The organism is Chitinophaga rupis (assembly GCF_900109685.1).
In the GTDB taxonomy this organism is placed as follows: Bacteria; Bacteroidota; Bacteroidia; order Chitinophagales; family Chitinophagaceae; genus Chitinophaga; species Chitinophaga rupis.
This window is the reverse complement of the sequence record NZ_FOBB01000006.1, coordinates 403,700-445,845: the sequence shown is the minus strand read 5'-3', so window position 1 is coordinate 445,845 and position 42,146 is coordinate 403,700. Positions and strand designations below refer to the sequence as shown.

The following is a 42,146-nucleotide window of genomic DNA, read 5'->3' as shown; positions in this document are numbered from 1 at the left end:
CAGAACGCGTAAATGGCATTTTAAAACATGAGTTTGGGCTGAAAAGGACGTTTAGCAACTATGGCGACGCCGTCAATGCTGTTGGTAAGGCCATCGACTATTATAACCGTGTCAGGCCTCATATGAGTTGTAACTATCTGACGCCCAATGAGGCACATACCAGAACAGGCCCTTTGGCCAAAAAATGGAAGCCAAGAAAAAAAACAATGAGTAAATTACCCTTGTAAAGCGCTCGCTGAAACAATCTACAACCTGTAAAGCCAATTCTGCATTCAATACGTCAACTGTAAGGTTTTTCTGTACTAAGACAAGCCATCTCTTATAAGGGATGGCTTATGTATAGCTCACATATAGTTCACATATAGCTTATATATGGCTTATCTCCTTTTTGCAACCGGTTGTTTCATGAATATCCGGGTAGGCGCAGATTATGAAATGGTTTGAAACTTCCCGGTTGCAGGCTATGAATCCTAAAGGGATACTCGCCTGGTGGTAAAAAGTGTGCAGAAACCAGTCGGCAATGAAGGCTGTTATCCTGAAGAGGTAGCAGCTGCGATGCTTCCTATTGATAACGTGCTGTTTATGAACGCTTTGATGCTTCCGGCAGCCGGCCATAATCGCTTATAGCCCTGGCATGCATTATCCAGCATAATAGCCGCCTCACCCAAACCCCGGATCTTTTTAAAAAAAATCAGCCAATTTCAGCAGTCCCGGCCCGGCCGATGATTTATGCCTTTTGGCAAAATTTTAACAGCGGCAAATATTGTCCAGCCCTACATTTACATTTAATTTGTACCTTTGCCCTTCTTTTTTATGAGGAAAATCTTTTTATACATCACACTGTTTGCATTGGTGGCGGCTTCGGCCTGTAATATGGAGCTGCGCCGGATAGAGAAAAGCAAGGACTTCGGTAAGAAGCTGGCCTATGCGGATAAGTTGTACAAGAAGAAAAAGTATACCCAGGCACAGATGCTGTACGAAGAGCTGTTCCCGGTATATAAAGGCACCGATAAATTTGAGCCCATCTATTACAAATATGCCTACTGCTCATATTATGTAAAGGATTATGTGCAGGCCGCCTTTCACTTCAAGAACTACCTGGACGCGTTCCCTAACAGCCCGCATGCTACGGAAGTAGATTATATGCAGGCCTATTGTTATTATAAACAATCGCCCAAGGTAAACCTGGACCAGACCAATACCATAAAGGCCATATCTGCCATGCAGACCTACATTAATAACTATCCTACATCGGATAAAGTAGCAGAGGCTAACCTGGTAATTGAGCTGTGCCGCCGCAAGCTGGAACAAAAAGAATACAACAGCGCCGAATTATATTATAACTTAGGGTATTATAAGTCTGCCGCTATTGCTTTTAAGAACCTGCAGCGTAACTACCCGGATTCTGATAAGAGCGATGGTTATAAGTATATGGCGATCAAGGCTTATTTCCAGTACGCTAAAAATAGCATCCTGGAAAAACAGAAAGAGCGCTATGAAGATGTGGTAACGGAATACATGGACTTTGCCGACCACTTCCCCAGCAGCAAAATGAAACCGGAAGCGGAAAAGTACTACGCCATGGCACAGGGCAATATCAAAACCCTGGACAGTGAAACCGAAAAGATAGAGAAGGAGCGTGCCCGCCGGGCCAAAGCAGCAAAAGCTGACATGAACAATCTTATTAACACGAATACTATTAATAACTATAACAATTCTTCTAACACCAATAAACCCTTGGAGAATGAGCAAAATAAAGAGAAATCTAACCAGTAGTTTAAATCCCTGGGTAGAAACCAAGAACACGACGGAGATAAAAGGCAAAACAGGCAATTTATACGAGTCTATTGCCGTTATTGCTAAGCGTGCCAACCAGATCAACATATCTGTAAAGGAAGAGCTGCACTCCAAGCTGGAAGAATTTGCCAGCCATACCGACAACCTGGAGGAAGTGCATGAGAACAAGGAGCAGATAGAAATATCCCGCTTTTATGAAAGAATGGCTAACCCGGCTATCCAGGCTACTTCAGAGTTCCTGGATGATAAGATCTACTTCCGCCGGAACGATGATGATCTGTACAGTTAAATAGTTAGCAGTTTGCAGTTGCCGGTTGGCAGTTCATTATGCAAACTGTTTATTATACTTTACTAAACTGGTTGGCAGTTTGTAGTGATCAGTACACAGTCAAAGACTGCTGACTGGCAACTGCAAACTGCCAACTTTTTTGTAGCTTGCCACCAAAGCCAGCCGGCAGTAGAGCCGGCTATTTGTAAAAAAGATCCACAGCAAGCTGTTGCCTGCAAACTCTGAAAACCATGTTACAAGGAAAAAAGATCCTCTTGGGTGTATCCGGTAGTATTGCTGCCTACAAAGCAGCTACCCTTATACGTTTGCTGGTAAAAGAAGGCGCCCAGGTAAAAGTTGTGATGACCGCTGCCGCCTGTGATTTTATTACTCCTCTTACACTCTCCACTTTATCCAAAAATGAAGTGCTGGTAGCCCTTACAAACGATCAAAGCTGGAATAACCACGTAACCCTGGGCCGCTGGGCCGATGTGATGCTGATAGCACCCGCATCTGCCAACACCATTGCTAAAATGGCGCAGGGCCTGTGCGATAACCTGCTGCAGGCAGTATACCTGTCGGCCACCTGCCCGGTATTATTTGCACCCGCTATGGATGAGGATATGTGGCACCACCCCGCCACCCGCCATAACATAGAAAAATTATTGTCGTACGGCCACCGGCAGCTGCCCGTTGAAAGCGGTGAGCTGGCCAGCGGTCTTTTTGGTGAAGGCCGGATGGCAGAGCCGGAAAACATTATAGCTTTCCTGCGCCAGTACTTCAACACCCCACAAACTAATATTCCTTTACAGCAGCCCTTAAAGGGCAAGCTGGCATTGGTAACGGCCGGCCCTACTGTGGAGCCTATTGACCCGGTGCGTTTTATCAGCAACCACTCCAGCGGTAAAATGGGTATTGCCATTGCAGATGCATTGGCCGCTGCCGGCGCTACCGTAAAGCTGGTGCTGGGGCCTACGCGTTATGCTCCGGCAGATCCCAGCGTGGAAACCATTCACATCACCACTGCGGCTGAAATGTTCAATAGCTGTATTGCCAACTATCCCATGTCGGATATTGTGGTAATGGCCGCTGCTGTAGCAGATTACCGCCCTAAAACCGTGGTGGATAAAAAGATCAAAAAGGGGAATGAGGATATGACGCTGGAGCTGGAAAAAACACACGATATACTGCGTACCCTGGGCAATAACAAAGGCCAGGACCAGCTGTTGGTGGGCTTTTCCCTGGAAACGAACAACGAAAAGGAATACGCGCTGAAAAAATTGAAAGACAAGAACCTGGACCTGGTAGTGCTGAACTCCCTGAAAGATGAAGGCGCCGGGTTTAACCACGATACCAATAAAGTGACCCTGTTTGACCGAGACGGTAAGGAAACTGCCCTGCCGCTGAAATCCAAACAGGAAGTAGCAAAGGATATTGTTTCGGCTATAATTGAATTGCAACATGAAAACAAATAGTCCACGGCCCACGGCCCACGCTCCAAGGCCCCGCCCTATGAGATATATTTTCTTAGCTTTTAGCTTTTGGCTTTTAGCTTTTAGCTCCGCTCATGCTCAGGAGATCCGCGCCAATGTAACCGTAGTGGCCGGCCAGGTAACGGGAGTGGATAAAAAGGTGTTCACCACCCTGCAGAACGCCATCAAGGAATTTTTAAATAACCGCCGCTGGACCAACGATTCCTATACTGTAGGCGAACGCATTGAATGCAACTTTATGCTGAATGTGCAGCAGGACCTGGGCTCCAATGCTTATAAGGCTGCGCTTACCATACAGGCTACCCGCCCGGTATTTAACTCCGGCTATGTAACCAGCCTGCTGAACACGCAGGATAATAATGTGGCTTTCCGTTATGTAGAATTTCAGCCGCTGGAGTTCAGTGATAACCGGGTAGTGGCCAATGATCCCATGGTATCTAACCTGACCGCTACCTTAGCATATTACGTGTACATTATACTGGGGCTGGATTACGATTCTTTCTCGCCCCGCGGTGGTGATGACTTTTTCAAAAAAGCGCTGAACATAGTAAGCAATGCGCCGGATGGTAAGGATATTGCCGGCTGGAAAGCATTTGAGGGTAACCGTAACCGTTACTGGCTGCAGGATAATTTGCTGAATGCAAAGTTCAGCCGCTTTCATGATGTAATGTACCAGTATCACCGCCAGGGCCTGGATGTGATGTATGATGATATGAACAAGGGCCGCGCAGCTGTTATGAACAGCCTGAACATGCTGTACGCCATTCAGCAGGATATTCCCAACTCTATGCTGCTGCAAACGTTCTTCACCGCCAAGTCGGACGAGCTGCTGAAAATATTTTCAAAAGCGCCGCCGCAGGACAAAAGCCGCGCTGCGCAAATGCTGGCACAGATGGATATAACGAATGCGAACAAGTATCAGCAAATGAAGTAAAGCAAGTGATTACGAACCAAACGATGACCATTATACGAAAGATAGTAATAGCTGTACTGCTGCTGGGCGCTGTAGCCTGCGGTAATGCAGATAAAGTGCCTTCCAACATACTGTCTAAGGAAAAAATGCGCGATATATTGCTGGATATGAACATGGCAGATGCCTACAGCTACGATATTTCACCCATGAGAGGCGTACCCCTGCCGGATTCTATGCGGCAATTAAAAGTAAAGGAATATTACCGGCAGATCCTGGACCTGCATCATATATCCGTTAAGGAATTTATGTTCAGCTACCGTTACTACGAATCGCACGCCAATCGCCTGAAAGAAGTGTATGATATGATGCAGGCCTCCATTGCAGAGGAGCGTAAGGCCCTGGAAGGCGAAGACAGAAGGCAGCAGTATGCCGACAATCCCGGCAGCTTTTTTCCATATCCCAAGAATACTGTAATTTCAAAAAAACAAGATACCATCTTTCCTTTCCTGAAAAGGAAACACTAACCCTGTAAAACACCAAAACATGAACAAAGTAGTGGCTAATGCTGATGAAGCCCTGCATGATATATCCGATGGCGCGGTATTAATGCTGGGAGGATTTGGGCTTAGCGGTATTCCGGAAAATTCCATTGCCGCCCTGGTACGTAAGGGCGTTAAACAGCTTACCTGTATTTCCAATAACGCGGGAGTGGATGATTTTGGCCTGGGCCTGCTGCTGCAAACCCGGCAGATCAAAAAGATGTTATCGTCTTATGTAGGCGAGAATGCAGAATTTGAAAGACAGCTGCTTAGCGGAGAGCTGGAAGTAGACCTTATTCCGCAGGGTACGCTGGCTACACGTATACAAATGGCCGGCATGGGCATTCCCGCCTTTTTTACACCGGCAGGTTATGGTACAGAGATAGCGGAAGGTAAAGAAGTGCGCGAGTTCAATGGCAAGCAATACCTGATGGAGCTGGCCCTGCATGCGGATTTCGCGATTGTAAAAGCCTGGAAAGGCGATACCATGGGCAACCTGGTGTTCCGTAAAACCACGCGCAATTTCAGCACTTCTATGGCCAAAGCAGGCAATATTACTATTGTGGAAGTAGAGCACCTGGTGCAGCCCGGAGAGCTGGACCCCGACCAGATACATGTACCGGGCATATATGTGCATCGCATTTTCCAGGGTAAGGATTATGAGAAGAGGATAGAGCGGAAGACCGTTAAAATGTAAAATGTGCAGATGAATGCCGCACGTGTGGCGTATTTCCAGGCAATTGGATCCGGCCCCAATAGAGCTGAGATCTAAATTCGTAAATCTAAAATTGAATCATGGCTTTAGATAAATATGGTATTGCAAAAAGAATAGCGCAGGAGCTGCAGGATGGCATGTATGTAAACCTGGGCATTGGGATCCCTACGCTGGTATCCAACTATGTGCCGGCAGGTATTTCCATTATGTTACAGTCTGAGAACGGGATGCTGGGTATGGGGCCCTATCCGGCCGAAGAAGATATTGACCCCGACCTGATCAATGCCGGTAAGGAAACCGTAACTGTATTACCTGGCGGCTGTTTTTTTGACTCCGCCGAAAGCTTTGGTATGATCCGCGCCGGTAAGGTGAACCTAACGGTGTTGGGCGCCATGGAAGTGGCTGATAACGGGGATATTGCCAACTGGAAAATACCCGGCAAAATGGTAAAAGGCATGGGCGGCGCTATGGACCTTGTTGCGGCAGCTCAAAATATTATTGTGGCCATGATGCACACTAACCCCAAAGGAGAAAGCAAGCTGCTGCCCCAGTGCAGCCTGCCGCTTACAGGCGTACGCTGCGTAAAAAAAATAGTAAGCGACCTTGCCGTATTAGCCGTTACGCCGCAGGGTTTTAAGCTGCTGGAACGCGCACCCGGCATTACTGTGGAAGAGATCAAAGCTAAAACCGCCGGCCGGCTGATCGTTGAGGGAGAGATACCTGAAATGAAAGTGTAAAATAGGAAGTAAGAGATAAGCTGTAAAACGATGAGTTTGATGTAAAATATTTTAAGGATATAGAAAATGGGTCAGGCTGCTAAGCGTGGCCCATTTCTTTTTAAGCCTTCAGGCAGCTTATAACGCACCGGCAACCCCTCATGGCTTCTTAAACCGCGTGACTGAGAGCAGACTGCAGTCCGCTGTCCGCAAAACAGTACATATGGATTTTGTATATATCATTAATCGCTCTACCTGCGACCTTAATTATTAATTCTTAATTGTTAATTATTAATTCCCCGGAGAAGTATCCCTTAAATTTTCGTAACTTAACTATCCTGTAAAAAACCTGTCACCAAAAAGCGTTCGAAGTGCAAGTTGGTCTTATTTGTTACAATGGAAGATTTCTTCCTGGATCAGAACCTATTTTTACGGCAGATAACCGTTCTTTCCGCTATGGAGACGGCTGTTTTGAAACCATGAAAGTGTACCAGGGACAGGTGCTGCTGTCGGACCTGCATTTTGAGCGGCTGGCCACCAGCATGAACCGCCTCCACTTTGATGTTCCCCTGAACTTTACCAAAGACTATTTTACCGGCCTTATTACAGAGTTATGCGCCCGCAATGGCTTATCCCGCCTGGCAAGGGTAAGGTTAACCGTATTCCGCTCCAATGGCGGTTTCTATGACCCGGTAGATAATACGCCCAATTTTATCATACAATGTTCAGAGCTGAACCGGCGCATTTTTGAGCTGAATGAGGATGGGCTTACCATAGATGTGTTCTCCGATGTCCGCAAGAGCTGTGATAAGCTCTCCAGCATTAAATCCAATAACTGCCTGGCCTATGTAATGGCCAGCATGTATGCCCGCCAGAACCAGCTGGATGAGGCTATTTTGCTGAACCATCACAACCGTATAGCAGATACTACCATTGCCAATTTATTTGTGGTGCGCGATGGGCAGATCATGACCCCTCCCTTATCAGAAGGTGGCGTATGCGGGGTAATGCGTAAACATCTCTTAAGAACAGAACTGCCGTTTAAGCTGGAAGAATATCCCCTCTCCATCACTGACCTGGAAAAGGCCGATGAGATCTTCCTCACCAATGCCATTTATGGCATCCGCTGGGTAGGGCGTTTCCGTAATACCCGTTACGGTAATGCTGCCGCCACAATTTTACACGAAGTACTGTTTGAAGGAGTGATCTAAAATCCCCCGGCTTTTTTCATTAGCAGGTCTACCGCTGCATGGCCTTCCTGGCCCAGGTCCAGGCTAAAATCATTTACATACAGATCAATATGCTGGCGCATTACGTTCTCGTCCATTTCCTGCGCATGCTGTGTTACATATTCAGATAATTTCGGATAATGCTGATAAGAATATTGAAGGCTTTTGTGGATTAGTGCATCTACCTGCTGCTGTATTTCCAGCGGTACATCTTTACGGATAAAAATGCCTCCCAGCGGAATAGGGCTGCCGGTGGTGCTTTCCCAGTACTCGCCCAGATCTATGATCTTTACGAGGCCTTTTTGCTGATAGGTAAAACGGTTTTCGTGAATAATAACGCCTACATCTGCACGGCCATCCAGCACAGCGCTTTCAATTTCAGAAAATACCATTACCTGCTTTTGTTTGGCTTCCGGGAAAGCAATGGAGAACAGCAGGTTGGCGGTAGTATTATCACCCGGAATAGCAATGCGGCAATCCTTCACATCTTCCGGGGCAATAGGTTTTTTAGCGATCAGTAAAGGGCCGCAGCCTCTGCCCAGGGCGCTGCCGCTGTTCAGCAGGTTGTACTGATCTTTTACTTTCCGGTACACTGCAAAACTGAGCTTGGTAACCGCCAGCTTGCCCTGTAACGCCCATTTGTTCAGGGTTTCCACATCCTGCAGGTCTGTGTTGAATCTTAATCCGTCCGTGTCGATCTTGTTGTTCACCATGGCATCAAAAATAAAAGTGTCATTTGGGCATGGTGAAAAACCTAATGATAAGTCCATTGTATGATTTTTTAGTTTTTAGTCCATAGTCTGTGGCCGATGGTCCATAGCCTACTCCGTATAGCTGTTTAACAAATTGCATTAGTTACACTATCTGACCTGCGATCTATGCCATGGACTATCGGCCATGGACCATGGACTCCACTGTCTCCACCAGTGCCTGGTTCAGGTTTTTAACCGCCAGCGGAATGTTCCACTTGCTCTTATCCCGTACCTCTACATAATTGGAGATACAGCGCAGCTGCAGAAAAGGTATGTTTTCCTGCAAGCAGGCAAAATGGAAAGCGGCGCCTTCCATACTTTCTATATCAGGCGTATATTTCTGCTGCAGGCGCTCAATGGAGGGCAGGCTGCCCGTTACCGTGTTAATGCTTACGCTGCTGCCTACCGGCAGGTCGGGGGTAAAGGGCAGGCCGGCAAAGGTGTTTACCAGGCTGGTATCTGCAAAAGGTGTTTGCCCGCTGTTCCAGAGTCCTATCTCAAAAAGATCTTTGAAGGTACCGGCGTCATCCACGCCCAGGTCGCCAAACTGTTCTTTACCGATCATAACTACCTGTCCTAAAGGCCAGCTATGGTTAAAGCTGCCGGCTATACCCGCCTGTATGGCTACATCCGGCCGTTTGGTGGCCAGGTATTTGCCCAGGTGCCAGGCGGTATGGGTGAGGCCTATGCCCCCGATCAGCACCTCGACCTGACAAGTTTGCGGCAGGCTGGCCTGGGATAAATATTCACTGAACGGTTTGATTTCCAGTGCTGTAGCGGCTACTACCAGTAGATTCATCCTGTAAACTTACGGCTGGCTCGCGGATTAATGGTATTTTTGCGAAAATTTTATTTCAATAATGATCTATTTAACGCGTGTGGAGAATTTCAATGCTGCGCATAAATTATCCAATCCCGCATGGAGCAAGGAAAAGAACCAGGAAGTGTTTGGGAAATGTGCCAATGATAACTGGCATGGTCATAACTATGAGTTACATGTAACAATAAAAGGCACCCCTGATCCGGAAACCGGGTTTGTATTTAATGCCAAAACTTTGGGCGATGTGATCAAAGACGTGATCGTGGAAAAGGTGGATCACCGCAACCTGAATATGGACGTGGATTTTATGGCAGGTAAATTCACCTCTGCCGAAAACCTGGCCATTGCCATCTGGGACGAGCTGGCTAAGAACTTACCTCCTGCAGCGCAGCTGCATTGCATTAAGTTATATGAAACGCCCCGCATCTATGTAGAGTATTACGGCGGTCAGTGAGCATTTGAACAAAAGACAGGACGCCGGCTTTAGAAATCAGAAATCGCACAACAAAATGGCATACAAAAAGACTGAGACATTTGATGAGCATGTGACCTCCGGTTTGATGGATAATTACAGGGAATGTTTGCAGCTGATAGGCGAAGATGCGGATCGGGAAGGCTTACAGAAAACGCCTGAACGCCTGGCCAAAGCCATGCAGTACCTTACACAGGGCTACCAGCTGGATGCCAAGGCCATCCTGCGCGGCGCTAAATTTACAGAGGCTTACAGCGAAATGGTGATCGTAAAGGATATAGAGCTGTATTCTTTATGTGAGCACCATATGCTGCCTTTTTTTGGCAAGGCCCATGTAGCGTATATACCTAATGGTTACATCACCGGGCTAAGCAAAATAGCACGTGTGGTAGATGTGTTTGCCCGCCGCCTGCAGGTGCAGGAGCGGTTAACGCACCAGGTGCTGGATGCTATCCAGGAAACGCTGGAACCGCTGGGTGTAGCCGTGGTAATTGAAGCGCAGCACCTGTGTATGATGATGCGCGGCGTGCAGAAACAGAATTCCGTTACCACCACATCGGGCTTCTCCGGCCAGTTTGAGGATGGCCGTACGCGCTCTGAATTTATGCGCCTCATTGGAAAATAACAGGGTAGTAAGTATCATATGTAACCTTCCGGGATCACATTCCTGGAAGGTTCTTTTATTATATTATTGGCTAATGTTTAAGTAACTGATTTTTTTGTTTTCTTTGCAAAGCTATTTCAATCTAAACTACAACGAGTAATGAAGCACGCTTACGTATTTCCCGGTCAGGGATCACAATTCCCCGGAATGGGAAAACAACTGTATGATACCAGCCCTAAAGCAAAGGCATTATTTGAGCAGGCTAACGACATACTGGGATTCCGCATTTCCGATACCATGTTCACCGGTACGGATGAAGACCTGAAACAAACCAATGTTACCCAGCCGGCTGTTTTCCTGCATGCCGTAGTAGCTTTCATGGGTATTGAAAATGCAAAACCGGATATGGTGGCAGGCCACTCCCTGGGCGAATTTTCTGCCCTGGTAGCCAATGGCACCTTGTCTTTTGAAGACGCGCTGCGCCTGGTATTTATACGCGCTACAGCTATGCAAAAGGCCTGTGCAACACAGCCTTCTACCATGGCTGCCGTACTGTCGCTGGATGATGCGAAGGTAGAGGAGATCTGCGCTGCAGTTACCAAAGAAACCGGTGAGGTAGTAGTGCCTGCCAACTATAACTGCCCGGGGCAGCTGGTGATCTCCGGTACGGTGAATGCGGTTAATATTGCCTGCGAAAGAATGAAGGCGGCCGGCGCCAAAAGAGCGCTGGTATTACCGGTGGGCGGCGCTTTCCACTCCCCGTTAATGGCCCCCGCCAAAGAAGAGCTGCAGGCGGCTATTGAGCGTACTGCCTTTAACACGCCCTCCTGCCCGGTGTACCAGAACGTGGTAGCCAAAGCTATCAGCGACCCGGCGCAGATCAAACAAAACCTGATCGACCAGCTGACCGGCGCTGTAAGATGGACACAATCCGTACAGGCAATGGTAGCGGACGGCGGTACAGAATTTACTGAAGTAGGCCCGGGTAAAGTATTACAGGGCCTGATCCTGAAGATCCATAAAGAAGCAGTGGTGAATGGTGTGAGTTGATGTGCCCATATGCAAATATGCAAATGTGCAGATGAGGAAAAATGATCTTCATTTACACGTTTGCATATTTGTGTTTTAGCGCATACTGTTCTTTATTTGCACCTCTACACATGCAGTTCCATTTCCCATTGCTTCACAGTCGCCTCAAACCCTGCTCGTAGCAGGAATTGCTGTAAGCCCTTGTTATCATCCGTAATATTAATAATGGAAAAAGGCCCCTGCAGCACCTGTATAACATGCTGTAGCAATGCGCTGCCAATGCCTTTGCGCCGGTGCTGCGGATGTACGCCCAGCTGGCGGATACGTTTGTTGCTGGCGTATACACTGATGAATCCCGCAATTTCGTTTTGCTCATAGGCCAGCCAGGTAAGGGTATGCTGGCCTTCCCGCTGAATACTGGCAGTGCTGTTGGCCCAGCCGGGCGCCTGGTCTGTAAAGGTGTTCAGCAGCGCCCAGTTGGGATTGGCAGCCGTGCGGATGGTAATATTTTTGCGTGCCTGTTTTATAAAAGGCTGTCCTTTATAGCAATGAAAAAAACGGGTTTTTGTAAAGCCACTGTTCTCATATGCTTTAATGGCGGGGGTATTGGTGCTGATAACCTCCAGCAATATACGCTGCACACCTTCCTGTTTATACTGTTGCCGGTAATGCGCATACATGCGCTGCACCAGGTGCTGTCCGCGGTAGGCCGGTATTACGCCGGTACCGCCGTTATACAGCAATGCGGGGTTAGGCCAGGTATCTGCCCCATGTAATATAAAACCTGCCAGCGCCGGGCCGTCAAAAGCGCCAATGCAGTGGGAGAGGCGTACGTTCTCACCCAGCAGCTTTTGTTCCAGCAAGGGCACAGTTAACTGGAACGGTACTATATAATCGCTGAAAGCAAGGTTAAAAACGCTGCAAAGCTCCGGCAGCGTAATGTTTTGAAGATGGGAGAAGCGGATCATGGTTGTTTTTAGTCCATGGTCCATAGTCAATGATCCATGGCGGTTTTCATATTGGAAAGCGGTTCACGGACCACAGTCCACTGGCCACGGTTAATTTACTGGATTTATTGATATTATGATCATGGCAGTTTGTATGCTTATAGCACCGGCTATGATCATTCCTCACAAAGAATAAACGCGCTTCAGGTCGCGGACCGTGGACCATCGTCTAGGGTCCTGCCCTGCGCTATACACCATGGACTATGGACCATCGGCCATGGACTCATCTACAGATCAATACTCCCGTTCCACCATTCCGGGTCAAACTTCGCATTATACTTTTTATAAAAATTAATGGCCGGCTCATTCCATTCCAGCACCTGCCAGGTAAGACCATTGAACTGTTTTTCCTTTGCTTCTGCGATCAGCTGATCAAACAGCAGCTTGCCAATACCCTTACCACGATAGCGTTCAGATACCACAATATCCTCCAGGTACATCCGGCAGCCTTTCCAGGTTGAGTAACGAATGTAATACAATGCAAAACCGGCAATAAACTCCTGCCCATTCTCTACCGTTACCGCTACAAAGGCCTTCCATACCGGTGCGGGGCCAAAGCCAGCATTCTCAAAATGTTCCAGGCTAACGGTTACCTCCTGGGGCGCCTTCTCATACTCCGCCAGTTCCCGGATCAGCTCCAGCAGCCGGGGACAGTCTTCTTTTCGCGCAATCCTGATTGTGATGCTCATTACTTTAAGTGATTAGTTGATAACATGGATATAACTCCCTGGTAATAATTCGTAAATCTAAAATCTAAAATCGTAAATTGGTAATAACCCGGTAGCGTTATGATGGTATCTTCTTTTTATGCCGGTGAACCCCGGCACCTGGTAGCAGTAGACGGCATTATATTCGGTTTTGAAGACAGCAGGCTTAAATTGCTGGTGATCCAGCGCAAGGTAGATCCTAAGCAGGGTGAGTGGTCGCTGGTAGGCGGTTTTGTGCAGGAAGGCGAAAGCACGGATGCTGCTGCCGCCCGCGTGCTTAAACAAACCACCGGCCTGGAAAACATTTTCATGGATCAACTGGGCTGCTATGGTGAAGTGGAAAGGGATAGCGGCGCCCGCGTGATCTCTATTGCCTATTACGCCCTCATACGCATTAAGGAGCATGATCATATACTGGCTACAGAACATGGTGCACACTGGCTGGAGCTGCATCAGATACCCCCGCTTATCTTTGACCACGGCCGCATGATAGCAGATGCCCTGAAAAAGCTGAAGGACAACGCACATTTTCACCCCATTGGTTTTGAACTGCTGCCGGAGAAATTTACCCTGTCGCAGCTGCGAAGTCTGTACGAAGAGATATACCAGCATGAGCTGGACCGGCGCAACTTCCGCAAAAAGATACTGGCAATGAGCATACTGGAAAAGCTGGATGAAAAAGATAAAACCACCTCAAAAAAAGGAGCGCACCTGTACCGGTTCGATAAACAAAAATATGAACAGCTAACCCGCCGGGGATTTGTATTTGAGATCTAGTGACGGCGCGTTGTTACGTTCTTTCCGTTATCTTCACATATAATACTTCTTTTTACATGGATATTATTTAGTATGCGTTAAGCCGTAATGTAGTGGACCATCTTCAGCGTAATAAATATATTATGAGATGGGGGGTTATTTGTGTGTGGCTGATATGTGAAGCAGCTGTATTAAGGGGCCAAAGTCAGGAGATCAGCCGGCTAAAAGCACAATTACCCCGGATAAAGGATAGCACGCAATACGTGGATATCCTGAACCGCCTTTCTGTGCTATACCTGCCCCAAAACCTGGATACCTGTTTACTTTACACCAATGCAGCACGCAGCATAGCAGACCGGCAGCACTATTTAAGAGGGCAGGCCGGAGGTTGGATGAACCAGGGCAATTATTACGCCCTCCGTTCCAACAGCTTTTTATCATACCGTTCTTACCTGCATGCCTTACGCGCCTATGAAAAGCTGGGCGATAGCGCGGCCGTATGCCAGGCGCTTGCCAATATGGCTATTTATTACAAATACATAGGGCAGCAGGCAGCTGCCGTGCAGTACATGCAGCAGGCCATGCATAAAAGCCGCAGCGTGCATAATGATTCCCTGTATGCCACCGTACTGGTGAGCTATTACTTTGTGCATGAAGATGACAGCCTGCATGCAGATTCTGTACAATGGGCGCTGGCAAAGGTGCGCAGCCTGGCAAACCAGTACCATGATGAACGCACGCAGTTAAAATGCGGGTTGTACGAAGCAAATGAACGCATAAAAAAAGGCGATGCTGCCGGCGCGGAAAAACAGCTGCTGCAAATAATACAGCAGGCAGCTGCCAATGGCTATACTTACCTGGCCATGTATGCCAGCGCACAGCTGGCCGGTTATAAAGGTTACTTTAAACAGCCGGATTCTTTACAGTATAAAGTGAGCATGGTGCAATACGGCGTAGCAGGTGGTTACTGGGAGCTTATATTACCTATGACCACAGCGTTGTATACCTACTACACGCAGCATGGACAGCCCGCTGCTGCGGCCCGGTACAGCCATTTAATGCTAAGCATACTGGAAAAAGAACAAGCCGCAAGAACACAGGGCGAGCTGGATTATATGGCCTATTATCAGCAGAATGGCCGCCTGAATGCCTTGCAGCTACAGCACCATTTACAGCAGGCAAAGCTGGATAAAAAACGCCTGGAAAACCGCAAACGCCAGTACCTGGTAGGCGGTATGATCCTGTCATTGGTGCTGGTAATGCTGCTGCTTACCTTCTTTTATTACGCATATAAAAGATCACGGGAGAATGGTATACGGCTTACAGAAAAATACCGCGAGATCAGTGAAAAGAACACCCTGCTGCAAACGCATGATGATTTTAAGAACAAGCTGATATCCCTTATTGCGCACGACTTTCGCATGCCGCTGGTGAACATACTGGAGATCATGAACTTTTTGCAGGAGCATTCCTTGGGCCCGGAGGAAGCGGCTTCCCTTTTAACCGGTGTAGAACGCAGCTCCCAAAACACGCTGCACACTTTTGACAGTATACTGCGCTGGATCAATTCCCAGCTATCCGGTTTTGTATATGCACCGGAGCCCTGCCACGTGCAGGAGCTGGTGAACATTGCGCTGCAAAGCCTTACAGATGTGATCTCCGAAAAACAGGTGCAGGTGAATGTACGTATCCCCGGCAATGTATGCGTGCTGGCAGAGTGCGAAATGCTGCAGTTTGTGCACCGTAATTTTATTCACAACGCGCTTAAGTTCTCGCCCCGCCATGGCAGTATTTATGTAACAGCTGCTGTTGATGAAGGGCAGGTGACCATAACGGTAACCGATGAAGGCGCAGGCATACCGGAACATTTATTACCGCACCTGTTTGAGTACCATGCAGACCGGCCGCGTAAAGGGCCACAGCAGGGCGCCGGGCTGGCGCTGATCATTTGCCGGGATTTTATGAACATGATGAAAGGCAGTGTGCAGGCAGCCAACAGCGGCAGCCGGGGCGCAGCCTTATCTTATACCTTACCACAGGTTGAATGTACAGATCCTTCAACCACCAGTTAAACAATGCAGCGTATTATACTGTACATATTGCTTTGCGGCAGCTTGTTGCCGGGGACCTTCCGGGCCAGGGCACAGTCTGCGGAAATAGCAGGCCTGCGCAGCAGCTTACCCTTTGCAAAGGATAGTATGGCGTATGTGGATATGCTGAACCAATTAGGCATGTACTATCACCTGAGCAATATAGACAGCTGTTTTCTGCTGGCTACCAAAGCCCGGGAAATAGCGCTACGCCTGCATTACAAAAGGGGAGAAGCAGGTGCGCTGAAAAACCTGGGTATTGTATACGGGCAGCAGTTCAGCATACAACAGGCCATTGCATATGAAAAGGCAGCTATGGCCTTATACCTTGCCAGTGGCGACTCAGCCAACGTTTGCCACATGATGAACAACCTGAGTATTGACTATGAAGCAGCAGGCAACAAACCACTGGAGCTATACTATGAGCAGCAGGCCATGGCCTGGGGCAGCCGCCTTTCCAACGACTCTATGTATAGCCTGGTGCTAAGCAACTATATCATTAAATACACAAAAGACAGTACCAAACAGCATGCTGTTAAATGGGCATATGATCAGCTGCGTAACATTACCGCACGTTATCCTTACTCACGGGAATGGCTATATGCAAAAATGTTTGAAGCGGTTACCCTGTTAAAGCAGGGGCATGGCAGGGAGGGGGAAGTATTGATCAATAAGGTGGCTGATACGGCTATACAAAAGGGATTCCTGCACCTGGGCATAGCAGCGTACTTCCGGGTGCTCGACGATTTTATTCCGATGGGTTACCCGGCAGATAGTGTGCTGTATGCCGCAAAAATATTTAAGCTCTCGCAGCAGGCCGGGTATTATGAGCTGATGATGAAAATGCTGCCTTATTTGTACCGGCACTATGAAAAGGTGAATGATGCGGATAAGATTGCTTACTATGGCAATGGCATCCGCCAGCTGGCGCTGCACCAGCTAACCCTGCAACGGCAACGGGGAGAGATCAATTACCTGGAATATTTTATGAAGGAGCAGGAAATGCAATCGCTGCAGCTGCGCAACCAGGTGCAGCAACAGGCCATTGAAAGAAGTAACCTGGAACGGGTTACGCGCCGCATCCTCATCTGGTTCCTGGCAGCGCTGCTGGTATTGTTAACCGGCATTACCATTGTGTATTACCGGTATTACCGCAACTCCCGCAAATATGAGCTGCGTGTGGATAATATGAACAGGTCTATTGCGGAAAAGAACCGTTTGTTACGCTCCAATGATGATTTTAAGAATAAGCTGATCTCAGTAATAGCACATGATTTCCGTGACCCGTTAAACAACATCATTCGCATGGCAGCCATGCTGCAGGCCCACTCGCTGGATAAACCTGCCATGGAGCAGCTCACCAGCCAGATAGCGGATTCCGCTGCAGAAACCCTGGCTGTTTTTGATAACATTCTGCGGTGGATCAAATCACAGCTTTCAGGATTTATATATGCTCCTGCGCCCTGTAACATTTATTCCATGATGACGGAAGCCCTGCCAAGCATTCAACATGCCGCGCAGGAAAAAAAGGTGAGCATTAGTATACAGGTGCCGGATGATATACAGGTAGCGGCAGAGCGGGAAATGTTACAGTTTGTGCACCGCAGCCTGTTAAACAGCGCCATTAGCTTTTCCACGCCGGGCGGGCAGGTGCAGGTATTAACCACCGGGGATGCGGGCGCCGTAAAAGTATGGGTAAAGGTATTACAGATCAACATTACAGCGGCTATGCTGCCGCATTTGTTTGAATACCGGGGAACCAGCTATTACAAGGGATTCCGCCGGCACGATGCCGAGCTGGCCCTGGTGATCTGTAAAGATTTTATGGATAAGATGGGCGGCCATATCAGCGCCGCACCGGAAAAGGGAGGGTTTGCGTTTGTGTATGAGTTACCGTCGTTTCATTAGTTTGCAGTTGGCAGTTTACAGTTGGCAGTCATGAAACAACCGCTTACTGCCAACTGCCAACTGTTTACTGCCAACTTATTTCGGGTCGTACGCCCACTTAATATAGCTCGCGCCCCAGGTAAAGCCGCCGCCAAAGGCTGCCAGCACCAGGTTATCGCCTTTTTTCAGCTGTTTTTCGTAATCCCATAAACAAAGAGGAATAGTACCGCCGGTGGTGTTGCCGTAGCGCTCAATGTTCATCATCACCTTTGCTTCCGGCAGTCCCATACGCTGGGCGGTGGCGTCTATAATACGCTTGTTGGCCTGGTGGGGTACCAGCCAGGAAACCGTGTCGGCTGTCAGCTGGTTGCGTTGCATAATATCATGCGCAGCTTCCGCCATATTGGCCACCGCATATTTAAACACCATTTTACCTTCCTGGTACACGTAATGTTCCCGGTTGGTAACAGTTTCTATGCTGGCGGGTTTAATGGAGCCGCCTGCCTTCATGTGCAGGTATTCACGGCCGTGGCCATCGCTTTTCAGAATGCTGTCCACCAGGCCGTAACCTTCTGTATTGGCCTCCAGCAATACGCCGGCGGCGCCATCCCCGAAAATAATGCAGGTAGTACGGTCAGAGTAGTCCATAATGGCGCTCATCTTATCCGCTCCTATCACCATCACCTTTTTATAACGGCCGCTTTCAACAAAACGGGCGCCGGTATCCAGTGCATATAAAAAGCCAGAGCAGGCTGCGTTAATATCAAATCCCCAGGCGTTCTTAGCCCCTATCTTATCCGTTACCACGTTAGCTGTAGCCGGAAAAACCATGTCCGGTGTTACGGTAGCTACAATCAGCAGGTCTATTTCCTCGGGGCTGATACCTCTTTTGCGGCATATTTCCAGTGCTACCGGTACACACAGATCAGAAGTACCCTTGCCTTCCCCTTTCAGTATCCTTCTTTCCTTTATCCCCGTGCGGGTGGTGATCCATTCATCCGTGGTATCTACCAGTTTTTCCAGTTCTTTATTGGTAAGTACGTAGTCAGGAACATAACCACCCACCGCTGTAATAGCGGCCGTAATTTTACTCATATGTAGGAACAATTGTTTTACTAGGGGGCAAAAATACGATATTAAAAGAAAATCAAAAGTCTTATGTTGTCATAACGAACCGGAAGTTCAAGTAAAGCACAATCACTTACGAGTTTTTCCGTAAGTTTGCGCCTTTATAAATCCTGTATGATCGCTTACCTTACCGGAAAATTAACCCACAAGTCTCCTGCAATGGTGTATGTAGAAGTGCAGGGGGTGGGATATGAGGTACAGATCAGTTTAAATACCTACTCCCGGATCCAGGGGATGGAAAACTGCAAGCTGCTCACCTTTTTGCATATAAAAGAGGATGCCCATACCCTATATGGCTTCTTTGACGATGCGGAACGCAGCATGTTCCTGCTGCTGCTGGGCGTATCCGGCATAGGGGCGTCCACGGCCCGTATGATGTTATCCTCCCTGCAACCGGAAGACATTCAGCGCGCTATTGCCATGGAAAACGAGAAAATGCTGGAAAGCATTAAAGGCATCGGCGCCAAAACGGCAAAACGGATCATTCTGGAGTTAAAAGACAAGATAAAAAGGCAGAAAGAAACAGGACCACAATTATCTGTTAGCACAAACAATACATTGCAGGAAGATGCGTTAAATGCATTGGTAACCCTGGGGATAGCCCGTAACGTGGCAGAACAGGCTATTCAAAGGGTACTGAAAACAGAACCACTATTGCAGGACTTGGAAGGGCTCATAAAAAAATCCCTGAAAAGTCTATAATTTTATTACCCTGACCTCTATAAAAACCTATTTCGCTTGGCAAAAAAGACATATTTAAGTGCTTTTGCAGTGATAGGCGTCGTATCTTTTTTTATTCTTGACACTGCCGCAAGGGAACGTTCGGGAAATTATTTCAAGCAACCAAACTGGAAAACAGATACAACCGCAAAGGATACTACCCATAAAAGTGACACCCTGAAATATCCTATAAAAGACAGGTACGGAAATGCCATTACCGATCCTGTCAGGAATGCTATTGATCTAAAAGACCCCGCCAGCATTAAAAGAGACGTAGAATACGATCCCGTTACCAAACAATATACCGTTACGGAAAAAATAGGCGACCAGTACTACCGTAACCCCACCTACATGAGCTTTGACGAGTTTTACAAGCTGCAATCCTCCCAGAGCGAACAAAGCTACTGGCAAAAGCGGGCAGCTACCCTGGGTAGCCTGAACCAGCTGGGCTCCGGCCCGCAGCTCAATAGCGGCAACAGCCTGTTTGACCGTGTATTCGGCGGCAGCAAGGTGGATATACGCCCCCAGGGAAGCCTGGACCTCACATTCGGCTACCAGGGCCAGAACATCAAGAACCCCGTGCTGGTTGAACAGGCGCGTAAGAACGGGGGTTTTGATTTTGACATGAACATTAACATGAACGTAACCGGTAAAATAGGGGATAAGCTAAAGCTCATCACCAACTATAATACCCAGAGCACCTTTGACTTTGAGAACCAGATAAAGCTGGAATACACCGGTTACGATGATGAGATCATAAAAAAGATAGAAGCCGGTAACGTAAGCTTCCCCTTACGCAGCCAGCTTATTTCCGGGGTACAGTCGCTGTTTGGTCTTAAAACCCAGCTGCAGTTTGGCCGCCTTACGGTAACCAGTGTACTCTCTAACCAGAAATCGCAGAAACAGAACCTGATGCTGAAAGGCGGCACCCAGGTGCAGGACTTTAACATACGGGCAGATGAGTATGAGGATAACCGCCACTTCCTGCTGGCGCAGTTCTTCCGGGATACGTTCAACTATGCGATGTCTAACCTGCCCGTGATCCGCTCCCTTTCTTACATTAACCGTATAGAAGTATGGGTAACCAATAAAACCGGGGCTACCACCAATACCAGGGATGTAGTAGGTTTAATGGACTTAGGTGAATACAAGCCTTTTAATACCAGCTTTCAGCCGGATGTTAAACTACCCAGCAACCGGTCTAACAGTTTGTATGCCCAGCTGGCCAACGACCCGGGCGGCCGTTTTACCGGTACTGTGGTAAGCCGCCTGTTAAGCCTGGGATTGAAACCGGTGCAGGAGTTTGAAAAAACCTTTGCCCGTAAGCTGGACTCCACCGACTATACGGTGAACCGGCAGCTGGGTTACATATCGTTAAACCAGCAGCTGCAGCCGGATGAGGTGTTGGCCGTAGCATACCAGTATACGTATAACGGCCGTGTGTACCAGGTAGGGGAGTTCTCACAGGATGTACCGCCGGACCAGAACAACAGCGCCAACCAGCAGATCCTGTTCCTGAAATTATTGAAAGCTACTTCCGCCCGGCCTACCCTGCCTATCTGGGACCTGATGATGAAGAACATCTACTCCACAGGCGCCATCCAGATCAACCGGCAGGATTTTAAGCTGGACGTATATTATAAAGATCCCGGTACGCAGGACCGTGCACCCAGTGATAAACGTTATATCCCGGATGCCCAGGGAGCCTACGCAGGGGCGCCCATTATCACTATCCTGAACCTGGACCGCTTAAATAACCAGAACGATCCCCAGCCCGATGGGGTTTTTGACTACGTGGAAGGGTACACGATCAACTCACAAACCGGGCATGTGATGTTCCCGCAGCTGGAACCGTTTGCCGGCGGGCTGCAAAAGGCCTTTGGGGGCGATGTGACCCTGGAAAAGCAATATCTCTATAAGGTATTGTATGACTCCATAAAAGTAGTAGCACAGCAGTTCCCACAGCTGAACCGCTATGTGCTGAAAGGCTCTTATAAATCCGCCAACTCGTCGGAAATATCCCTGGGCGGTTACAACATTCCGCCTGGCTCCGTAACGGTAAATGCCGGCGGGCAAATGCTGCGCGAGAATGTGGATTATATCATAGACTATAACCTGGGCCGTATTAAAATTATTAACGGCGGGGTGCTGGCATCCGGTGTGCCTATTAATGTGCAGTTTGAGAACAATGCCCTGTTTGGCCAGCAGGTACGTAACTACCTGGGTACCCGCCTGGATTATGTGGTGAACGATAAGCTGAGCCTGGGTGGTACCATGGTGCGCATGAGTGAGCGGCCCTATTACCAGAAAGTGAACTACGGGGAAGACCCTATTAATAATACGGTGCTGGGATTGGACGTAAACTATAATTCCGAATGGAAAGGGCTTACCCGGTTCCTGGATAAGCTGCCCAACTACAGCACTACCACACCCTCCAACATCCTGTTCACCGGTGAGGTAGCACGGCTGTTCCCCGGCCACAGTAAGCTGGTGAATGCAGCGGGCAGCAGCAGCGGCCAGGTATTTATTGATGATTTTGAAGGCTCCCAGAGCGGGTACGACCTGAAGTTTCCCGCCACCAGCTGGGCCCTGGCCTCTACTCCCAGCGGGGCTACAGATGCCAATGGCAACCTGCTGTTCCCGGAAGCAGACCTGAACGATTCACTGGCCTATGGTAAGAACCGTGCAAGGCTGGCCTGGTATATTATAGAACCTACCTTACAGATCCCCAAGTCACCGGGCCTGCCTGCCAACATTACCACACAGGATCAGTCGGATCCGCGGGTACGTTTGGTTTACCAGAAAGAAGTATTCCCCAATATGTCAACCGATTTTGGACAGAGCCAGCTAAGCACCCTTGATCTGGCCTACTATCCAACGGAACGGGGCCCCTATAACTTTTCTTACCTGCCATCAGATATTGATGCCAGCGGCCATTTGAAAACACCGCAGCGCAAATGGGCCGGTATGATGCGCGCTATTGACAACAGTGATTTTGAAACGGCTAACGTGGAGTTCATAGAGTTCTGGATCCAGGATCCGTTCATTAAATCACCCAACAGCGCAGGCGGTCAGCTGTACTTTAACCTGGGTAACGTATCGGAAGATGTGCTGAAGGATTCCCGTAAAATGTTTGAGAACGGCTTACCGGATCCTAATCAGAACGCCAACCAGATGGACTCATCCCACTGGGGCCGCGTACCTAAATACCAGCAGCAGCTTACACAGGCATTTGATAATGATCCCAACATCCGCTCTTACCAGGATGTGGGTTATGATGGCTTACGCTCCAACGGTGGTGTTACTGATGAACGTTTCTTTTACCGCGATTACCTGAATAAGCTGGCCGCCAGCTTTGGTACCTCTTCTGCTATTTACCAGCAGGCGTTTAACGATCCCGCGAACGATGACTACCACCACTACCGCGGTGATGATTATGACAAGGACCGCCTGGGCATTTTACAGCGCTATAAGAGATACAGCAACCCGGAAGGCAACTCACCGGTATCCAACAATAACTCCCAGTATTCATCAGCAGCCACCAACATACCGGAATCTGAGGATCTGAACCGGGATAATACCATGAACGAAACGGAAGAATACTTCCAGTACATGGTGAACCTGAAGCCTAACATGCAGATAGGCGAAAATTATGTGGTGGACAAGATCGCCGCTGATGTAGTGCTGCAGGATGGTAACAAAACCACGGAAACATGGTATCAGTTCAAAGTGCCGGTGAACCAGTATAACCGCCGCATTGGCAGTATCCCGGATTTTAAGTCCATACGTTTTATGCGGATGTTCCTGACCGGCTTCCAGGATTCTGTAGTAGTGCGTTTTGCTAAACTGGACCTGGTACGCAACCAGTGGCGCCGTTATATGTATAAATTACAACCCGGCGATCCTATACCCATTGACGAAAGCACCAAGTTCAATACCACAGCGGTGAACATTGAGGAAAACTCAAACCGCAAACCCATTCCGTATGTAATACCGCCGGGTGTAACCAGGCAAAACACCATCAGCACCAACAACACCACATTGCAGCTGAATGAGCAGGCCCTTTCCATGCAGGTATGCGACCTGAAGGATGGCGATAACCGCGGCATTTACAAGAACCTGGGCCTGGATATGCGCCAGTATAAAAGGCTGCAGATGTACATACACGCAGAAGCGGTGAATACCGCCACTTCTTTGAAAGATGGTGAGCTGCGCGCCATTGTTCGTTTGGGCAGCGACTTTACCAATAACTATTATGAATACCAGATACCGCTGAAAGTAACTCCGTGGAACTCAACAGATGCCAATGCCATATGGCCGGAAGCAAATAACCTGGACCTGGAGCTGGCCAAGCTGCCTAATCTGAAACAGCGGCGCAACATGTGCGATACGTGCTCTCCCATCCTCCCATATACAGAGGCCGACGGTACCAACTTCCTTAGCGTAGTAGGTAACCCCAGCCTGGGCGATGTAAGAAGTGTAATGATAGGCGTGTATAATCCTAAAAGCGATGGATTATCCAAATGTACCGAAGTATGGTTCAATGAAATGCGCCTGACAGACTTTGATGAAAAAGGCGGTTATGCAGCTATGGCCCGTATGGATGTACAGCTGGCCGACCTGGGTACCGTAAGCGTATCCGGTAACATGCACACCGCCGGTTTTGGCGCTATAGATCAGCGGGTGAATGAACGTTTCCGCGATAACTACCTGCAATATGATGTAGCGGCCAACCTGGACCTAGGTAAGCTGCTGCGTAAGAAAGCAGGCATTTCCATACCGGTATATGCCGGTTACTCACAGGCCGCCAGCAACCCGGAATATGATCCGTATGACATGGATATTAAGCTGAAAGATAAGCTGCGTTTGGCGCGTACCTCTGCCGAGCGGGATTCCATTAAACGGGATGCACAGGATTATACTTCTATTAAGAGCCTGAACTTTACCAACGTACGTAAGCTGAACCAGGGTAAGCCCAAGCTGAAAATATGGGATATAGAGAACTTTGACATTAGTTACTCCTTCTCCCAAACCAATAGCCATAACCCGCTTATTGAAAACGACATTCTTACCAAACACCGCGGAGGCCTGGGGTATAACTATGCCGGCCAAAGCAAGTTTATTACGCCGCTGAAAAAGCTGTTGGGTAAATCCAAAACGCATTGGCTGGATCTGATCCGCGACTTTAACGTAAACTACGTGCCTTCCATCATCAGCTTCCGCGCAGATATTACCCGGCAGTTTGGCGCCACGCGCATCCGCAATGTGGGCAGTGATGGCTTGTATAAGCTGCCGGAAACCTATAACAAGTACTTCACTTTTGACCGTTACTATGGTTTAAAGTGGGACCTGACCCGCAGCCTTACCATTGACTTTAATGCAGTAACCAATACCCGTATTGATGAACCGGACGGCCGTATTGATACCAAGGCTAAGCGGGATAGTGTACGCCATAACCTGTTTAAGTTTGGCCGTACCACCAACTACTTCCATTCCGCCAACGTTACGTATACGCTGCCTACCAGCAAAATTCCGCTGTTAAGCTGGACGAACATTGCATTAGGCTATAGTACGGAATACCGCTGGACCGGCGCCAGCCGCCTGGCATTGGAGCTGGGTAATGCCATTGAGAATACGCAGAACAGAACGGTGACCGCAGAATTTAAGTTCTCTGAGCTGTATAATAAATCCAAGTTCCTGCGCAGGGTTACCGGCGGATCATCCGGTAATAACAATAACCGGAATGCACAGAATCAGAACATGCAGGGCAACCAGCAGAACAAACAGCAACAGCCGCAGCAAAAGCAGGAAGATGATGAGATGCCCGCCCTGGTGAAAGCAGCGCTGAAACCTCTGTTATCTGTAAAACGTATTGCCATTAATTATTCTGAAAATTCCGGTACCCGCTTACCCGGTTATATAGATAGTACCAAAATACTGGGTATGAACTGGGCCTCTATGGCGCCGGGCTTGGGCTTTGTATTTGGCGCCCAGCCTAATAAAGCCTGGCTGGATAATTTTGCCAAGAAGGGATTGATCACACCGGATACGCTGTTCAACGTACAGTTCCAGCAACAGTTCACCCAGCGGCTGGATGCGCAGGCGCAGCTGGAACCCCTGCCCGATCTGCGTATTGACCTGAACATCACTAAATCATTCACCAAAACACATACGGAGCTGTTCAAAAATGCTACGGATACCTTGGGTAATGTGCTAGGTTTTGAACACCTGAGCCCTTATGATGCAGGTGGGTTTGAGATCACTTATATAGCCATACAAACACTGTTTGGTAAGATCGATGCGGAAAGCGGTATGTCTACCACCTTCCGGAACTTTGAGAACTACCGTTTAGCTATTTCCAAACGCCTGGCTGCGCAAAACCCTTATAACCAGGGGCAGCCAACCCAGAATGCAAAAGATCCAACCTATTATTATGGTTACAGCCGTTATGCGCAGGATGTATTGATACCCGCTTTCCTGGCAGCTTACACCGGTAAAGACCCGGAAAAGATTGGCCTGCTGAAGCAAAGCAATAGCAATGTACGCAGCAACCCGTTCAGCAACTTTATACCCAAACCTAACTGGCGTATTACCTATAACGGGTTAACCAAGCTGGAACCATTCCGTAACATCTTTACAAACTTTGTGCTTACGCATGCCTATACCGGTACGCTCAGCATGAACTCCTATAACACGGCGCTGTTCTATGAGGATCCGCGCCTGGCAGGGTACCCTGGCTTTATAGATACCGTATCCGGCAACTATATTCCTTACTTCCTGGTGCCCAACCTGACCATGACAGAGCAGTTTGCGCCGTTGATAGGTTTTGATATGACCTTTACCAACAGCCTGAATGCCCGCCTGGAATTCAGGAAGAGCCGCTCCCTGAGCTTAAGCCTGATAGACTACCAGTTAACAGAGCTGCGCTCTACTGAAGTAATACTTGGCGGCGGTTACCGCATGCGCGGTTTCCCCTTACCATTCCGTGTAGGAAAAAATGGCGGCAAGAAATTAGAAAATGATATGAACTTCCGCCTGGACCTCAGCTACCGCGATGACCGGACGGTGAATAACCGCCTGGATGCGGACCTGGTGATACCTACCAGTGGTCAGAAGGTGATAGGCATAGCCCCGTCTATTGATTATGTGGTGAATAACCGTTTGAACCTGCGTTTCTTCTATGACCGGAGGCAAACCATACCGGTAATATCCACCGCCTATCCCATTACCAATACCAGGGGCGGCCTTACATTAAGATTTATGCTAGCGCAATAATGTGTGTCACACATAAAAAAGAGGGGTATGAATGCACTATTCATACCCCTCTTCATTTATAGCTTAATTATTAATTATTAATTCCCACTTCCTCCTCCACATTCAGCTTCAGCACCTGGCCAGTCCAGCTGCGCATTTCATCGCACAGGCCGGGTGTATCTGCCAGTTTTTGCCCGTAAGAAGGGATCATTTCTTTCAGCTTGGCCTTCCACTCCGGGCTGTTCATCTGCGTTTTAAAGCAGCGGTTCAGCAGGTCCAGCATAATGGATACGGCGGTGGATGCACCGGGCGATGCACCCAGCAGGGCCGCAATGGTACCATCTGCAGCGCTCACCACTTCAGTGCCGAATTCCAGTACGCCACCGTGCTCAGGATCTTTTTTAATGATCTGCACCCGTTGCCCGGCAGTTTCCAGGTCCCAGTCTTCCATTTTGGCCTGAGGTACAAAAGCGCGTAAAGCTTCCATACGGCCTTCCGGCGACTGGCGCACCTGCTCTATCAGGTATTTGGTTAAGGGAATATTATCGAAGCCTGCTGCCAGCATAGGGCGGATATTATAATATTTAATAGATAACGGCAGGTCCATGAAAGAGCCATGTTTCAGGAACTTGGTGGAGAAACCAGCGTAAGGACCAAACAGCAATGCCTTTTTACCGTCAATCACCCGGGTATCCAGGTGGGGCACCGACATGGGCGGTGCGCCGACTGCAGCTTTACCATACACCTTGGCGGCATGTTGCTCAATAACTGCAGGATTGTTGCAGATGAGCCATTGGCCGCTTACCGGGAAACCGCCAAAACCCTTGCCTTCCGGTATGCCTGATTTCTCCAGCAAAGGCAGTGAGCCGCCGCCGGCGCCTATAAATACAAACTTGGTTTTAAGCGTACGTTTTTTACCGGTAGTGGCATTCTTTACGGTAATGGACCAACGTCCATCCTCTTCCTGTTCAATATCACGTACTTCGTGTGCGGTATAGATCTTTACCCCCTTCTGGTTATACAGATAGGTGCACAGCTGCCGGGTAAGTGCGCCAAAGTTCACATCCGTACCGGCTTCCATGCGGGTAGCAGCTACCTTTTGTTCAGGATCGCGGCCTTCCATTACCAGCGGCATCCATTTGGCAAGGGTAGCATGATCTTCTGAATATTGCATGCCTTTGAACAATGGATTACCTTCCAGCGCTTTTTGGCGCTGCTGTAAGTATGTTACATTCGGGCCGCCCCACACAAAGCTGATGTGTGGCACGCTGCGTATAAAACTTTCCGGGGATTTAATATAACCTTCCTGCACCAGGTAAGCCCAGAATGCTTTGGAAACTTCAAAAGACTCTGCAATTTTAGCGGCTTTGGAACTTTCAACCGTGCCATCCGGCTTTTCAGGGGTGTAGTTCAGCTCACAAAAGGCAGAGTGCCCGGTGCCTGCATTATTCCATGCATCTGAACTTTCACCGGCAATAACATCCAGTCTTTCAAAGATTTCAATGGTTAGTTCGGGCTGTAATTTTTTCAATAACACGCCCAGTGTGGCGCTCATGATACCAGCTCCAATTAACACAACATCAGGCTCAGCTTTTGAAGACATATATTAAAAGGTATTATTTACGTTTTTCCGGCGCAAAATTAATAGGAATATGCCTAAAACAAAACAGTCCCGGCCATAAGCGCGGGACTGTTAACAAATTCTTTTCTCTACTTCTCATACCTCAACTGTAGCTCAGGGAGTAATCAGCTTCACCGCCCCAGGCTTTACCCATGGCCCAGCGGCCATATTTGTTCTGCCTGGATCTGTCGGCGTAAAAGCGCCACTCCTGTTTCCACCTGGGATAGTACAGGCGTAATAATAGAATAGTTACAAATGTTAGCATAGGGATTTTCGATTATAGGATTATAGGATAGTTAGTTAGTCTCGAAACACTGTAACGTTAAAATTAAATTGTTTCAAATATATGAATCGTTTCAAATATATTCAAAATGTATAACCTATAAAATAACATGTTCATGTTAATTTCTGTGGTAATAATAAGCGCTTGCCTGTTGCAAGGGTGTTATTTCCAGGTGGTTTATACATACATGCGGAGGCAGGGTAGTGCAGTAAAAGATCACATCTGCCACATCCTCAGCGCTTAAGGGCTTTAAACCCTTGTATACATCTTTGGCTTTATCCTCATCGCCCTTAAAACGTACTACGGAAAATTCTGTTTCCGCTGCGCCGGGGCAAACATTCGTAACCTTTATACCAAAGGGTAGCAGGTCTATACGCATACCCTGTGAAATAGCATCTACCGCAGCCTTGCTGGCACAGTACACATTACCTTTGGCATATACCTGGCTGCCTGCAATAGAGCCCAGGTTAATAATATGGCCCCTGCCCTGTGCCTTTAGCCAGGGTATTACCGCACGGGATACATACAGCAGCCCTTTTACATTGGTATCCAGCATGGCGTTCCAGTCGTCTGTGCTGCCTTCATCAACAGTGCTGAGGCCTGCGGCCAGCCCGGCGTTGTTAATAAGCACTTCCACCTTTTTCCATTCTTCCGGTATGGCTTCCAGGGTGTTGACCACAGTTTGCTCTTCTCGCACATCAAAAGTGAGCGGCAGCACTTTAACGCCGTATTGCTGTTCCAGGGATGTTTTTAACTCATTCAACCTTTCCTGCCGGCGGCCGGTAATAATAAGATCATGTTTATGTTGGGCAAATTTTTCAGCACAAGCCTTTCCAAATCCGGCGGTAGCACCGGTAATGAGTATAACAGCCATGGGACTTTAGATTTTAGATTTTAGATTTACGATTTTAGATTGGATGGGGGCGGATATTGCTCCCTATTATCTAAATCATTTCCTTTCACAAATCTAAAATCGTAAATCTAAAATCGTAAATCTAAAATCGTAAATAAATTCATCTTATCAGGGTAACTGTACCGCTTTTGGAAACGGTTTGCCCGCCCAGGTCCTTGCCCTGTAAGATCCATACATAGGTGCCCATGGCAGCAGATTGCCCATGCACCGTACCATCCCAGCCGGTACGGAAATCAATGGAGGAGTACACCAGCTGGCCCCAGCGGTCGTAAATGCGGAAGAAATCATATTGTACAATGCCCACCGGTATAAACCGGAACCGGTCGTTTTGCCCATCGCCGTTGGGGGTAAAGGCATTGGGTATGTAAATGTCGGGCCCCAGGTAATATTTTACATTTAGTGTGTCGTACCCTACGCAGCCCTGCTGATTAGATACTTTAAGCAGGAATTGTATATCCTTATCATAATCCAGTACCGGGTCCGCAATGCCGGCATTATTCAGGCCATAGGGAGGCGTCCACTGGTAAAATTCACCACCACTGGCATGCAGGGGTAATAGCTGCCCGCGCGCCAGTATGGTATCATTGCCGGCATAAGGCTTTACTTGATACACGGTCAGGTTTAAGGTGGAGGTTTTCGTACAGCCTTTATCCGTATCCAGCGAAAGGGTAATGGTATACACCCCGCCCTCCGGGTACTGCATATTCACCTGCTTTCCGCTGGCTATGGCATTGGGCATGCCCAGGTCCCAGCTGCGGGTCAGGATATTACCATAGGTGTAGGAAGAGGTATCCCTGAAAATAATAGGATCCCCCGCGCAAATGCCTGTTACGGTGAAGCCTGCACGTAAACCTGGGTAGTTGTTAATGGTGCCGGTGCTGCTATCCACACAGGGCAGCCCGCGGTTTACTACCAGCTTAATGGGATAGCTGCCGGTATCGGGATAAGCGTGGTAAAATACTTTTTTATCGTAGGTAACAGTATCCGTACCATCCCCAAAGTTCCAGTAATAGCTGGAGGTAAAACCGGCATTGCTGAAGTTGGGTATGGCTACGCGCAGGTCGGCCGTATCGGTGCAGTTGTTCAGTATATCCTGCAGGTTGGCCCGCACGGCGGATTTACAGCTGAAGACAGTGAGCAAAATATCTTTATGATGGGTGCCAATGTACTTTTTGGTAACACGGTCATATTCAGTGACACAAACAGATACTACAAACTTTCCTACCCGGTTAGGTGTACCGGTAAGCAGTCCCTTGTTATCAATGGCTATGAGGGGCGCGCCACCCATAGGGTCTGCGCCGGAATAGGGCGGAATGTAATTCACGATGTCATCATACGGTGGCGGATTAATAGCATTGCTTTCATTCCTGGCCGCGCCACCGGTTAAGGCGCTGCAAAGGGCGTAGGTTAAGCTGTCGCCATCAGGATCGGTGGCGGCATAATCGTACCGGAAAGCAAAATCGGCGCAGATCACGATCGCTACATCTTTACTAAAATATGCGCTGTTATTATTAGGACGGCTTTCCGTGCCGGGAATGGTAGTGTAGTAGGTGCTGCCTTCCTGTTCTGAATTGTAAATGTTGGCCAGCTTCTCGCCCCGGCAGCAGCGCTGATAAGCCACATAATAGCCGCCATAAATGGGCGGCAGTTCAATGGTATCACGGTAAAAGGCAGCTTCCAGGTGTTGTGTTTGCGGGGTAAGACAGGGATTCTTTAGTGTATCAAACAGCTGTTTTGTTTCCTGTATGTATAGCAATACCGGTGCTATGGCCCGCTGTCCGGACGCGGTGTATACATTCACCGCAACAGGATTCTCAAAACGGTCCAGGCATCCCTGCCGGTCACCGCAGGTGAAATCTGCATCGCGGTAAAGCTTTAAAGTGATAAGGTAGCGGTATTGGCCTGTAATGCTATTATAGGCTACGGTTTGATAATAGATCTCCCCGCCAATTATATGGTAAGCAACTGCTACAACGTGGATCAGGCAGCAGCCAAAAACGAGTAGGAAGAATTTGCTCATGAAGTATGGCACAGGCTCTCTGAATGTACTAAAAAAATAGCAATCCAGGAAAAGAAATCGACGAAAAGAAAAAGGCGGAAATGCAATAGTGGAAAGCGATAGCGGGGATTTTACCCCTTACGTTTTTTTCTAACGTATAAGCGTAACAGTACCTTTGCGCAGCAGGGTATTACCATGAATATCCTGGCCCTGTACTACCCAAACATAGGTACCCACCGCCGCCGGGCTGCCGTTTAATGTACCATCCCAACCCTTCAAATATTCTGTATTGGAGTACATGGCTTTGCCCCAGCGGTCAAATACGCGGAAGAAATCCATATGCACAATACCTACCGGCAATGGGCGGAAGATATCATTTTGCCCATCGCCGTTGGGGGAAAAGGCAGTGGGAATGTAAATATCCGGGCCTACAATAAAACGCAGGTGAATATCATCTGTAGCATAGCAGCCATCAACCGTATATACAGTTACGTAATAGGTAATATCGCGGTTAATGTTTGTAAGTGGTGTATCTATATTCGGATTGTTCAGGCCTTCCCCGGGTGTCCATAAATAGCGGCTGCCGCCGGTGGCGTGCAGGCGGAAAGGCTGATCCTTAATAAGAATAGTATCGTTGCCCGCAAAGGCAGGTACAGGTGGCGTTACACCTATCTGCACTGTGTCATTCACCGGTTTGGGACAACCCAGTATATCCGTTACCGTTACAATAAAATCAGTAGTGGTTAATGGCTTGGCAAGGGTAACGGAACGGGTAGGGGTGGAAAGTACGGCAGTGGGCGTCCAGGTGTAGGAGGAGCCGCCGGTGGCCCTCAGCGTTACTGCATCGCCATAACAGATTGTGGTATCCTCGCCGGCATAAGCATGGGGCGGATCTACTACTTTAAAGTTGATGGTATCACGGGATGAGCAGCTGCCCAGCGTAACCTGAATAGCATAGGAAGCTGCTGGTGGCGGCGGTACAACGGAAGTAGTGAGCGCATTGCCTACTACACTGTTGTTGGCCAGGTTTAACCAGGTGAACTGGTAAGCGCCGTCTGTGATTGCTTTAAGCTGCAATGTATCGCCGGTACATACCGTGCTGTCGGGCGATGTGCGTACCAGCAAGGTATCTTTCACGTCTATAGCTACACGCTGGCTGTTCACACAGCCGGTATTATCTGTAAAGGTTACAGTATAAGCCGTATCCACTTTCGGATTCACAATAGGCGTTGCTGTATTGGCGCCGGTAATAAAATAGTGGCTGGGTGTCCAGGCATAAGTGCCTGGCTGCAGGCTGGATGCATGCAGCTGCAATGCATCATTATGGCAAAGCGGTGTGTCGCTGGTGGTAGTTAAAGGTGGCTTGTCGTAAATGGTGACCGTGTCGTAATAGGTACGTTCACAACCATTTTTGGTACGCACTAACAGCTCTACATTATACTTACCGGCAGCCGGGTACTGATAGGTGGGATTGCTGGCTAACAGCGCCGTATCATTAGTGGCATTGGTATCGCCAAAATCCCAGCGGTAATAATCAATAGCATCTGTTCTGCTGCTGGTAGTGGAGGTGTTGCGGAACTGTGTGGGTTTGGTGGTACATAAACCGCTTACGGAGAAATCCGGATTAAATAAGGGATATACATACACGGTAGCAAGGGCACTGTCGCCGCAGCTGCTGGAACGGTCCACGATCAGTTTTACTGTATAAACACCTTCCTGTTTGTAAGTATGTTTTAAAGTATCTGTGCTGGTAGTGGTAAGCGTATCCCCATCTCCAAAATCCCAGAAGTAGGTTTTGCCGGGTGTGCTGTTATTCAGGAAGTTGATGGTATAGCCGTTACAATCCGCATATTTATCGGGCATGGCGGCTGTTACCAAACGGGTACAGGTGGTAACGGTTATGTGAAAATCCTTACGGTGCACGCCTAACAGCTGGTTACCGCGGTATTCCTTTACACACACGGTAATTACATACTTGCCGGCAGGTGGCGCTATGCCGGATATAACGCCGGTTTGCGGGTTAATGGTAGCAGCATCGCCCAACGGGTTTTCCCCGTCGTAAGGGTTCTTATAAGGTACGCTGTTATAAGGGGGGCCTACTGCGGGCGGTGGTATACCGGTATTGGTGGTTTGTCCGCCGCCGTACGCATCGCAAAAGCTGTATTCCAAACGGTCGCCATCCGGGTCAACGGCAGAAAAGTCATACGTGAATTTTTTGCCTGCACATATCACCACTGCCTGGTCTTTGGCAAACACAGGGCTTGAGCTGCCAATGATGCCGTTGTTCTTGCCCGGTAGCTCAGCAATATAAGTGGCGCCATTACCGGGGCGGCTATTATCGTTGGGAACATGTGTGTCTACAACATTCTCTATAAAATTATCGCGGCAGCAGCTCTGGAAAGCAACGGTATACCCCTGGTCATTATCCGGTACAGTAATAGTGCCTTCAAAAATACCGATCTCAAAACATACGCTGGGCGGATTCACAATACAGGGATCTATCAGCGCAGAGCTCACGGTTTGTATAGGGCCTTTGCGGTCAAACTGGTAGTTGCCGGACTGCGCGCCGTTGTCTTTACTATAGATGGTAAAATACACGCTGGGGGGCATAGCCGCAACATTGCCGCCCGGGTTGCCGCATATGCGGAACAGCTTTAACGTAACCAGGTATTGCGTTTGGCCGTTGCTGCTGCCCAGGAATTTATAATACATTTCCCCGCCAATAATATGGGAAGCCCGTGCGGTAAACACACAGGCAAAACATATCATTAATAAGGTAAGGCGTTTCACTTAGCGGGTTGAATGTATTTTTTCGGTTGAATGTTACGGTTGCTATTTACAAAACTCAATAAACTGTTGCAGTACCAGCGTGCTTTCCTGCGCCACTTCCCACATGCCCATATGCCCGGTATGCTCAAAAATATGGATGCTGCTCTTAGGCGGTAAGGTTACCTGGGGCAGCACACTATCCATAGGCACGGCAGTATCATCTTTTCCCATAATGAACAGTACAGGCACTTGTATTTGCTGCAATACCGTTTTACGGTCCGGCCGTTGTATCATGGCTTCATAGTAAGCGATCAGCGCTTCCACTTTGCATTGCATGCCCATTTGTACCAACGCTTCTACCAGGGCAGGCTGCGTATTTTTTGTATGTGGGCTGAACATGCCGGGCACTGCCTGCCGTACAAAAGCTTCGCTGCCATATTGTTCCATGAGCTTAATGGATTTGCGGCGGGCTTCTTTTTTCTCTTCCGTATCTGCGGCTGCAGTGGAGTGGAATAATCCCAAACCCTGCAGGTGCTGCGGATATTTTTCTGCAAATGCCAGCGCCACATAACCACCCATGGAGTGTCCTATAACTGTTAACTTTTCAATGCCTTCTGCTAACACTATAGCATGTACGAAATCCGCCATGCTCTCCATGCTCAGTGGCTGGGTAAGCGGTGAGCGGCCGCTGCCCGGCAGGTCTGGTGTTATTACGCAGTAATTAGCCTGCAGGTTGCTTTGCTGCTGCGCCCATACTTCACTGTTTTCGGGGAATCCGTGGAGCAGCATTACCGGTGTGCCTTTGCCTGTTACTTGGTAGCCTCCGCTGAATTTTGCATGGTTAAGTTCTTTCCACATATGCTTTCCTGTTAGTGAACCTTAGAACGAGGGAGTATATCAATAACAAGATACAAAATATCAGCGCTCCTTTTGAGATGAGATCACCATTCCTTACATAGAACGTAAAAGTGGGGTCCGGTGTTACATTGGCTTTAATAACTGCTTCCTGCCAGTAGGGCTGCGGTAGCTCCAGATCTCCGGCTGGCGTAATAAAGCAGGAAATGCCGGTGTTGGCGCTGCGTGCAATCCAGCGCCTTGTTTCAATAGCGCGCAGGCGAGCATATTGTAAATGCTGGCGGTGCCCTTCCGTGTTGCCCCACCAACCATCATTTGTTATAATAAATAACAGGCTGGCGCCCAGGCGTACATGTTCTGCCACAAACTCACCGTAAATAGATTCATAACATATAGTGGGAAATGCTTTAATGTGTTGGGTGTTATTTTCCAGTACTGCAACTCCGGGGCTACGGCCATAGCTGCCGGTAATGCCGCCCATATCCAGTGCAAAGTTATCCAGAAACTTCAGGTAGCGGGAGTAGGGGATCAGCTCCACACCCGGCACCAGCTTGGATTTGTGATATATCTGTATAAGATTAGATGTATCTATCTGTAATCCTGTGTTAAAGGCATCGAAGTACATGCCGCCATCCATAGGCCGGGAGGAGTAGGGAGCTTCGTCTTTATTTTCGTAACGTTTAAGCGTAGTAGCGCCGGTGATCAGTTTTGCGTTGGGATATTGCTTTAACATATTGCGCACAGCCTGTACCGCGGGTTGTTCATTCAATTCATGTTCCCAGGCGCCCCGCGGAAATAAAGCAGTTTCAGGCCATACAATATAGGCAGTATTGCTGTCGGCCATTTGCCGGGTAAGGCGCATAAATTTTTCAAGCTGTTGTGATTCTGCACCGTCAGCAAACTTATCATACGGGTCAATGTTGGGCTGCACTACCACTACAGAAAGTGGCCTGGGACCGCCTTTAAACGGTTTGTGCGTCCAATAGCTAACACCGGTTATTATGCTTAGTATAAACGGTATAATAAAGGCAGCTGCAGGTTTCCAGCCTTCTTTCCAGAGAAAGGTAGCAACTGGTAAGCTGTATTGCCTGCGTTTTTGCCAGCACGTGTATATAGTAATATTAACGATCAGTACCCACAATGTGCCGCCACTGGTGCCGGTGTATTCATACCACTGGATCCAGCCGGGATGCATGGCAAATATATTACCTACGGTTAGCCAGGGCCAGCTGAACTCCCAGTTCAGGTGTATGTATTCAAACGTTAACCAATATACGATAAGCGCCAGGTAGCTCATGGTGGTGCCAAACCGCTTGCGGATATTCTTAAAACCCACCCAGGGCACCGTCATTATCAATGCGTTGATCACATTGGCTGCCACACCACTCATAGGCACGGTTGTATTACCTACCCACCAGGTAGTGCCTACATTCCATATTACCATGGCCAGGTATACGCAGCCAAAATAAGTACCGCGGTGTTGTACCAGCGTAGTTAAATGTAGCAATGGTATGAAAGCCAGGAATATAAGCAGGGTTAAGGGAGAGCTGGGCCAGGCCGCCCAAAGCAGCAGGCCGCTTGCAAGGCCCAGTAACCAGGGAAGCCATCTGTTGAAACTACGGTTAGCCATATATTGTGCAATGGTTTTCAAAAATAAGGTATTGATGTTAACAGGACATGAAAAATCGATGGAGAGCGGCCAGCTACCGACCAACAAAAACTACAGCCGTAATATTTAAACAAAAGAGCCGGGTTAGCGCCCGGCTCTTTGAATTTATAGTATGAACATTACACGTATACTTATTTTACCAACTGTTGCCTGTTCCGCGTTAATTACCTGCTGTAGTTCGGTGCTTCCTTGGTGATCACCACATCATGCGGGTGATTTTCTTTTACAGTAGCAGCGGTGATCTTTATAAACTGTGCAGCCTGTAAAGCTTTTATATCTTTGGAACCGGTAAGGCCCATACCTGCACGTAAGCCCCCAACAAACTGCATGATCACTTCTGCCAAAGTACCTTTATACGGCACCCGGCCTACAATACCTTCCGGCACCAGTTTCTTAATATCATCCTCATCCTGGAAATAGCGGTCTTTACTGCCTTCCAGCATAGCCTCTACAGATCCCATACCGCGGTAAGATTTAAACTTACGGCCTTCGTAAATAATGGTTTCTCCGGGGCTTTCTTCCACACCTGCAAAAATGGAACCTGCCATAATGCAGGATGCACCTGCTGCTAGAGCTTTCACCATATCGCCGGTATAGCGGATACCGCCATCGGCAATTACAGGTACACCGGTTTTTTTAAGCGCTTCTGCAGCATTCATGATAGCAGACAGCTGCGGAAAACCAGCGCCGGTTACTACACGGGTGGTACAGATAGAGCCTGGGCCCACGCCTACTTTCACGGCATCAGCACCTGCATCTGCCAGGGCTTTGGCGCCATCGCCGGTAGCTACGTTACCGGCAATTACCTGTAGTTTGGGAAACGCTTTTTTCAGTTTCTTCAGGCTGTTTAATACGGCTATAGAGTGGCCATGGGAGCTGTCCAGGCAAACTACATCCACACCTACCTGGATCAGTGCCTGTGCCCTGTCCAGGATATCCTGTGTAATGCCCAGGGCAGCGCCTACCAGCAGGCGGCCATATGCGTCTTTCACCGCATTAGGATGGCTGGTGAGCTGCAGTATATCGCGGTAAGTGATGAGGCCTACCAGCTTTTTGTTTTTGCTGACAACCGGCAGCTTTTCAATTTTATTCTGTTGCAGGATCTTTTCTGCTTTCTTCAGGTCAGTGCCTTCAGGGGCGGTTACCAGCCCTTCTGTGGTCATTACTTCACTTACCAGGCGTTTCATATCTCTCTCAAAGCGCAGATCACGGTTGGTAAGTATGCCTACTAAGGTTTTGTTATTATCAACAATGGGAATACCGCCAATGCTGTTCTCTTTCATGAGCTGTAATGCCTTTCCAATGGTAGCGCTGGCCTCCAGGGTTACAGGGTCTAGTATAAGCCCGTTCTCGCTGCGTTTCACACGGCGCACCAGTTCAGCCTGTTTTTCAATGCTCATATTCTTGTGCAGGATGCCTATACCGCCTTCTCTTGCCAGAGCAATAGCCAGGTTAGCTTCTGTAACCGTATCCATGGCAGCAGACACCATTGGTATGTTCAGCTTTAATTCCCGGGTAAGTTGGGAGGAGATATTTACTTCTTTCGGTAAAACTTCAGAATAGGCAGGCACAAGGAGTACATCGTCAAATGTAAGGCCGTCATCTACAAATTTGGGTTTGGCTTTTCCCGCAGGCATGTTGCAATTATTTGTTGGTTTGGAAATAATTGCACGCAAATGTACGAGTATTTACCGAATTAGAAAAACGCGTTTTCTATAACGGCATAGAGCGTGTCTATATAACAAAGAATTAATCTGGATGAAAGGGAGCCTATCCTACAAACTGGTACCGCTGCCCGGGCATGCTTTTAACCATGCAGTGCATTTCCAGGTTCATGAGCACATTATTCAGCTGGCTGCCAGGTATTTGGCTGGCCCGGCAAATATCATCATAATGCTGTTCTGTTTTATCCTGGAAAACGGCTACCACGCGCTCTTCTTCGTGGCTAAGGGATACAAACATGGCGCGTTGCTGCACGGCAGGTATGTTTTTAGGCGTTTGCTGCTCCCATCCCATAATATCCAGTATATCAGCAGCATCGGTGATCAGATGCGCGGTGTGTGTTTTAATAAGCTGGTGGCAGCCGGCAGAGTGGGGGTCGTTAATTCTGCCGGGTATGGTAAGCACATCACGGTTATAGCTGCTGGCTATTTGTGCGGTAATTAAGGAGCCGCCCCGCAGGCCGGTTTCTATTACCAGGGTAGCATCGCAAATACCGGCTACAATACGGTTGCGCATGGGAAAGTTTTGTTTATCAGGCTTGGTTTGGCTCATGAAGTCTGTTAAAAGGCCTCCGTTTTCCAGCATAGCAGTTGCAATATTTTTATGCACATAGGGATAAATACGATCCAGGCCATGCGCCAGCACGCCAATAGTAGGCATATTATGCTGCAGTGCTGTTTTATGTGCAATAATATCTATACCGTAAGCCATACCGCTTACAACAGTAATTTGGTGCGGCGCTAATGCCGCTACAATGGCTTCGCACATGGCTTTGCCATATTCGCTGGGTGTGCGGGTACCAATAATGTTAATGATGCGCGATGCATTGAGATTAGCATTCCCTTTAAAATACAACAGTAATGGCGCATCATAACAATCCTGCAACCTTTTCGGGTAGGCCTCATCAGTATAAAAAACAGGCTGGATCTTATACTTTTCAATAAAACGTATTTCTTCCTCTACGCGTGCAAAGCCTGCAAACGCTTTAATAGCCGTGGCCCGTATGCTGCCTATTTCAGGTATCCTTTCCAATGCCTGCTTGCCGGCTTTAAAAATGGCACTGGCACTACCAAAATGATCAATTAATTTTCTTGCGAGCACGTCGCCTATCTGGGGAATTTGTGTGAGGGCTATCTGGTGGAATAATTCTGAAGGTTCAAACATTGGATAAACTATCTTTACCCTAATTTACATCTTTTCCCCCGGTCCAATGCACAAAAAAACAATTTTTATCACATTCATAATCGTACTTACACTAGCCTGTAAAACGCCGCAGCCTGCAATGGTGCAAGGCCCACCACGTACGGCGTTATTACCATATGGTGCGGCATGGGCTGCTTTATGGCAGCAACGTTCATCTGAATATAAAGCATTATGTTTTCAGGCATACAATACGGCCACCCTTCGTTTGAATGAGTATGTACAGCAAAGCACGGATAAGCCTTTTGCTATTGTAACAGATATTGATGAAACCGTTTTGGATAACAGCCCTTACACCGTGCATACTGCTTTACAGGGGCAGGCTTATAGTGATAGAACCTGGCAGGAGTGGACGGCCAAAGCGGCTTGTGATACTGTACCGGGTGCTCTGTCATTTCTCAAATATGCAGCTGCTAAAGGTGTACAGGTATTTTACATTACCAACCGCGCCGAAAGTGAGCGTGCAGCCACTTTGCAAAACCTGCAGCGCTGGAATTTTCCTGATGCAGATGATCAGCACTTGTTATTAAGAGCATCATCATCTTCTAAAGAAACACGCCGTTTGCAGGTAGCGCAAACGCACAATATCATCATGTTACTGGGAGATAATCTTGGCGATTTTTCCGCCTTGTTTGAAAAACAATCTTATGCGCAAAGGGAAGTGAATACAGAAAACGCTGCTGCGGCATTTGGCAGCCGTTTCATTGTATTACCCAACCCTATGTATGGCGATTGGTTAGGTACGCTCATTAACTTTCAATACCAACTCTCGCAATCGCAGCAGGATTCTATATTGAAAAAACAGCTCAGAGACTATTAATTACGAATTACGAATTGAGTATATCATAAAAAAGAGTCCTGCGCCTTAAAGCTGCAGGACTTTTTTATTACAGTAGTTAATCGTATTTGTAACGCTACAGTGAATCACTCCTCTCCAAACCAGTCAACTGCTGCATTCAATTCGTAATTGTTAATTCGTAATTACCTTAAACTCCGTTCTCCTGTTCTTCGCTCTGCCATCTTCCGTACTATTATCCGCCACTGGCTGCGTCTCTCCGTAACCCTTGGCACGCAAGCGTTCCGGCGCAATACCTTTTTGTGTAAGGTAAGTAACCACTGCCTTTGCACGGTTGGTAGATAACAGCAGGTTATCTTTATCTGCGCCTACATTATCCGTATGCCCGCTGATCTCTGTTACGAGGCTGGGATTATCCTGCATCAGCTTTACCAATCTATCCAGCTCAATTTCAGAAGCAGGCTGCAGCGTGAACTGTTTGCTTTCAAAGAAAATATTATGCAGTACAATGGTAGCATTGGCTGTAATGGGTTGTAAGGGTATATTCTTCTCCGGCGGTGTGCTGGCCTGTGCAGGCAGCGTAAAGTTATCAGAGTAAAATAAATAGCCTTTTTTGTTTACGTTAAAGGCATATGCTTTACCTACCGGCAGCGGCACCAGGTATTCGCCGCTGTCATTGCTTTTTACCAATGCAGTAGTAAAACCGGTTGCAAGATCCGTAAGCTCCAGATCGGCGGTAAGGCGCTGATGTGTGGTTGAATCATATACATAGCCCTTTACGTACAATGTAGGCAGGGGGCGGGCTTCGGGGTACAGCTCAAAGCTGTAAATATCCAGCGCACCGCGGCTATCCGTACGGTCAGAGGCAAAGTAAGCGGTTTTACCATCCGCGGCCACTACCAGGCTGGCATCTTCATCAATCGTGTTAATGGGGTAACCCAGGTTGGTGGCCGGGCCCCAGCTGCCATCCGCCTGGCGGCGGCAGTAAAAAATATCCATACCGCCATAACCGGGATGCCCGTTGGATGAAAAGAATAACGTTTGATTATCCGCATGTATGAAAGGAGTGGTTTCACGCCCGGGCGTGTTAATATTGGGACCCAGCCTTTCCGGTGCGCTCCAGCGCCCGTTGGGCAGATGTTTGGTCATGAAAATATCTGCACCGGCATTGGGTGTTTCCCGCACAAAGTACAGGGTTTGTTTATCTGCAGATAAAGAGGGTTGCGATTCCCAGTCGCGGGTATTAACCGGCAAGCCCAGGTTTTGAGGGGATTGCCAGCCATCTTTGGTTTTAAGCGAATAATACAGGTCGCAGCTGCCTTTGCCATCGGGAAATTCACAACCGGTAAATACCAGCATCTGCCCATCCTGGGATATTTGCTGCGCCCCTTCATTAAACGCGCTGTTCACCGGCTCGCCCATA

The 42,146-nt window shown here is 48.2% G+C and carries 33 protein-coding genes (1 of these 33 cut by a window edge); 18 read left to right on the top strand and 15 right to left on the bottom strand.

The window, feature by feature from the left end:
- The 9 genes from BMZ54_RS23025 to BMZ54_RS22985 form a co-directional block, all read left to right on the top strand.
- The coding region (locus BMZ54_RS23025; protein WP_143081112.1) for an integrase core domain-containing protein at positions 1-227 on the top strand (227 nt) is incomplete at its 5' end.
- 586 nt (positions 228-813) lie between these two features.
- Positions 814-1,776 carry an outer membrane protein assembly factor BamD gene (locus BMZ54_RS23020; RefSeq protein ID WP_089917822.1) on the top strand — a complete coding sequence of 321 codons (963 nt, stop codon included), beginning with the start codon at positions 814-816 and terminating at the stop codon, positions 1,774-1,776.
- Positions 1,745-2,086, top strand: a complete 342-nt coding sequence (locus BMZ54_RS23015) for a DNA-directed RNA polymerase subunit omega (protein ID WP_089917820.1) — start codon at positions 1,745-1,747, stop codon at positions 2,084-2,086. Before BMZ54_RS23020 ends, BMZ54_RS23015 begins: the two co-directional genes overlap by 32 nt.
- Before the next feature lie 230 nt (positions 2,087-2,316).
- The gene (gene coaBC, locus BMZ54_RS23010; protein ID WP_089917818.1) at positions 2,317-3,540 is read left to right on the top strand and encodes a bifunctional phosphopantothenoylcysteine decarboxylase/phosphopantothenate--cysteine ligase CoaBC; all 1,224 of its coding nucleotides are present in this window, start codon (positions 2,317-2,319) and stop codon (positions 3,538-3,540) included.
- A gap of 37 nt (positions 3,541-3,577) precedes the next feature.
- Entirely contained in the window at positions 3,578-4,492 is a 915-nt protein-coding gene (porD, locus tag BMZ54_RS23005; protein ID WP_238386656.1) for a type IX secretion system protein PorD, read from the top strand.
- Between the two features lie 23 nt (positions 4,493-4,515).
- Positions 4,516-4,995: a DUF4296 domain-containing protein gene (locus BMZ54_RS23000; protein ID WP_089917815.1), complete on the top strand. Its 480-nt coding sequence runs from the start codon at positions 4,516-4,518 to the stop codon at positions 4,993-4,995.
- 19 nt (positions 4,996-5,014) lie between these two features.
- A complete protein-coding gene (locus tag BMZ54_RS22995; RefSeq protein ID WP_089917813.1) occupies positions 5,015-5,707 on the top strand; it encodes a CoA transferase subunit A in 693 nt (230 codons plus the stop codon).
- 98 nt (positions 5,708-5,805) lie between these two features.
- Positions 5,806-6,462 carry a 3-oxoacid CoA-transferase subunit B gene (locus tag BMZ54_RS22990; protein WP_089917810.1) on the top strand — a complete coding sequence of 219 codons (657 nt, stop codon included), beginning with the start codon at positions 5,806-5,808 and terminating at the stop codon, positions 6,460-6,462.
- A gap of 350 nt (positions 6,463-6,812) precedes the next feature.
- Entirely contained in the window at positions 6,813-7,652 is an 840-nt protein-coding gene (locus BMZ54_RS22985) for an aminotransferase class IV (protein ID WP_143081111.1), read from the top strand.
- Here BMZ54_RS22985 and BMZ54_RS22980 read toward each other — a convergent pair.
- Positions 7,649-8,440, bottom strand: coding sequence for a 1,4-dihydroxy-6-naphtoate synthase (locus BMZ54_RS22980; protein WP_089917807.1), 792 nt, complete (start codon positions 8,438-8,440; stop codon positions 7,649-7,651). The genes BMZ54_RS22985 and BMZ54_RS22980 overlap by 4 nt on opposite strands.
- 118 nt (positions 8,441-8,558) lie before the next feature.
- Positions 8,559-9,221 carry a futalosine hydrolase gene (gene mqnB / locus BMZ54_RS22975; protein WP_089917805.1) on the bottom strand — a complete coding sequence of 221 codons (663 nt, stop codon included), beginning with the start codon at positions 9,219-9,221 and terminating at the stop codon, positions 8,559-8,561.
- 61 nt (positions 9,222-9,282) lie between these two features.
- On the opposite strand from mqnB, the gene BMZ54_RS22970 reads away from it, so the two are divergent.
- The 3 genes from BMZ54_RS22970 (at position 9,283) to fabD (ending at position 11,368) form a co-directional block, all read left to right on the top strand.
- The gene (locus BMZ54_RS22970) at positions 9,283-9,696 is read left to right on the top strand and encodes a 6-pyruvoyl trahydropterin synthase family protein (protein ID WP_089917804.1); all 414 of its coding nucleotides are present in this window, start codon (positions 9,283-9,285) and stop codon (positions 9,694-9,696) included.
- 55 nt (positions 9,697-9,751) lie between these two features.
- Complete coding sequence (folE, locus tag BMZ54_RS22965) at positions 9,752-10,339, top strand: GTP cyclohydrolase I FolE (protein ID WP_089917802.1); 588 nt, start codon at positions 9,752-9,754, stop codon at positions 10,337-10,339.
- Between the two features lie 138 nt (positions 10,340-10,477).
- On the top strand, positions 10,478-11,368 hold the full coding sequence (gene fabD, locus BMZ54_RS22960) for an ACP S-malonyltransferase (protein ID WP_089917801.1): 891 nt from the start codon (positions 10,478-10,480) through the stop codon (positions 11,366-11,368).
- Positions 11,369-11,472: 104 nt separating this feature from the next.
- Here fabD and BMZ54_RS22955 read toward each other — a convergent pair whose 3' ends face one another.
- Together BMZ54_RS22955 and BMZ54_RS22950 are read right to left on the bottom strand one after the other, a co-directional pair.
- The gene (locus tag BMZ54_RS22955; RefSeq protein WP_162277649.1) at positions 11,473-12,315 is read right to left on the bottom strand and encodes a GNAT family N-acetyltransferase; all 843 of its coding nucleotides are present in this window, start codon (positions 12,313-12,315) and stop codon (positions 11,473-11,475) included.
- Between the two features lie 266 nt (positions 12,316-12,581).
- Positions 12,582-13,043 (bottom strand): GNAT family N-acetyltransferase, encoded by a 462-nt coding sequence (locus BMZ54_RS22950; RefSeq protein WP_089917798.1) that lies wholly within the window; start codon positions 13,041-13,043, stop codon positions 12,582-12,584.
- Between the two features lie 99 nt (positions 13,044-13,142).
- On the opposite strand from BMZ54_RS22950, the gene BMZ54_RS22945 reads away from it, so the two are divergent.
- The 3 genes from BMZ54_RS22945 (at position 13,143) to BMZ54_RS22935 (ending at position 17,815) form a co-directional block, all read left to right on the top strand.
- Positions 13,143-13,838 carry an NUDIX hydrolase gene (locus BMZ54_RS22945; RefSeq protein WP_202909327.1) on the top strand — a complete coding sequence of 232 codons (696 nt, stop codon included), beginning with the start codon at positions 13,143-13,145 and terminating at the stop codon, positions 13,836-13,838.
- A 122-nt stretch (positions 13,839-13,960) separates the two neighbouring features.
- Positions 13,961-15,889 carry an ATP-binding protein gene (locus BMZ54_RS22940; protein ID WP_089917796.1) on the top strand — a complete coding sequence of 643 codons (1,929 nt, stop codon included), beginning with the start codon at positions 13,961-13,963 and terminating at the stop codon, positions 15,887-15,889.
- Positions 15,890-15,892: 3 nt separating this feature from the next.
- Positions 15,893-17,815, top strand: coding sequence for an ATP-binding protein (locus BMZ54_RS22935; RefSeq protein WP_089917794.1), 1,923 nt, complete (start codon positions 15,893-15,895; stop codon positions 17,813-17,815).
- A 75-nt stretch (positions 17,816-17,890) separates the two neighbouring features.
- Here BMZ54_RS22935 and BMZ54_RS22930 read toward each other — a convergent pair whose 3' ends face one another.
- On the bottom strand, positions 17,891-18,889 hold the full coding sequence (locus BMZ54_RS22930; RefSeq protein ID WP_089917792.1) for a beta-ketoacyl-ACP synthase III: 999 nt from the start codon (positions 18,887-18,889) through the stop codon (positions 17,891-17,893).
- A 147-nt stretch (positions 18,890-19,036) separates the two neighbouring features.
- Here BMZ54_RS22930 and ruvA point away from each other — a divergent pair, with 147 nt between their 5' ends.
- Both ruvA and sov read left to right on the top strand, forming a co-directional pair.
- Positions 19,037-19,624 (top strand): Holliday junction branch migration protein RuvA, encoded by a 588-nt coding sequence (gene ruvA / locus BMZ54_RS22925; RefSeq protein ID WP_089917790.1) that lies wholly within the window; start codon positions 19,037-19,039, stop codon positions 19,622-19,624.
- A 36-nt stretch (positions 19,625-19,660) separates the two neighbouring features.
- Positions 19,661-26,917 carry a T9SS outer membrane translocon Sov/SprA gene (gene sov / locus BMZ54_RS22920; RefSeq protein ID WP_089917788.1) on the top strand — a complete coding sequence of 2,419 codons (7,257 nt, stop codon included), beginning with the start codon at positions 19,661-19,663 and terminating at the stop codon, positions 26,915-26,917.
- 70 nt (positions 26,918-26,987) lie between these two features.
- Here sov and BMZ54_RS22915 read toward each other — a convergent pair whose 3' ends face one another.
- The 9 genes from BMZ54_RS22915 to dprA form a co-directional block, all read right to left on the bottom strand.
- Entirely contained in the window at positions 26,988-28,499 is a 1,512-nt protein-coding gene (locus tag BMZ54_RS22915; protein WP_089917786.1) for a malate:quinone oxidoreductase, read from the bottom strand.
- Between the two features lie 121 nt (positions 28,500-28,620).
- Positions 28,621-28,782: a hypothetical protein gene (locus BMZ54_RS32990; protein ID WP_156093025.1), complete on the bottom strand. Its 162-nt coding sequence runs from the start codon at positions 28,780-28,782 to the stop codon at positions 28,621-28,623.
- 136 nt (positions 28,783-28,918) lie between these two features.
- On the bottom strand, positions 28,919-29,674 hold the full coding sequence (locus BMZ54_RS22910; RefSeq protein WP_089917785.1) for an SDR family NAD(P)-dependent oxidoreductase: 756 nt from the start codon (positions 29,672-29,674) through the stop codon (positions 28,919-28,921).
- Positions 29,675-29,813: 139 nt separating this feature from the next.
- Positions 29,814-31,733, bottom strand: a complete 1,920-nt coding sequence (locus BMZ54_RS22905; protein ID WP_089917783.1) for a PKD domain-containing protein — start codon at positions 31,731-31,733, stop codon at positions 29,814-29,816.
- Between the two features lie 129 nt (positions 31,734-31,862).
- A complete protein-coding gene (locus BMZ54_RS22900) occupies positions 31,863-34,502 on the bottom strand; it encodes a PKD domain-containing protein (protein WP_143081110.1) in 2,640 nt (879 codons plus the stop codon).
- A 42-nt stretch (positions 34,503-34,544) separates the two neighbouring features.
- Positions 34,545-35,339, bottom strand: coding sequence for an alpha/beta fold hydrolase (locus BMZ54_RS22895; protein WP_089917780.1), 795 nt, complete (start codon positions 35,337-35,339; stop codon positions 34,545-34,547).
- The gene (lnt, locus tag BMZ54_RS22890) at positions 35,323-36,966 is read right to left on the bottom strand and encodes an apolipoprotein N-acyltransferase (RefSeq protein WP_089917778.1); all 1,644 of its coding nucleotides are present in this window, start codon (positions 36,964-36,966) and stop codon (positions 35,323-35,325) included. Before lnt ends, BMZ54_RS22895 begins: the two co-directional genes overlap by 17 nt.
- 203 nt (positions 36,967-37,169) lie before the next feature.
- Positions 37,170-38,642 (bottom strand): IMP dehydrogenase, encoded by a 1,473-nt coding sequence (gene guaB, locus BMZ54_RS22885; protein ID WP_089917777.1) that lies wholly within the window; start codon positions 38,640-38,642, stop codon positions 37,170-37,172.
- 133 nt (positions 38,643-38,775) lie between these two features.
- Complete coding sequence (dprA, locus tag BMZ54_RS22880) at positions 38,776-39,891, bottom strand: DNA-processing protein DprA (RefSeq protein ID WP_089917776.1); 1,116 nt, start codon at positions 39,889-39,891, stop codon at positions 38,776-38,778.
- A gap of 46 nt (positions 39,892-39,937) precedes the next feature.
- On the opposite strand from dprA, the gene BMZ54_RS22875 reads away from it, so the two are divergent.
- Complete coding sequence (locus tag BMZ54_RS22875; RefSeq protein ID WP_089917774.1) at positions 39,938-40,747, top strand: 5'-nucleotidase, lipoprotein e(P4) family; 810 nt, start codon at positions 39,938-39,940, stop codon at positions 40,745-40,747.
- Positions 40,748-40,897: 150 nt separating this feature from the next.
- Here the strand turns inward: BMZ54_RS22875 and BMZ54_RS22870 are convergent, their stop codons facing one another.
- Positions 40,898-42,146, bottom strand: partial view of an OmpA family protein gene (locus tag BMZ54_RS22870; RefSeq protein ID WP_089917772.1) — the 3' portion only. The gene runs 632 nt beyond the window's last position; 1,249 of the gene's 1,881 nt are visible here — the last part of the coding sequence; its start codon lies beyond the right edge, outside the window; it ends in the stop codon at positions 40,898-40,900.

What these genes read in the sequence shown, in the direction of transcription:
- porD (WP_238386656.1), top strand. Translation starts at nt 3,578, where the DNA reads ATGAGATATATTTTCTTAGCTTTTAGCTTTTGGCTTTTAGCTTTTAGC.
- mqnB (WP_089917805.1), bottom strand. Translation starts at nt 9,221, where the DNA reads ATGAATCTACTGGTAGTAGCCGCTACAGCACTGGAAATCAAACCGTTC.
- guaB (WP_089917777.1), bottom strand. Translation starts at nt 38,642, where the DNA reads ATGCCTGCGGGAAAAGCCAAACCCAAATTTGTAGATGACGGCCTTACA.
- BMZ54_RS22905 (WP_089917783.1), bottom strand. Translation starts at nt 31,733, where the DNA reads ATGAGCAAATTCTTCCTACTCGTTTTTGGCTGCTGCCTGATCCACGTT.
- BMZ54_RS32990 (WP_156093025.1), bottom strand. Translation starts at nt 28,782, where the DNA reads ATGCTAACATTTGTAACTATTCTATTATTACGCCTGTACTATCCCAGG.
- BMZ54_RS22940 (WP_089917796.1), top strand. Translation starts at nt 13,961, where the DNA reads ATGAGATGGGGGGTTATTTGTGTGTGGCTGATATGTGAAGCAGCTGTA.
- BMZ54_RS23015 (WP_089917820.1), top strand. Translation starts at nt 1,745, where the DNA reads ATGAGCAAAATAAAGAGAAATCTAACCAGTAGTTTAAATCCCTGGGTA.
- coaBC (WP_089917818.1), top strand. Translation starts at nt 2,317, where the DNA reads ATGTTACAAGGAAAAAAGATCCTCTTGGGTGTATCCGGTAGTATTGCT.
- BMZ54_RS22930 (WP_089917792.1), bottom strand. Translation starts at nt 18,889, where the DNA reads ATGAGTAAAATTACGGCCGCTATTACAGCGGTGGGTGGTTATGTTCCT.
- BMZ54_RS22875 (WP_089917774.1), top strand. Translation starts at nt 39,938, where the DNA reads ATGCACAAAAAAACAATTTTTATCACATTCATAATCGTACTTACACTA.
- ruvA (WP_089917790.1), top strand. Translation starts at nt 19,037, where the DNA reads ATGATCGCTTACCTTACCGGAAAATTAACCCACAAGTCTCCTGCAATG.
- BMZ54_RS23000 (WP_089917815.1), top strand. Translation starts at nt 4,516, where the DNA reads ATGACCATTATACGAAAGATAGTAATAGCTGTACTGCTGCTGGGCGCT.
- BMZ54_RS22935 (WP_089917794.1), top strand. Translation starts at nt 15,893, where the DNA reads ATGCAGCGTATTATACTGTACATATTGCTTTGCGGCAGCTTGTTGCCG.
- folE (WP_089917802.1), top strand. Translation starts at nt 9,752, where the DNA reads ATGGCATACAAAAAGACTGAGACATTTGATGAGCATGTGACCTCCGGT.
- BMZ54_RS22895 (WP_089917780.1), bottom strand. Translation starts at nt 35,339, where the DNA reads ATGTGGAAAGAACTTAACCATGCAAAATTCAGCGGAGGCTACCAAGTA.
- BMZ54_RS22990 (WP_089917810.1), top strand. Translation starts at nt 5,806, where the DNA reads ATGGCTTTAGATAAATATGGTATTGCAAAAAGAATAGCGCAGGAGCTG.
- fabD (WP_089917801.1), top strand. Translation starts at nt 10,478, where the DNA reads ATGAAGCACGCTTACGTATTTCCCGGTCAGGGATCACAATTCCCCGGA.
- lnt (WP_089917778.1), bottom strand. Translation starts at nt 36,966, where the DNA reads ATGGCTAACCGTAGTTTCAACAGATGGCTTCCCTGGTTACTGGGCCTT.
- dprA (WP_089917776.1), bottom strand. Translation starts at nt 39,891, where the DNA reads ATGTTTGAACCTTCAGAATTATTCCACCAGATAGCCCTCACACAAATT.
- BMZ54_RS22915 (WP_089917786.1), bottom strand. Translation starts at nt 28,499, where the DNA reads ATGTCTTCAAAAGCTGAGCCTGATGTTGTGTTAATTGGAGCTGGTATC.
- BMZ54_RS22980 (WP_089917807.1), bottom strand. Translation starts at nt 8,440, where the DNA reads ATGGACTTATCATTAGGTTTTTCACCATGCCCAAATGACACTTTTATT.
- BMZ54_RS22950 (WP_089917798.1), bottom strand. Translation starts at nt 13,043, where the DNA reads ATGAGCATCACAATCAGGATTGCGCGAAAAGAAGACTGTCCCCGGCTG.
- BMZ54_RS22995 (WP_089917813.1), top strand. Translation starts at nt 5,015, where the DNA reads ATGAACAAAGTAGTGGCTAATGCTGATGAAGCCCTGCATGATATATCC.
- BMZ54_RS22910 (WP_089917785.1), bottom strand. Translation starts at nt 29,674, where the DNA reads ATGGCTGTTATACTCATTACCGGTGCTACCGCCGGATTTGGAAAGGCT.
- BMZ54_RS23020 (WP_089917822.1), top strand. Translation starts at nt 814, where the DNA reads ATGAGGAAAATCTTTTTATACATCACACTGTTTGCATTGGTGGCGGCT.
- BMZ54_RS22945 (WP_202909327.1), top strand. Translation starts at nt 13,143, where the DNA reads ATGATGGTATCTTCTTTTTATGCCGGTGAACCCCGGCACCTGGTAGCA.
- BMZ54_RS22955 (WP_162277649.1), bottom strand. Translation starts at nt 12,315, where the DNA reads ATGATCCGCTTCTCCCATCTTCAAAACATTACGCTGCCGGAGCTTTGC.
- BMZ54_RS22970 (WP_089917804.1), top strand. Translation starts at nt 9,283, where the DNA reads ATGATCTATTTAACGCGTGTGGAGAATTTCAATGCTGCGCATAAATTA.